This window comes from uncultured Succinivibrio sp. (genome assembly GCF_902756765.1).
Lineage (GTDB): Bacteria > Pseudomonadota > Gammaproteobacteria > Enterobacterales > Succinivibrionaceae > Succinivibrio.
The window spans coordinates 1-57,671 of record NZ_CACVSS010000004.1 but is presented as its reverse complement, the minus strand read 5'-3'; the positions used below and the strand labels follow the sequence as shown (position 1 = coordinate 57,671).

52 protein-coding genes and 3 tRNA genes (1 of these 55 running past the window's edge) are annotated in these 57,671 nt (G+C 39.8%); 35 read left to right on the top strand and 20 right to left on the bottom strand.

Annotated elements, in window-relative coordinates:
• The 10 genes from QZU45_RS01250 to QZU45_RS01205 all read right to left on the bottom strand — a co-directional run.
• Positions 1-1,129: the 5' portion of an MFS transporter gene (locus QZU45_RS01250; RefSeq protein WP_295350624.1), read on the bottom strand. Its footprint begins 71 nt before the window's first position; only the first 1,129 of its 1,200 coding nucleotides appear in the window; the start codon lies at positions 1,127-1,129; the stop codon falls past the left edge of the window.
• Positions 1,130-1,138: 9 nt separating this feature from the next.
• Positions 1,139-2,371, bottom strand: a complete 1,233-nt coding sequence (locus QZU45_RS01245; RefSeq protein WP_295350622.1) for an MFS transporter — start codon at positions 2,369-2,371, stop codon at positions 1,139-1,141.
• A gap of 133 nt (positions 2,372-2,504) precedes the next feature.
• The gene (gene panF / locus QZU45_RS01240; RefSeq protein WP_295350619.1) at positions 2,505-3,989 is read right to left on the bottom strand and encodes a sodium/pantothenate symporter; all 1,485 of its coding nucleotides are present in this window, start codon (positions 3,987-3,989) and stop codon (positions 2,505-2,507) included.
• Complete coding sequence (locus tag QZU45_RS01235) at positions 3,986-4,246, bottom strand: YhdT family protein (RefSeq protein ID WP_295350617.1); 261 nt, start codon at positions 4,244-4,246, stop codon at positions 3,986-3,988. Before QZU45_RS01235 ends, panF begins: the two co-directional genes overlap by 4 nt.
• A 129-nt stretch (positions 4,247-4,375) precedes the next feature.
• The gene (gene galU / locus QZU45_RS01230) at positions 4,376-5,284 is read right to left on the bottom strand and encodes a UTP--glucose-1-phosphate uridylyltransferase GalU (protein WP_295350615.1); all 909 of its coding nucleotides are present in this window, start codon (positions 5,282-5,284) and stop codon (positions 4,376-4,378) included.
• An 18-nt stretch (positions 5,285-5,302) separates the two neighbouring features.
• On the bottom strand, positions 5,303-5,884 hold the full coding sequence (locus tag QZU45_RS01225; protein WP_295000122.1) for a septation protein IspZ: 582 nt from the start codon (positions 5,882-5,884) through the stop codon (positions 5,303-5,305).
• An 11-nt stretch (positions 5,885-5,895) separates the two neighbouring features.
• Positions 5,896-6,696 carry a hypothetical protein gene (locus QZU45_RS01220; RefSeq protein ID WP_295350611.1) on the bottom strand — a complete coding sequence of 267 codons (801 nt, stop codon included), beginning with the start codon at positions 6,694-6,696 and terminating at the stop codon, positions 5,896-5,898.
• Positions 6,697-6,878: 182 nt separating this feature from the next.
• A complete protein-coding gene (locus QZU45_RS01215) occupies positions 6,879-7,874 on the bottom strand; it encodes an alpha-L-glutamate ligase-like protein (RefSeq protein WP_295350608.1) in 996 nt (331 codons plus the stop codon).
• Positions 7,875-9,551, bottom strand: coding sequence for an inactive transglutaminase family protein (locus QZU45_RS01210; RefSeq protein ID WP_295350605.1), 1,677 nt, complete (start codon positions 9,549-9,551; stop codon positions 7,875-7,877).
• Between the two features lie 22 nt (positions 9,552-9,573).
• Complete coding sequence (locus tag QZU45_RS01205; RefSeq protein ID WP_295000129.1) at positions 9,574-10,674, bottom strand: RimK/LysX family protein; 1,101 nt, start codon at positions 10,672-10,674, stop codon at positions 9,574-9,576.
• A 311-nt stretch (positions 10,675-10,985) separates the two neighbouring features.
• Here QZU45_RS01205 and nrdD point away from each other — a divergent pair, with 311 nt between their 5' ends.
• Together nrdD and QZU45_RS01195 are read left to right on the top strand one after the other, a co-directional pair.
• The gene (nrdD, locus tag QZU45_RS01200) at positions 10,986-11,162 is read left to right on the top strand and encodes an anaerobic ribonucleoside-triphosphate reductase (RefSeq protein WP_295000131.1); all 177 of its coding nucleotides are present in this window, start codon (positions 10,986-10,988) and stop codon (positions 11,160-11,162) included.
• A gap of 114 nt (positions 11,163-11,276) precedes the next feature.
• Positions 11,277-12,080 (top strand): hypothetical protein, encoded by an 804-nt coding sequence (locus QZU45_RS01195; RefSeq protein WP_295350600.1) that lies wholly within the window; start codon positions 11,277-11,279, stop codon positions 12,078-12,080.
• 170 nt (positions 12,081-12,250) lie between these two features.
• Here QZU45_RS01195 and QZU45_RS01190 read toward each other — a convergent pair whose 3' ends face one another.
• Complete coding sequence (locus QZU45_RS01190) at positions 12,251-13,507, bottom strand: sodium:proton antiporter (RefSeq protein WP_295350597.1); 1,257 nt, start codon at positions 13,505-13,507, stop codon at positions 12,251-12,253.
• Positions 13,508-13,947: 440 nt separating this feature from the next.
• Here QZU45_RS01190 and accD point away from each other — a divergent pair, with 440 nt between their 5' ends.
• The 12 genes from accD to QZU45_RS01130 all read left to right on the top strand — a co-directional run bounded on the left by accD (position 13,948) and on the right by QZU45_RS01130 (position 23,963).
• Positions 13,948-14,916: an acetyl-CoA carboxylase, carboxyltransferase subunit beta gene (accD, locus tag QZU45_RS01185; RefSeq protein WP_295350594.1), complete on the top strand. Its 969-nt coding sequence runs from the start codon at positions 13,948-13,950 to the stop codon at positions 14,914-14,916.
• A gap of 42 nt (positions 14,917-14,958) precedes the next feature.
• Entirely contained in the window at positions 14,959-16,266 is a 1,308-nt protein-coding gene (locus QZU45_RS01180) for a folylpolyglutamate synthase/dihydrofolate synthase family protein (protein ID WP_295350591.1), read from the top strand.
• A 6-nt stretch (positions 16,267-16,272) separates the two neighbouring features.
• On the top strand, positions 16,273-17,076 hold the full coding sequence (locus tag QZU45_RS01175; RefSeq protein WP_295350589.1) for an SPOR domain-containing protein: 804 nt from the start codon (positions 16,273-16,275) through the stop codon (positions 17,074-17,076).
• Between the two features lie 15 nt (positions 17,077-17,091).
• Complete coding sequence (locus tag QZU45_RS01170; RefSeq protein WP_295350587.1) at positions 17,092-17,883, top strand: Nif3-like dinuclear metal center hexameric protein; 792 nt, start codon at positions 17,092-17,094, stop codon at positions 17,881-17,883.
• Complete coding sequence (folE, locus tag QZU45_RS01165; protein WP_295350584.1) at positions 17,864-18,529, top strand: GTP cyclohydrolase I FolE; 666 nt, start codon at positions 17,864-17,866, stop codon at positions 18,527-18,529. The genes QZU45_RS01170 and folE overlap by 20 nt, the downstream gene beginning before the upstream one ends.
• Positions 18,530-18,541: 12 nt before the next feature.
• Positions 18,542-19,591 (top strand): glycosyltransferase family 2 protein, encoded by a 1,050-nt coding sequence (locus QZU45_RS01160; RefSeq protein ID WP_295350580.1) that lies wholly within the window; start codon positions 18,542-18,544, stop codon positions 19,589-19,591.
• 117 nt (positions 19,592-19,708) lie between these two features.
• A complete protein-coding gene (locus QZU45_RS01155) occupies positions 19,709-20,080 on the top strand; it encodes a GtrA family protein (RefSeq protein WP_295350577.1) in 372 nt (123 codons plus the stop codon).
• A 15-nt stretch (positions 20,081-20,095) separates the two neighbouring features.
• Complete coding sequence (gene truA / locus QZU45_RS01150; RefSeq protein WP_295350574.1) at positions 20,096-20,881, top strand: tRNA pseudouridine(38-40) synthase TruA; 786 nt, start codon at positions 20,096-20,098, stop codon at positions 20,879-20,881.
• A 36-nt stretch (positions 20,882-20,917) separates the two neighbouring features.
• Positions 20,918-21,496, top strand: coding sequence for a CDP-diacylglycerol--glycerol-3-phosphate 3-phosphatidyltransferase (gene pgsA, locus QZU45_RS01145; protein ID WP_074840714.1), 579 nt, complete (start codon positions 20,918-20,920; stop codon positions 21,494-21,496).
• A 184-nt stretch (positions 21,497-21,680) separates the two neighbouring features.
• A tRNA-Ser gene (locus QZU45_RS01140) sits at positions 21,681-21,770 on the top strand.
• A gap of 68 nt (positions 21,771-21,838) precedes the next feature.
• Positions 21,839-21,928: transfer RNA gene (locus QZU45_RS01135), tRNA-Ser, on the top strand.
• A 190-nt stretch (positions 21,929-22,118) separates the two neighbouring features.
• A complete protein-coding gene (locus QZU45_RS01130) occupies positions 22,119-23,963 on the top strand; it encodes an alpha-amylase family glycosyl hydrolase (protein ID WP_295350571.1) in 1,845 nt (614 codons plus the stop codon).
• Between the two features lie 18 nt (positions 23,964-23,981).
• On the opposite strand, the gene QZU45_RS01125 is transcribed toward QZU45_RS01130, so the two are convergent.
• Complete coding sequence (locus QZU45_RS01125; RefSeq protein WP_295350569.1) at positions 23,982-24,314, bottom strand: TusE/DsrC/DsvC family sulfur relay protein; 333 nt, start codon at positions 24,312-24,314, stop codon at positions 23,982-23,984.
• Positions 24,315-24,337: 23 nt separating this feature from the next.
• Here QZU45_RS01125 and QZU45_RS01120 point away from each other — a divergent pair.
• From QZU45_RS01120 to QZU45_RS01100, 5 genes are all read left to right on the top strand, one after another.
• A tRNA-Ser gene (locus QZU45_RS01120) sits at positions 24,338-24,427 on the top strand.
• A 398-nt stretch (positions 24,428-24,825) separates the two neighbouring features.
• Positions 24,826-25,455, top strand: coding sequence for a hypothetical protein (locus QZU45_RS01115; protein ID WP_295350567.1), 630 nt, complete (start codon positions 24,826-24,828; stop codon positions 25,453-25,455).
• Between the two features lie 266 nt (positions 25,456-25,721).
• Entirely contained in the window at positions 25,722-27,131 is a 1,410-nt protein-coding gene (locus QZU45_RS01110) for an aspartate ammonia-lyase (protein WP_295000156.1), read from the top strand.
• Between the two features lie 40 nt (positions 27,132-27,171).
• Positions 27,172-28,638, top strand: coding sequence for an anaerobic C4-dicarboxylate transporter (locus tag QZU45_RS01105; protein WP_295350564.1), 1,467 nt, complete (start codon positions 27,172-27,174; stop codon positions 28,636-28,638).
• Positions 28,639-28,800: 162 nt separating this feature from the next.
• A complete protein-coding gene (locus QZU45_RS01100; RefSeq protein WP_295350562.1) occupies positions 28,801-29,820 on the top strand; it encodes a bile acid:sodium symporter family protein in 1,020 nt (339 codons plus the stop codon).
• Positions 29,821-29,902: 82 nt separating this feature from the next.
• On the opposite strand, the gene ribA is transcribed toward QZU45_RS01100, so the two are convergent.
• A complete protein-coding gene (gene ribA / locus QZU45_RS01095) occupies positions 29,903-30,502 on the bottom strand; it encodes a GTP cyclohydrolase II (protein WP_295350559.1) in 600 nt (199 codons plus the stop codon).
• A 383-nt stretch (positions 30,503-30,885) separates the two neighbouring features.
• Here ribA and cmk point away from each other — a divergent pair, with 383 nt between their 5' ends.
• The 3 genes from cmk to QZU45_RS01080 all read left to right on the top strand — a co-directional run bounded on the left by cmk (position 30,886) and on the right by QZU45_RS01080 (position 34,420).
• A complete protein-coding gene (gene cmk / locus QZU45_RS01090; RefSeq protein ID WP_295350557.1) occupies positions 30,886-31,584 on the top strand; it encodes a (d)CMP kinase in 699 nt (232 codons plus the stop codon).
• A gap of 94 nt (positions 31,585-31,678) precedes the next feature.
• Positions 31,679-33,346, top strand: coding sequence for a 30S ribosomal protein S1 (rpsA, locus tag QZU45_RS01085; RefSeq protein ID WP_295350555.1), 1,668 nt, complete (start codon positions 31,679-31,681; stop codon positions 33,344-33,346).
• A 189-nt stretch (positions 33,347-33,535) separates the two neighbouring features.
• Complete coding sequence (locus tag QZU45_RS01080; RefSeq protein ID WP_295350553.1) at positions 33,536-34,420, top strand: aldose 1-epimerase family protein; 885 nt, start codon at positions 33,536-33,538, stop codon at positions 34,418-34,420.
• 79 nt (positions 34,421-34,499) lie between these two features.
• On the opposite strand, the gene QZU45_RS01075 is transcribed toward QZU45_RS01080, so the two are convergent.
• The 4 genes from QZU45_RS01075 to QZU45_RS01060 are packed head-to-tail and all read right to left on the bottom strand — an operon-like array spanning position 34,500 to position 38,162.
• Complete coding sequence (locus tag QZU45_RS01075) at positions 34,500-35,300, bottom strand: MetQ/NlpA family ABC transporter substrate-binding protein (protein WP_295350550.1); 801 nt, start codon at positions 35,298-35,300, stop codon at positions 34,500-34,502.
• 20 nt (positions 35,301-35,320) lie between these two features.
• Positions 35,321-35,995, bottom strand: coding sequence for a methionine ABC transporter permease (locus tag QZU45_RS01070; protein WP_295350547.1), 675 nt, complete (start codon positions 35,993-35,995; stop codon positions 35,321-35,323).
• The gene (locus tag QZU45_RS01065) at positions 35,992-37,035 is read right to left on the bottom strand and encodes an ATP-binding cassette domain-containing protein (protein ID WP_295350543.1); all 1,044 of its coding nucleotides are present in this window, start codon (positions 37,033-37,035) and stop codon (positions 35,992-35,994) included. Before QZU45_RS01065 ends, QZU45_RS01070 begins: the two co-directional genes overlap by 4 nt.
• Positions 37,036-37,037: 2 nt before the next feature.
• Positions 37,038-38,162 carry an amidohydrolase gene (locus QZU45_RS01060; RefSeq protein ID WP_295350540.1) on the bottom strand — a complete coding sequence of 375 codons (1,125 nt, stop codon included), beginning with the start codon at positions 38,160-38,162 and terminating at the stop codon, positions 37,038-37,040.
• A gap of 795 nt (positions 38,163-38,957) precedes the next feature.
• Between QZU45_RS01060 and QZU45_RS01055 the strand changes: the two genes are divergently transcribed.
• The 4 genes from QZU45_RS01055 to pyrF all read left to right on the top strand — a co-directional run bounded on the left by QZU45_RS01055 (position 38,958) and on the right by pyrF (position 41,520).
• Positions 38,958-39,242 carry an HU family DNA-binding protein gene (locus tag QZU45_RS01055; protein ID WP_031492121.1) on the top strand — a complete coding sequence of 95 codons (285 nt, stop codon included), beginning with the start codon at positions 38,958-38,960 and terminating at the stop codon, positions 39,240-39,242.
• 126 nt (positions 39,243-39,368) lie between these two features.
• Positions 39,369-39,662 carry a LapA family protein gene (locus QZU45_RS01050; protein WP_295350534.1) on the top strand — a complete coding sequence of 98 codons (294 nt, stop codon included), beginning with the start codon at positions 39,369-39,371 and terminating at the stop codon, positions 39,660-39,662.
• Complete coding sequence (locus QZU45_RS01045) at positions 39,663-40,826, top strand: hypothetical protein (protein WP_295350531.1); 1,164 nt, start codon at positions 39,663-39,665, stop codon at positions 40,824-40,826. It begins immediately after the preceding gene.
• A 1-nt stretch (position 40,827) separates the two neighbouring features.
• Positions 40,828-41,520 (top strand): orotidine-5'-phosphate decarboxylase, encoded by a 693-nt coding sequence (gene pyrF / locus QZU45_RS01040; protein ID WP_295350528.1) that lies wholly within the window; start codon positions 40,828-40,830, stop codon positions 41,518-41,520.
• 38 nt (positions 41,521-41,558) lie between these two features.
• Here the strand turns inward: pyrF and QZU45_RS01035 are convergent, their stop codons facing one another.
• Positions 41,559-41,966 carry an H-NS family nucleoid-associated regulatory protein gene (locus QZU45_RS01035; protein ID WP_074841354.1) on the bottom strand — a complete coding sequence of 136 codons (408 nt, stop codon included), beginning with the start codon at positions 41,964-41,966 and terminating at the stop codon, positions 41,559-41,561.
• Positions 41,967-42,164: 198 nt separating this feature from the next.
• Here QZU45_RS01035 and QZU45_RS01030 point away from each other — a divergent pair, with 198 nt between their 5' ends.
• The 5 genes from QZU45_RS01030 to aroC all read left to right on the top strand — a co-directional run bounded on the left by QZU45_RS01030 (position 42,165) and on the right by aroC (position 47,259).
• Positions 42,165-42,629 (top strand): histidine phosphatase family protein, encoded by a 465-nt coding sequence (locus QZU45_RS01030; protein WP_294999391.1) that lies wholly within the window; start codon positions 42,165-42,167, stop codon positions 42,627-42,629.
• A gap of 254 nt (positions 42,630-42,883) precedes the next feature.
• A complete protein-coding gene (locus QZU45_RS01025) occupies positions 42,884-43,102 on the top strand; it encodes a DUF1107 family protein (protein ID WP_206735612.1) in 219 nt (72 codons plus the stop codon).
• Positions 43,103-43,313: 211 nt separating this feature from the next.
• Positions 43,314-44,975, top strand: coding sequence for an AAA family ATPase (locus tag QZU45_RS01020; RefSeq protein ID WP_295350523.1), 1,662 nt, complete (start codon positions 43,314-43,316; stop codon positions 44,973-44,975).
• Between the two features lie 177 nt (positions 44,976-45,152).
• Positions 45,153-46,172, top strand: a complete 1,020-nt coding sequence (gene prmB / locus QZU45_RS01015) for a 50S ribosomal protein L3 N(5)-glutamine methyltransferase (protein ID WP_083396846.1) — start codon at positions 45,153-45,155, stop codon at positions 46,170-46,172.
• The gene (gene aroC / locus QZU45_RS01010) at positions 46,162-47,259 is read left to right on the top strand and encodes a chorismate synthase (RefSeq protein ID WP_295350518.1); all 1,098 of its coding nucleotides are present in this window, start codon (positions 46,162-46,164) and stop codon (positions 47,257-47,259) included. The genes prmB and aroC overlap by 11 nt, the downstream gene beginning before the upstream one ends.
• Before the next feature lie 276 nt (positions 47,260-47,535).
• Here aroC and QZU45_RS01005 read toward each other — a convergent pair whose 3' ends face one another.
• Positions 47,536-48,306 (bottom strand): hypothetical protein, encoded by a 771-nt coding sequence (locus QZU45_RS01005; RefSeq protein ID WP_074838745.1) that lies wholly within the window; start codon positions 48,304-48,306, stop codon positions 47,536-47,538.
• A 374-nt stretch (positions 48,307-48,680) separates the two neighbouring features.
• Between QZU45_RS01005 and QZU45_RS01000 the strand changes: the two genes are divergently transcribed.
• Entirely contained in the window at positions 48,681-50,210 is a 1,530-nt protein-coding gene (locus QZU45_RS01000; protein WP_294999382.1) for a fumarate hydratase, read from the top strand.
• A 155-nt stretch (positions 50,211-50,365) separates the two neighbouring features.
• Positions 50,366-52,108, top strand: coding sequence for a glycoside hydrolase family 13 protein (locus QZU45_RS00995; protein ID WP_295350514.1), 1,743 nt, complete (start codon positions 50,366-50,368; stop codon positions 52,106-52,108).
• Positions 52,109-52,120: 12 nt separating this feature from the next.
• On the opposite strand, the gene mfd is transcribed toward QZU45_RS00995, so the two are convergent.
• Positions 52,121-55,621: a transcription-repair coupling factor gene (gene mfd, locus QZU45_RS00990; protein WP_295350511.1), complete on the bottom strand. Its 3,501-nt coding sequence runs from the start codon at positions 55,619-55,621 to the stop codon at positions 52,121-52,123.
• Positions 55,622-55,689: 68 nt separating this feature from the next.
• Between mfd and QZU45_RS00985 the strand changes: the two genes are divergently transcribed.
• Together QZU45_RS00985 and QZU45_RS00980 are read left to right on the top strand one after the other, a co-directional pair.
• Positions 55,690-57,093, top strand: a complete 1,404-nt coding sequence (locus QZU45_RS00985; protein WP_295350508.1) for a DUF6056 family protein — start codon at positions 55,690-55,692, stop codon at positions 57,091-57,093.
• Positions 57,078-57,395, top strand: a complete 318-nt coding sequence (locus tag QZU45_RS00980) for a hypothetical protein (RefSeq protein WP_295350507.1) — start codon at positions 57,078-57,080, stop codon at positions 57,393-57,395. Before QZU45_RS00985 ends, QZU45_RS00980 begins: the two co-directional genes overlap by 16 nt.
• The last annotated feature ends 276 nt before the right edge of the window (positions 57,396-57,671 follow it).

Here is a 57,671-nt window from a genome sequence, read left to right as displayed (position 1 = left end):
GTGCAGAGGCGAAGGCAAAAACAGTTCTCTCACCAAAGTACATGATAATGCAGGTACTTAGGACAGGACCTAGTATATTGCCACACTGTGAGGCACTGTAAAGTACTGAGAAAGCTTTGGTCTGATTCTGATGGTTGATATGTTTTGCTGTAATTGAGTTTGCAGCAGGTATAGTTGCGCAGATACATAAACCAAATACAAACTGAATAATGCAAAATAGCAGAATACTGGTCATCTGATACTGCAGCATGTAAGCAACAGAGGCTCCCAGAGTACTTAGCATCAGCACCTTAAAAAAGCCCTTTTCTGATCCGAATCTTGACCAAAGAGGTGAAGCCAGCACTCCGGCAATACCGCTTAGGGAGAATATTATTCCGGATAATGCAAGTGGTTCACCAAAGGTAGTCATGCGATCTACATAGTCAGCAAGCATAGGAACTACCATCATGATTACTGCTGAATTAACTACAATACAGCAGCATAGAGAAACTATAATAGGATCTTTGAGTATATCTGACAGGGGCAGGATTTCATCTGCGCTGCTCTGATGTGAGGGTGCTGAAGGCTCCTTTAGCAGCATGATATTGATAAGACAGATCAGGGCTATAAGAATAAAGATACACTGATAACTTTCTCTGACTCCAAAGAATTCCGCCATCATACCACCTGCTGCAGGACCGATGATAGTACCCAGCAGATTGATACTCTGAACATAACCTATTCGTAACTGAGTCTTTTTATGATCTGCAGATAATGAACTTGTAAAAGCCATGATAGCAGGCATCATGCCGCAGGCAAAGCCCTGTACGGCTCGAGCAATGCACAGCATCAGTGGGGAGGTTGCAAGATAGGCGCAGAGATATGAGATAAACAGAATGAAAGATACTCTAATTAGCATCTTCTTTCTGCCAAACTTGTCTGCAAAGTGCCCCCAGACCGGTGAGATAAAAATATTAACCACAAAGGTTACTGAATAGCATAAGGTGGTGTATAAAGCCAGATCATTGGCTTGGGCTCCTAAATCCTGTTTAAGATAGACCGGCAGAAAGGGCAGTACAAAAGTATTAGATGCACTTATGACAAACACATTTGCATATAAAAGGATTAGGACAAACAAAGTGTTATTCATAAATATCACCTAATCCTGGCTTGTTTTGAGATCAGTAACCTTTACCTGGTTTGCCGCTTTCTTGAAGGACTCTGGTGCAAAGAACAGTATATAGATACCCATGCACAGCATCAGTAATCCGGAGAATACATAGACATAGCTGTAGGAGGCAAGGGTAACAATCAGTCCTCCGATAATTGGCCCTAATGCACCGCCAAGCATCTGAGCAGAAGTCATAAGACCAAAACCTATACCTCTTGAGTTTCCTGGTGTAATCAGAACCAGAATTGAATTGGCTGAAGGGAATATTCCAGAGAAACCCAGACCGCAGATGAACTGAATTGCGCCAAAGATAATCAGGTTATCCGGAATTCCCTGCATGGTCAGCATGAAGCCTGCGAAAATGAAGGCTACGGTTATAGTTTTCGCAAACCCTTTTTTCTGTCCGATTTTACCCCATAAAGGAGAGGCAATAGCGCCTGCAAGTCCACCTGAGGAAAGAATAAGACCTGATAAGAGTACTGCATTTTCAGCATTTTCGGACATACTCTGAACGTATAGCGCCATAATCGGCTGTATTTCCATTATGGCAAAATTGGTTAGACCTACACATAAAAGCAGAATAAGAATGTTTATATTCTTAAGACAGTCCATAGTGGATACACTCTTATTGTCGGTTTTCTTAATATCCTTCTCTGCAGGTGGCTCCTTTAAGATAAAGATACTCAGTACACAGATGGTGAAAAGAGCTGTAGATCCTATGAAAAAAGAATTTCTCATACCAAAGGAGGTTGCAAGAATACCACCGAATAAAGGACCTAAAATACCTCCGCAGATATTGGCGCTCTGCATAAGTCCCATGCTCAATCCAAGTTTGTTTTTAGGAGCATAGGCGGAAATCATAACCAGACAGGCAGGCCAGAGACCGGCAGCAATACCCTGAAAGGCTCTAACCAGAAACAGTTCAAAAGGATTGGTGACAATGCCACCCAGAAAATAGGTTATGGAGAGCAGAATACTTGATCTGATAATCATTGGCTTTTTGCCCATCTTATCAGACAGCTTACCCCAGATAGGAGACATGAAAGCACTTACAGCGAAGGTAATAGAAAAGGTGAAGCCTGACCACATGGCTATCTCGTCACTGGTAGCCTTCAGTTCATTCTGCATGTACAGAGGAAGAAATGGTATCAGCATGGTGTAACTTGAACTCATCATCAAAGCAAAAGTTACCATTAAAGCTAATACTACTTTCCAGTTCATCATAAATCCTAACTTATTAAGTGATTCTTTTGTTTCTTTTTACTGCAGTTATGCCTGCACAACCATCCAGATCTCAACAGTTTAGCTTTGAGATTTTAAATACGTAATTATTCTCGCAATTGCGTTTCTACAGCTATATCCTGTGAGGGAAGAATATCTTCAGCCGTTCCTTTGCCGTATCTGGGAAGATATAGCTTCCGATAATGCTGAAAATCAGACCGCAGGCGGTTCCAATCACAATATTGTGGAAGGCCATGAATTTAAAACCGGTTGCCATACAAAGTGTATATACCCCCAGTCCAAAGATTATTCCCAAAAGTGCTCCGCCGGCATTCATTTTCTTCCAGAACAGGCCCAAAACCAGTGGCCAGAGGAAAGCGGATTCAAGTCCACCAAATGCAAACAGGTTAACCCACACTACAATATCCTGTGGATACATAGCTAATAGGATAGCAATAAATCCTATAAAGGAAGTAATAAAAATTGTCACAAACTTACTGTTTGCACTGAATTTATCCTTTTTGTCCTCTTTTTTATCATGCAGCTGAGAATAGATATCAGAAACAACTGCAGATGATGCTGAAATCAGCAGCGAACTTACAGTACTCATGGTAGCGGCAAGAGGTCCGATGATGGTAATTCCCGCTAAAATAGGATGCATATGGGTTGCAATCAGAATAGGAATAACCGCGTCAGTTCCATTTTCTGGCAGCTCAAGAATTACACCACGGGATAAAACACCTAAAAGAGTCATTCCGATCATTAGAGCTCCACAGACAACAGTTGCCACAAACATTGCCATGTGAAGATCAGAGGTTGATTTGTAGGATAGTGCTCTTACAGCAGACTGAGGCAGGGCAACTGTATAAAAACCAACCAGAAGCCAGGCAGAGAACAATAGAGAATAAGGCAGGGCACCATTGGCGGTAACCTTAAGATTGGCAGATATTCCATCCTCTCCAACATTGGTGTGACGAATTACCTCCATGATATTAGAAAGACCGCCACCGTCTTTAATAATTACATATCCTAAAGTAATCATTCCGGTAATCATCAGAAAGGCACACAGCGTATCAGTCAGTACTACAGCCTTAAAGCCTGATGAGGTATAGATTACAGTAACAGAGGCAAAGAGCAGAAGTCCCAGCTTATAATCAAGTCCTGTAATCGCGGTAAAGATCTGGGCCCCACCTATAAACTGACCAACCACCATAGCGGTAAAAAAGATCAAAAGCACTATAGAGAGCAGCAGTGTCAGAGATTTGTTGGCATAACGATAATGAATAACATCAATTATGGTATAGGCTTCAATTTTTCTACCGATAATAGCCAGTCGTTTGCCGATAAGACCTAAAAGCAGAAAGCCAGTGATAATCTGTGGTGCAGCAAATACTACCCAGCCAAAACCAAGATTCCAGGCCACACCAGGTCCGGAGATAAAAGAGCTTACTGAACCGTAAGTTGCAACCAGCGTCATGGCCAGTACAATACCACCTAAAGAACGGTTGGCTATAAAGTATTCTTTTTTGAAATTCTCGGCTTTATTCAGATCTTTTTTTGCATATAAGCCAATCAGAATCAGCAGAGCCAGAAAAACGAGAACTGGAACTAAAGTCATTTGTTATCATCCAAATCAAAGTCTTTCATAAAATATTTAATCAGTACAGCAACCCCAATAACAGACAGCAGATAGCCGCCGATGCAGGAAACCACAAACCACAGAGGCATCTGCCAGATAAAGGCTTGAGTATTCTGCAGAATAAAGATTGCTCCCCAGAAAAATACGAAGATCACCAGAGATAGAATCAGCGTATAAAGCGCCTCTTTATCCATCTGTACAAATTTTTTTGCATACTGATTGTGTTTACTGTTCATAGCAACTCTGCCTATGTTTAATCTGCTGTTTTCAGAAACCAAATAACCTGCAGCCTGAAAAAATGGCTTACTAATAAAGAAAAAAGCAGCTAATTCATGTTTAGCTGCTTTTTGCAGGGAAAACAGAATTTATTTAACCAGTTTCTTTACATAATCCTTCAGAGTAGCTCCGAAATCAGGATTTCTTAAGGCATATTCAATGAAGGTTTCCACATAGCCAAGCTTATTTCCGCAGTCATGTGACTTACCTACGATATTGTATGCCTCGATATCCATCATATGCATCAGAAGTTCAATGGTATCGGTAAGCTGGAACTCACCACCTGCACCTATAGGAGTCTTTTTGAATAAAGACCAGATTTCAGCAGGAAGCACATAACGTCCAACTACAGCAAGATCGGATGGAGCTTCATCTAGCTTTGGCTTTTCAACCATCTGTTTAATCTTGCAGGACTCACCTGGTTTTAGAATCTTGCCTTCAATATCCACAATACCATAGCTGGATACACTTTCCTGTGGAACCTTTTCAACCATGATCTGAGGTGCGCCGGTTGATTCAAAGCGTCTTACCATTGCTGACAGATTGTCTTTCTTCAGATCAGATGCCTTATCATCAACAATAACATCAGGAAGAATTACAGCAAAAGGATTTTTACCCACAATAGGGAAGGCACAGGAAATCGCGTGTGCCAGACCTTTTGACTCACCCTGACGAACATTCAGAATAGATACATCTGAAGGAATAATATTCTGAATCTCAGATAAAAGCTGTCTTTTAACACGCTTTTCCAGAGTAGCCTCAAGCTCGAATGAGGTATCAAAATGGTTTTCAATGGCATTTTTAGAAGCGTGAGTAACCAGAACAATATTTTTGATTTTAGCCTCAATGGCTTCATTAACCACATACTGAATCAGAGGCTTGTCCACCAGAGGAATCATCTCCTTTGGAATAGCCTTGGTTGCTGGTAGTAATCTTGTTCCCAGTCCAGCAACAGGAATTACCGCATATTTAATGTTTCCATAATTTTGATCTGGCATTGTCTTACTCCATATATTTTATTTTTCAAGATTTTTCATTATTTCCGGGTATTTTTTTAGTAGTACAAAACCGCAGATTAAAGCGAAAACACCATTTAATATGGCATTGCCAAAGGTTTTGTAGTCAACCCAGATTGCTTCAGCTTCTGTTTCGGTTACCCCGATTAGAGCTGGAAGATAGAATGCAATGACTATATTTAAAAGTCCTGCAAGTACAAAGAACACCATCCACCACAGGCTTAGGGTGTTATAGGCCTCTTCTGGCAGAGGCAGTTCCTTTTCAAAAAGAAAGGCAAAAGGATTCTTTTTGAGAATAAACTGAAATACAAAAATAGTTGCCGCAAATAAGAAATTAACCACAGTAACCTTCCATTTGATAATGGCAGGATCATTTAATAGAACTGTTGGCAATCCGAAAATAAGAATTGCTGCAACCAGAAAAATCTGCATTCTGGAAAGCTGTTTTGTCATGAAGTATTCAATTGCAGTAGTAACCAAACAGGCTCCTACAATTACAGCTGTAGCCAGTATCAGATTTGAAGTCATCTTATAGGTTACAAACCATAAAATGACAGGTAAAAACTGTAGAACTTTTAACATGTTATTCCTAATTACTGCGTCGTATCCCCATTGCTCTCTTCAGTATTCTGTGCAGGAGCTGCTCCTGTGTCTGTAACTGCTTCAGAAGGAGGAGTACTGGTTTCATTTTGAGTAGAGGCTATTTTATCACCAGATTCGTCGGTTGTGTCATTCTCTGTGGTATTAAGTTCCTGCTCAAGCTGCTCTCTGGTCAGAAGATCGTTGATCTTAAGAGCAGGTGGTTCCATTCTTGAGTAGAAAATACCCTTGTTGTCAGCCTTATGAATCTTTATCTGCTCATCAAGAAATCTTATTTCATCTCCAAAGGACAAATCATAACTTAAGGTTGGTTTTGATATAGAGGTACAGTCATTGACTGCAAATTTTAAAGTATTGCCTTCACGTCCGAAATAAACCAGAGATGGGGCACATAAACCTTCTGTGGTATGACTTTTCTTGGTTACCACATAGCTGATGCTGTCATCTACCGCACAGGAATTAACCTTCAGTGCAGATTTTACACACAGTGTCTTAGGTGTCTTCTTTTTAATCACCAGATAGTCAATAGGATCACAGACAGGACAGCTTTTTACCTTAACGCCGCTGCCGTTATCTGTTGAAAAGAGAACTTCCTCTTCATCAATGCTTACGGCTTTATACTCGCCCTGAGGAATGGTAATAGCATTTGATACAGTATCAAAGGGGATAATCAGATAATGATTGGTACAGGTTTCATCTGCAATTTTCAGAGATGAGCCTACTGCAGCAAATGCGGTTTCATTTGTTTTAGGTCTGTAGGAGAGAGAGCAGACACTGATTTCAGAGGCCTGCACAGGTTCACTACAGCAAAAGACTAAAGGGATAAGTAATAATGACACTATTTTCATACAGTTACAGTATAGCAAACTTACCAGAAACAAAAATGTATGAAGGGTTAAAGATTAGAAATAATTTTATGATTTTTGGGCAAAATCATAAAAAAGCCACGGACTTTTTGCTGACCGTGGCTTTAATGTTATTCCTTGAAAACACCAAAGTGTTCCATTGAAAAGGCGACTCTCTCCTTGATGGAAAGTCGATGTTTCTTGGTGATCGCCTCTATCAGTCGTAATCTTGGAAGAAGCCCTGCATTATTGCAGATCTGAATTGCAAGTCCAGGACGGGCATTCAGCTCAAGCAGCATTGGACCTCTGTCTCTATCAAGTACAATATCGGTTCCGATATATCCCAGACCTGACATGTCATAACAGGATGAGGCCAGTTCTAATACCTCATGCCAGTGAGGTACCTTAAGTAAACTCAGATCCTTGTCTGTATCAGGGTGTATAGTCACCGGCTCATTAAACTGTACTGCACGTACAGCTCGACCGGTTCTAAGACAGATACCTACACCCACAGCTCCCTGATGCAGATTTGCCTTGCCGTCAGATGCGGCAGTAGACAGTCTCATCATACTCATGATAGGGAAGCCCTGAAATACAATCACACGGGTATCAGGAACACCATCATAGCTGTAGCCTGAGAAGACATTATCGAAATGGATAAGATCTTCAATCAGGGCAATATCCTGTTTACCACCTAAAGAGAAAAGACCTGCCAGAATATTGGTGATATGTCTTTTCAGTTCATGAGTAGGTATTTCCTGACCTGAAGCCTTGATAAAGTTTCCGCTGGTCTTTGATCTGTCCTTGATTACCAGAATTCCCTTACCACCAGAGCCGTGAGCAGGCTTGATGCAGAATTCTGTATGTTCACCAATGATGCTGAAAATATCCTCAACCTGATGCTGATTCTCAATTGAACCAATCAGAACAGGGGTATTTACGTGGTTTTCAAGAGCAATCTTTTTGGTCAGAAGCTTGTTATCAACCAGAGGAAACAGGGAACGCTTGTTGTATCGGCCAATGTAATTAACATTACGCTGATTCATTCCCATGATACCGTCATCTCTCATTTCGAATGGAGAGGCATAACGGTTTTTAAATTCCTTTATCTTTTTAAGAAGATCCATTTACTCATGATCCTTCTTTGATTCTTCCTCTTCAACCATATGCTGAGCCTGTTTTTTCCAGGTTCTGTAGGTATTGTGAGGATCAGACTTAATCTCTTTTAACTCTTCCTTTAATCTTACAGATTCAAGTTCGGTCTCGTCACCGTTTCTGTAGTTTTTGATCTGAACAGCCAGAGGCTTGAAACGTTTCATCTCTGAAAGTCTGAAGCCGGTATAATTACCCATAATCAGAACCAGAGACAGCAGAATCAGCTGCAGACCCAGGAAATTAAAGCTTAAATGCTGGATAAAGAAGCTGCTCATGGTCAGATAGGCACAAACTGCTACAAACAGAGAACCGCCACCCTGCTTGATAACTTCCTTATAGCCTTCCTCTTCCCAGAGAATACTCATTCTCTCAATAGTCCATGACAGAATAATCATTGGGAAGAATGTAATCTTAACACCTTCGGTAAGACCAATTTTATAGGTAAAGAAGGAGATAAAGCCGATAAGTGCAATAACGGTAATAATCACCGCAGAAATTCTGGCAACTAAAAGCAGATTCAGATGCGACAGCCATGAGCGGACAATCAGACCTACACCAACAATGGAAATAAAGCCAATCAGACCAATCCATAAAGAGGTCTGAAGGAAAGACATTGCAATCAGTACTGGCATGAAAGTACCGGAGGTCTTGATACCGACAATAACTCTCAGGAATACAACGATAACCACACCAATTGGCAGTAACAGCAGAGTCTTGAACAGAGACTGTTCTTCAACTGGCAGCGCCTGCAGTGAGAATGGAATCAGCTCCTCACCTGCAACCATGTCAATGTTGGCTTTTCTGTTACCGGCTTCAATTGCGCTTACGGAATTACTGATGGTGGTAAAACTTACAGAGGCATTCTTACCGCCAGCAACATCCAGGATTGAAGTACCGTTGTCAGTCCAGATAATCTGATTTTTCTTAAGACCGCTGTGTCCGCTGTTAGGATCAAAAACCTTGTACTCAGACTTGTCAAAAACTGCTACATAATTATGAAGTCTCTGATTTCTTCTGCCGTCCTTAAGCTCAAGTACGCCTACTGTTCTGGCATGAACGTGACCGATGTTCAGAATATGAACCAGAAGTTCAGGTTTCTTATATTTAGAAAGAAGCAGAGAGGTAATCTCATTATCCAGTGATAACTCGTGAATTACCTGATTTGCAAAGGAATATGGATTTGAACTTCTTGAACTTGCAGTAGAGGCAATCTCTCTCATTGCTGTTGCATAAGGTTCTGACTCAACGCTTTCCTCTAAAGCAGGAACAATCATGGAGCTTTCTGATGAATCCTCATCCACCAGAATATCAGCTGTATAGTACAGAATCTGCAGGCCCTGAGGATTTCTTTTGGTCCACTCAACAAAGGTGGTACCATCTTTTTTTACATAGTTAACACCATAGCCTAAGCTTGCTGTATTCTGCTGTAGCTGGGTAAAGCCAGGCTGAACTGCTGGCAGAGAAAGTTTTACCTCGGTAGCTTCACCAAGATTAGGCTCAAATTCAACCTTTGCCTCAACAGTCCAGATTTCTCTTGCAAGATTTGGTACAAAAGGTACGCTGAAAGTAATTCTCTGATAGGCAATCAGCAGAATACCTGCAAGAAAAAGAATAGCTGTAACAAAATAAAATAATCCGCGGGAAACCATTTTCTATCCTTGATATCTGATCTTATGAACGACTCTTTTTAGAGTTTTTTGAAAGTTCCAGGGCTGCTTTTTCCTTTTCTGTCAGCTCTTTTTTCTTTTTTACATCTTTGCTTTTGTCTTCAGTGGTCTTTTTTACCGGATCTTTTTTGATGGCAGGTTTGCTGCCGTTTTCTGTTTCAATCTTGTCTCTTACAGATGGCAGTGCTTTATCAGGATTGGTTCCAAGACTCTGTGCCTTGTCTTTTGATAGAGTAGCAATCTGACCGCCGGAATTTTCCTTCTGCAGTTCGTCATATTTCTGATTTACGTCGATACCCTTCTTTTTGTTATCTACGTAGTCATCAATTGAAAGAAGAAGCAGGCCATCCTTATCAGCACGTTTCTGCACATTATTTCTGGCAACATCAACTACAGCTATGTCTGTTAAAAGATTTCTGCCGATTAGTAGAGCAAACTGCATCTGGGTTCTGTCAATGAGGTTGAACTCAGCCTCTGTTGAATAGTCACCGATCTTGATATTTAGCTTTACTACAGAACGGTAGCTGTAGCCTTCAATTGAAGACTGTCTTAATCTGGTCTGTTTAACGTATGGAGCTTCAACACTGATGGTACGGTCGTTATGAACAATATTGAAACGCATCCATTTCTTTCCGTTTCTTTCAAACTCAACCACATCTGATGCACTGATGGAGGACTGGGAGGCACCGGTATCAATTCTGGCATCGATTGTAGCGTTTGCCTCTTTTACATAGACATACTCTTTCTGACCTAAAATCATCTTTCCATCAGGAGTCTGCAGATTATAGTTACGCAGAGGTTTAATCATTTTTCCTCCAAGACTTTCGCGTTCTGCAAGAATAGCATCGTAAACATACTGATTCTGTCTCTGTACTGATTTTAGTTCATCCAGAACCTGTCTTTGCAGTTTGAGATTTGAATTTTCGATCTCGGATTTTATCCCGCTCAGGGTTGCTCTCTGGGAATTCAGTTCACCATTGATACTGTCAATTGTTCCATTTAATTTGGTGAACTTATCGTTGATATCATCATCTGAAGGTGCTGCCATAGCGGACTGGCATACAAAAAAAACGGCAGTGGCTAGTAATTTTGCATTAAGACGCATTTTTATTGTCCATATTGTTCTTGGAAATTTCCAACCGTGAAATATAGCACAAATCACAGATGGCGATTAAGATTAGACCAAAATAAATAAAAATAATTTAGTTGATTTTTTCTAATTTTTTGCTTGTCTTACTGTTTGGAAATTCAAATTCTAATAATTTTGACTTAGTTCTCAGTTAGTTTATTTATTGATAATAATAATCGTTACTATTTATTGATTATCAGGATTTCTTCTAATAATATAGAAATAGAGTTAGAGAACTCTTTTAACTATATTGTTCATAATATCTTTCTATTAATAAGGTGTAGCGTATGACTCCAAATAATGTTTCCAGATTAAGACCTGATCACCGTGGCTGTGTTGGTACAGGAGTTCCATTCCAGCGTATCAGACGTGTAACAGGATATCTGGTAGGAACCTTAGACAGATTTAATGATGCCAAAAGGGCAGAGGAGTCTCAGCGAGTAAAACATCTGCATGTAGCCTAGCTGTATTTATTTTGTATCAGACAGCACAAAATCAGGTCCTTGGAATTTTTTTGTTTTTAATCTGGCATCATCCGTCATATAATTAAACTCCCATTAAATATAAGGACCTTTTTCATGAAAAAATTATCTCTTCTTTTTATTGGTGTAGCTCTGTCCTTAAATGCTTCAGCTGCGTGGCATATTACTCCATATGGTTCTTTTTCATCTAAGGCTGATGTAAAAGGTTCATCAAACAAGGCTTCCTATTCAGTCTACGGCTTTGATGCAAAAAATGAAAACTTCGGTTTTGGCTATAAGCGTACTTCCTACGATTTTGATCATAAAACAGGTTTTGATGATCTGAACCTTATCTATGGTTCTGCAGATTACAGCGATAGTCTTGTTGGTAATCTGGGTTATATGGTTGGAACATATCTGTCATTTGGTTTTGAGGATAAACTCAAGGTTTCAAAGAGCTATGATCTGGTACCAACAGCTGCTTTAACCTATGATTTTCAGAATGACTGGTCTGTGTTGCTAGGTGCAGGTGTATCCTTCAATAAGGCTCACAATTTCGGTTTTGGTCTGCTGGGCGTTAAATACAGAGATCCTTCTTATCTGGGCTTATCTGCTAATATTGGATATCCAAATACAATGGCTAACTACAGATTTACCGAGATGTTTGCTTTAGGCGCAGAAGTCGGTTCAATTCGTGGTGGTCATTATTATCTTGATAAAACAAAGACCTATGCCTATGAGAAAGGTTATGAGGCAAGTCTGTATGCTCTGATAACTCCTGTAAGCCAGTTCTCCATCAAGACTGGTGTCGGTTACAACATCGACAGAGAGATTAAGTTCTATGAGGACAGATCTTATGTTGGTAAGATGGAGTTTGATGACGAGGCCAACTTCTTTATCAACGGCAACATTTCCTTCTAATCAGGCTATCATCTTAATTTGACTATTCTTAAGCTACAGTCTTAAAGGCTGTAGCTATTCACTCAAAAAAGACTTTTCTAACTTCAGGAAGTCTTTTCTTTAACTTTCTTAAAGTAACTAAAATCAAATGTCTTTTAAGAATACAGAATGAGAGTTCGAACTTGTCACTGCTAATCTTTTCTAATCATTCTGTATACGCGTTTGAGAGTAAGTCCCTGTACAACTGTGGTAAAGAATACAATTGCATAGGTTGCCCCCATAATGTACTGGAAATGCTCCTCACTGACCATATCCTGTGTACTCATGGCAAGTGCAATACATAGACCGCCACGAAGACCTCCCCAGGTCATTAGCGCAGTAAAACCATTTCTTGAGAAGTGATCCGGTATTTCCTTAATAAAGAATGAGCACAGATATACACTACCGCCTCGGCCAATAAGATTACTGAAAAAGGTTGCAAGACAGATTACAACTACTGCATTCATTCTCATAATCATGAGAACTGAAAGTCCCATAATCACGTAAAGTACAGAGTTTAAAAAATGATCTATGGCTTCCCAGCAGATATCAAAACTGCTGAATGAATTCTGAACCTCTTCGCTCTGTTTTTCTCTCCAGTCTGAGAACATAATTCCGCAGACTACGCAAGCTATGGCGCCAGAGCATTTGAAATACTGACATAACAGATAGGATAGAGAAACACACAGCAGGCTGATGTAGATTCTCTGTTTAAAATCATCTTCCTTACTGAGCATGCCATAACATATAAAGCTTACGACAGCACCGATAACCATTGCTCCTGCTAGCTGATGTATAAGAACAGAGAATACTGAGGTATCAGGCGATGTGTTGGCGATGACCATCCCTGAGAAGCAGACAAAGACAGCTACACCTACACCGTCATTTAACAGAGATTCTGCTTCAATTAAGAATCCGGTTTTCTGAGGCAGTCCAAATTTATTGAGAATACTTGTGGCTGCTATAGGATCAGTTGGAGAGATGATACTTCCCAGCATCAGACATTCAGCGAATGACATCTGCAGTGAAAAGGAGTAAGTAATTGCGTAGAAAATAACACCGTAGATTACAGCTCCTAAAAAGGTTGCCACAAAGGAGTAAACACCAACAGAACGAGCCTGTTTTAGAAAATCTGAAATCTTCAGATGACAGGCGCCTGCAAAAAGCATAAAGCAAAGGGCTCCATCCATTAGGAAGGATTCAATATTGATAGGCTGAAGCTTATCCATCATTTTAACTAGCGAGGTATCCAAAAAGTACTTGTTTACCATCACATAGATTGCTCCGAGAATAGTAGCAAAAAGCATCAGGGCAATTTCATAGGAGAAATGAAAGAATTTTCGGTTAATGAAGTTAAATATGATAACCAGAAACAGCAGTGCAATTATAAGTGGGAGAAATCCTGTCATTATATATATCCTGTATCTATAACTTACTTAGATATTATAGGAGTAAGTCATATAGATAAGGTGTAAGGAAAGTACTGTTTTGAGAACCTGTCGACAAAGATACTAGATGAAAAGGTTTGTTTTGCTACTGAAAAAACAGGTTCAAGGAAGAAATTTGATGACAATCATATTTTATTCGCGAATGTTTTTTGTAAAATTTTTTGTTAAAATACACATCACTTAAAAATCAATAAGCTAAAGCGTAGTATAATCTGACCAGTCTATTTTAAAGACAGTTTTGTAAAAGGTCAGAATCGCTAGTAGTTAAGATTTTGCTCTGTGTCATGTTTTCTGCATGAAACACAGATATAAAGGATTACGTAAATAAACTGGCACTGAATCGTAAGTTCTGGATATCAGTGTTATAGTTTTTAATTTTAGTTAGTTAAGGTATAGGTAATATGAGTTGGCTTGAGAATCTTTTACACAAAGCAACTCCATCAATTATTGGTGGAACCAAACACGAGATCCCTGAAGGTGTTTGGACTAAATGTTCAGCTTGTGATCAGGTTTTATACAGAGCAGAGTTAGAGAGAAATCTGAACGTCTGCCCTAAGTGCGGTCATCATATGCATATCAAAGCCAGAGTTCGTCTGGATTCATTCCTGGATAAGGATGGAAGAGAAGAGCTGGCAGAAGATCTCGAGCCAAAAGACATCCTTAAGTTCAAAGATCTGAAAAAATACAAGGATAGATTTACAGCTGCCCAGAAAAAATCTGGAGAAAAGGATGCTATTGTAGTTATCAAAGGCTCTTTAAAGGGACTTCCTGTAGTTGCCTGTGCTTTTGAATTTGATTTTATGGCCGGTTCTATGGGTTCTGTAGTCGGCGCCCGTTTCTGTGCCGCTGTTGAAGAATGTCTTCGTTCTCACCGTGCTCTGATCTGTTTTGCCACCTCAGGCGGTGCCCGTATGCAGGAATCACTTTTCTCCCTGATGCAGATGGCAAAAACTTCAGCCGCCCTTGCAAAACTTTCAAAGGCGCATCTTCCATTCATCAGTGTTTTAACCGATCCAACCATGGGTGGTGTCAGTGCCTCTCTTGCTATGTTAGGTGATGTAAATATTGCAGAACCAAATGCCTTAATCGGCTTTGCTGGTCCTCGTGTTATTGAGCAGACCGTAAGAGAGAAGCTGCCAGAAGGTTTCCAGAGAGCTGAGTTCCTGGTTGAAAAGGGCGCTATTGATATGATTGTTACCCGTGCTCATATGAGAGATGAGGTTGCTGATCTGGTTGCTCTGCTTTTAGGCTCAAATAATCCTGATACTCCATTAATTGAAGTTAAGACTGCAGCTAAACAACGTAAAAAGGCTCAGAAGACTCAGTCTGTAGAAGCTCAGGTAGTTGAATCTTCAGACGTTAAGATTTAGGACATGATTCTCTGCTTAGGCAGAGAATTTTGTTAGATTAGGATGAATAATAAAAATAACAGCGAAAAGCCTGGCTCTCTTTCAGCCTGGCTTGATTATATTGAAGGCCTGAATCCAACTAAAATGGAACTGGGCCTTTCTCGTGTTAAGGAAGTCATTTCCAGACTTTCTCTGTCTTCTCTTGAGAAAGCTCTTAAAATTGAAATCGCAGGTACAAACGGTAAAGGATCTACTGCAGCTTTAATCTCCTCAGCCTTATCTTTCAGCGGAATTTGTACCGGTCTTTATACTTCTCCTCACTTAATGAAGTTTAATGAACGAATCATGATAGACGGAAAGCCTGTCAGCGATGAACTTTTATGTGAAGCTTTTTCGTTAGTATATGACAAGGCTAAGGATGTTCCGTTAACCTATTTTGAGTTCACAACTCTGGCTGGCTTTGTATGCTTTGACAGAGCAGGTGTAAAAGTTGCTGTTTTAGAAATCGGACTGGGCGGGCGTCTTGACGCGGTTAATGCACTTGATGCCGATATCTGTGTAATTACCTCAATCGGGCTTGACCACACCCATATACTTGGAGACACTCTTGAGAAGATTGCTGCAGAAAAAGCCGGTATTATCAAGGAGAATTCACTGGTAGTTGTCGGCAGAATGAAGAATGAACCGCTGTACAGAATTTCTCAGATCTGCAAAGAAAAGAATGCCTCTTTGATGGTTGAAGGTGTTGATTTCTATGGAATGTCAGGATCAAGATTCAGATATATTCAGAAAGGAAGTTCAATTGTTTCATCTTTTGAATATCCAATGCCGAAGATTCCTCTGATCTGTGCTCCTGCAGCTTTAAAAGTTATTCATCTGCTTTTGGAAAAAGGCTTTAAAATCTCTAATACTTCAGTAAATAAGGCTATGAGTGAAGTTTCTCTGCCTGGTAGAATGCAGTGCGTTCACCGTTCCCCTGCTGTTTATCTGGATGTTGCTCACAATCCTCCAGCAGCTGTCCATCTGAAAGAGGTTTTAGACAGAAAGCCTAAACTTGGTAGACGCTCAGCGGTTATCGGAATGCTCAAAGATAAGGATATTGAATCAGTTCTTAAGATTCTAAAGTCTTCCTTTGACGCGTTCTATGTTGCATCTCTGCCAACAGAACGAGGCGAAAAGGCTCAAAGACTGTATAATGCTCTTATAGCAGACGGAGTGGACAAGGCTCTGGTAAAATCTTATTCAGCAGTTGAAGAGGCCCTAATAGAAAGCCTTGAAAAAACTGATGTAAATGATGAGATTTATGTAATCGGCTCCTTTGTGACTGTAACAGAGGCGGTTAAGGCTTTAAAAACTATAGATATTGGATAAATAAAAATGACTGACAATAAAGAAACAAACAAAAAAGAAGGAAAGACTCTTTCCAAAAGTTTAAGAAACAGAATTGTTGGCTTTTTGGTTTTATTATCAGTTATTCTGATTTTCATGCCTTTTTTAATGAAGGATGATGTGGTTGCCAAAAAGAATGCAGATGCAATTGCCATTACACCTGAGGGAGCAGTAACCGATAATAACGGTCAGCTAGTATCAGCAGGTGAACACGATTACTCTGATCTGCTTGATCCTATTGATGACTCTGTTGCAAAGACTCAGGTACAGCCAAAGGCTGATTCTCCTTTTGATGCTTTAAAGAGCAGTAAAACTGACAATACCAGTGGAGTTGCTGCTGCTGATATTCCTGATGACAGTATGTTTGCTTCATCAGAGCTTGAGGTTGCTACTCCAACCAGTGCCTCATCTAACGTAACTCTGCCAAGTGTTTCAAATCAGAGCACAAAGAGCGAAACCTTAAAATCAGCCCATGCAAATGTTCCAGCTGCTACTCCTAACGTAAAAACTCCAAAGGAAAAGGCTCCAGCTCAGAAGAGTGATTCAAATGCCTTAGCTTCAGGCAACTATGCTGCTCAGGTTGGTGTATTCTCAAAGAAAACAGGTGCACAGCAGGTTATAAATCAGCTTAAGAGTGCAGGCTTTAATCCTGTAACACAGAACGTGAATATCAATGGTAAGCCACTGATTAAGGTTTATGCTGGAACTTCCAAGAACAGAGCTGCTGTACAGGGAATCTGTCAGAGGGTTCAGGCCAAGACAAGTATTAAATGTATGATCCAGACTTTATAGTCATAAGGTGAACATATGCATATAGATGAACTGATAGCCTATCTTCATTCCTATCTTGACGTAGGTTCTTTTTCTGATGCCTCCCTTAATGGAATGCAGATTGAAGGTTTTAAAAACTGTACCAAAATCGCAACAGCGGTTACAGCATCTCTTGAGGCAATTGATGCCGCTATTGAGGAAGGAGCAGATACTCTTTTAGTTCATCACGGTCTGCTATGGAAAGGGCAGATGTCACCAATCAGAGGGACACTAAAGGAAAGATATTCTGCCATTTTAGAATCAAACATCAATCTTCTGGCTTATCATCTTCCTCTTGATGCCAATAGGGAAGTCGGCAACAACAGCTATCTGTGCAGTCTTCTGGATCTGAAAAATTCTGATTATGTCAGTGCAGGTGATCCGACCTCTATTGCTATGAAAGGAAATTTTGAAAGTAAAAAATCCATCAGTGAAATTGCCTCTGTTCTCGCTGATTCGCTACAGTGCCGTGTTCAGGTTTTGGGTAACTGTGACAGGAAGGCTCTTATATCAGATGTAACTGTTTGTTCTGGTTCCGGTTCCTTTCTGATTGATTCAAACTATGTACCGAAGTTTGAGGCTCTGATTACCGGAGATGTAAACGAGCAGACATACCACATGGCCAAGGAAACCGGTACTCCGGTTTTTGTATTGGGGCATGATGCCTCTGAACAGGGCGGTATCAAACTTTTAGGTGATCATATTGCCCGCAGGTTTGATATAGAACATATACATCTGCATTTTAATGTCGAAAACGAAGTTGCTGTTTATGACTACTCAGATAAATAATTCAGAACTGTCCCCTGAAGCTATATTAGTAAGAGATGCTTTAATCAGGCACGGACTGGAATCACCATGGCAGGACAATGGACTGACTTCTGAAGAGAAAAAGGATATCATCCGCTCTCATATGTCATCTATTATGACTACCTTAGGACTTGATCTTAATGATGATTCTCTGTCAGAAACTCCATCCCGAGTTGCAAGAATGTTTGTGGATGAAGTATTCTCTGGCCTTGATTACAGAAATTTTCCAAAAGTGAGTGTATTTGAAAACAAGATGCATTTTGATGAAATGGTAAAGGTGTGCAATATTACCGTTACATCAACCTGCGAACATCATTTTGTGGTTATGGATGGGGTGGCAAAGGTTGCCTATATGCCTTCGGATAAAATCATCGGCTTATCCAAGGTTAACCGAATAGTTCAGTTCTTTGGACACCGTCCTCAGGTACAGGAAAGACTTACACAGCAGATAAAGGTAGCTCTTCAGACGCTGCTGAATACCAAAAATGTTGCGGTAACCATCACTGCTACCCATTACTGTGTAAAATCCAGAGGTGTTAAGGATCAGACTTCTGAAACCACTACCACAGCCTTAGGCGGTCTTTTTAAGACCAACCCATCATCAAGACACGAGTTTTTAACTGACTAAAAGAAGGTTCTTATGAGAAATCCTGATTACAAGGTTGCTTTAATTGTTCCTGTTTATAACGAACATGAAACAGTTGAAACTTTTGTTAAAACAGTTAATGAAAAATTAGCTCCAGAGCTTGAGCATATTGAAATTGTATTTATTGACGACGGCTCTTCTGACAATACTGTAGAACTAATAGAAAAACTACAGGAAAATGATAAGAAAATAAGCTTAATCAGACTTTCAAGAAATTTCGGTAAAGAAGCAGCCATGTCTGCAGCCTTAGATCTTGTTCAGTCTGATGCCATTGTTCCTATTGATGTTGATCTTCAGGATCCTCCTGAGCTGGTACTGGATTTTATAAGAATCTGGCGTGATGAAGGCATCGATACTGTATATGGTGTAAGAGAGGATCGCTCAAGTGACACCAGTACCAAGCGTGTTTCTTCAGAAGGCTTCTACTATGTCTTTAACAAGATGTCCGGAAAGGTTAAGATTCCATCTAATGTTGGTGATTTCAGACTTATCGACCGAAAGATTATTGATATCTTAAAGACTCTTAAGGAACGCAACCGTTTCATGAAAGCTCTTTACGCCTGGCCTGGCTTCAGTTCTAAAGGTGTTGGCTATACCAGACCTGAAAGAGTTGCCGGACAGACCAAGTGGAATTACTGGAAACTATGGAACTTTGCCTTAGATGGAATTTTTGCTTTCTCATCTCTGCCATTAAAGGTCTGGTCCTATATAGGCGGATTTATCGGTCTGCTGTCCCTGATCTATATGACATGGAATATTCTGAAGACAATGATCTTCGGTAACCCAACCGCCGGTTATACCACCTTGATCTGCGTGATCCTGTTCCTAGGTGCAGTTCAGCTGATTTCAATCGGTATATTAGGTGAATATGTTGGAAGATTATCTCAGGAAGTAAAAGGAAGACCTGTTTACGTAGCTCAGTCCATTACTGGACCTCTGGCTAAAAAGATTCCACAGGGGCTTTCTTCAACTGACGTCGGTATTTCCTACAATTCAGAGGAAAACTCTGCTAAGAAAATAACCGCTAAAAAAGAAAACGCATAATCTTACTTGAGACAGGGGCTGAATTCTTACAGCTTGAATCTGTCCCTGTTAATAGAATTAAACTTGCGCATAGCGCCATGATTCCACTTCTCTAAGTGGATTTTGTTTGTTAACAGTATGAATTCTAAAAAAAGTTTTTACGAGCTTATACGCTTTGTTATTGTTGGTGGAGCTGCAACTTTAGTTGATCTTGCTGTAACCACCATACTGGTATTTGCTACCACACTGCATGAGAATATTATTACCAGTGCTGCATTTATTACAGCTTTCTGGGTATCCTATTTCGGACATAAGAATTTTACTTTTAAGAAAAACGGCAGTGCACTGTCATTTTTTATTCTGGCAGTTTCAACCCTTGTGATTCGTAATATCATTGTATGGGGACTGGTGCTGTGTGATATTCGCGGTTTACCTGCACTGATTACGGCTATGGTGGCAGTAACAGCCATTACCTATTTTGTTGCAAAATTTAAGATTTTCAAAGGCTGATTAAGAGGATTTTTTGTGCGCATTGCTTTAGGAATCGAATACGAGGGAAGTAATTACGCTGGATTTCAACGCCAGAGTACTTTAAAGACAGTACAGGGTGAGTTGGAAAGGGCTCTTTCAATTATTGCCGATGAGGAAATACAGCTGCAGTGTGCCGGCAGAACTGATGCCGGTGTTAATGCCACGGGGCAGGTGGTACATTTTGATGTTATAAAAGAGAGACCGGATCGCGGCTGGGTTATGGGAACCAATAACAATCTTCCTAATGATATAGCTGTAACCTGGGCAAAACATGTGGGTGACTCTTTTCATGCCAGATTTTCAGCCAAAGCCAGACGTTATCGATATATAATTCAGAATACGCTATACAGACCTGGAATTCTGAGCAAGGGGGTTTCTGTATATCAGGGCGATTATGATATTGATCTGATGCAGGCGGCTGCTGACTATATTTTAGGAGAGCACGATTTCAGTTCCTTCAGAGCCTCTGAGGATGAATCCCGTTCCTCAAACCGCTGTGTTCATTTCTGCAAGGTTTACAGATATGGACAATATATAGTATTTGATATTGCAGCCAATGCCTTTTTAATGCACATGGTGAGAAATATTGTGGGCTCACTGTTAACTGTAGGCAATAAAACCAATTCAGTGCAGTGGTTCAGAGATATGTTTGATGCTAAGGACAGAAATCTTGCTGGGCCAACAGCAAAGCCTCACGGACTGTACCTTGTGGATGTAAGTTATCCGAATGAATTTAATTTACCTAAAAGACAGTGTATTGGTCCGATCTGGATGCCATAGCATGATACAATAAAGAAAAAATAATTAGGACACGTTATGTTTAATATCCCAAATATTCTTACTTTAATCAGATTAGGCCTGATTCCAGTATTTATCATGCTGTTTTATATGCCTTCTGATATGTCAAATTTCTATGCTGCAATTGTTTTCGTAATTGCAGCTCTGACAGATCTGCTAGATGGCTATCTGGCCCGAAAACTGAAGCTTACAACCAAGTTCGGAGCTTTTCTGGATCCGGTTGCAGATAAGATTATTGTATGTACAGCGCTGGTTCTGATTGTTGAGCATTACTCATTATATAGAGATGTTCTGTATCCTCATTTAGGTAAGTTCATAACTATTCCGGCGATGATTATCATTGCAAGAGAGATTACAGTGTCAGCTTTAAGAGAATGGATGGCTGAGCTGGGTAAAAGAGCAAATGTTGCAGTAAGCTGGATTGGCAAATGGAAAACCACTATTCAGCTGGTTGCTATTTCCGGATTAATCTGGAGATATAACGAAGTTATGATCTATGCAGGTGTAGTTGCTCTGATTATTGCAACTGTTCTTACAATCTGGTCTATGCTTATTTATCTGAAGGCAGGATTTGTGTACATGAAGGAAGACAAGTAGAATTATCTGAAAATCCTGTTTAATAGATTAGACTATTTTTATTATACAAAAAGTAAAACAAATTCGATTTATAAGGCTTTCTTTAGTAAAAACACTAAGTTAAATTCAAAAATTCATGAAAAATTAAGTAAAAAAATACTTTATTTTTTCAAAAAAACTCCTTATAATGCATTCCGTTTTCAACGGATGGATGGCAGAGCGGTTGAATGCAACGGTCTTGAAAACCGTCGAGGGTTTACGCCCTCCGTGAGTTCGAATCTCACTCCATCCGCCACTTATAAAAATAAGTTGGTTCTGAAAACAATCTATTTGATCTTTTTGCGATAAGATCAACACTTCTGCGGATGGATGGCAGAGCGGTTGAATGCAACGGTCTTGAAAACCGTCGAGGGTTTACGCCCTCCGTGAGTTCGAATCTCACTCCATCCGCCACTTAATTCAAATCAATTTTTTCAAAAATTTCCCACAAATTTCATTCTAAGCGCATAGTGCATTTAGTTAAAAAATAAATGTGATCTATGTCATTGTATTCTTTTTTTTATCTAGAGATTTTTAAGTAAAATATATAGATTATTGTTAATAATTAGATAAAACTGTGCTTAATATAATATTTTGAATTAGTATGAAATTAAAAACTGTTGCTTTAGTTCTGGCGGTATCCGTAGCCGCAGGTAGTCTTGCCTATAAATCAACTGTTCCTTCAGAGAACTCTTTTGAAGGCTCAGAGCTTCCGTTTGAATGGCATAACGCCAATGTCTATTTTGTAATCACTGATCGTTTTGCCAACGGCAATAGAAACAACGATAACAGTTACGGCAGACCTTATAAGGATGATTCTGGCTATAACGCTGGTACCTTTCATGGTGGAGATTTTGCCGGTCTGACTTCAAAGCTTGACTACATCCGTTCTTTGGGCGTGAATGCAATCTGGGTAAGTTCTCCTGTTGAACAGATCCACGGCTGGGTTGGCGGTGGACCTATGGGTATTTATCAGTACTATGCATATCATGGTTATTGGCCTCTTGATTTTACTTCCATAGATGCAAATCTTGGAACTGTAGAAGATTTCAGAACTTTTGTAACAGAGGCTCATAAACGAGGAATCAGAGTTCTGATTGATGTGGTTATGAATCACAGCGGTTATGCCACTTTAAAAGACATGTGCGATTTTAAATTTGGTAGAACTGTTGGTAATGTTGATCCCTGCGCGAAATTTATTCCGGATGTCGAGGCTGGGCAGTCTTATCATAACAAGCCGATAGATGCCTCAGAGGATGAAAGCTGGAATCGCTGGTGGGGAAAAGACTGGATCCGCTTTGACAGTTATGGTCAGACCTGTGGTGCAGAGGATTCTATAGACGGCTGTCTTGCCTATCTGCCTGATTTTAAGAATTCAGATCCTAATGCTAATGAAGTATCTATTCCCGTATTCCTTCAGGAGAAATGGGAGCACAAAGATAAGCTTCACGATATTCCAGCTGCTATACCATATCGTAAAGGTCAGATGAGTGTTGCTCAGTTTGAAGCTCACTGGCTGGCCTCATGGGTTGAAGAATTCGGTATTGACGGTTTCAGATGTGATACCGTTAAGTATGTTCCACAAAAGACATGGAAGCTTCTGAAAGAATTATCAGAAAATGCACTTAATAAATGGAGAATTGCCAATAAAGGTAAAGATCCTGCTGCAAACTGGACTGATCCTTTTTATATGACCGGCGAAGTCTGGGGCTTTACCAACGATCCTGAGGATAAACTTGGCTATGCAGCAAATGGTGGCTTTGATTCTCTGATTGACTTCTATTTCAATCCAGATGGAGTAAACCTGAATACCTGTATTATCCCTGATCCGGATGAGTGGAAACGCTATGCTCAGATGTACGGTAGAGAGGATTCAAAGGTAAAACTCGGCAACCTCACCTATATATCATCTCATGACACCTCCCTATGTCGAAAGAAAGATATGGAGAAGGCTGCAGTGATGTTCACCTTAATGCCAGGTGCAATCCAGATGTTCTACGGTGACGAAACCTCACGAGAGAATGATAAGGGCGGTGGTATTGATTTAGAGCAGGGCATGCGTTCAGACATGAATTTCCCTGCAGATATAATCAATGCAGACAAATGGTCAGCCAATGTTGGCAGATTAAGCTCTGAATATTCCTCCAACAAGGTTTTATCTGTGTGGCAGAAAGTCGGACAGTTCAGACTGAGAAATCCAGCTGTTGGTGCCGGTGCTCAGTATAGTCTTGGAGAAAATTCCTTCTGCCGAATCTATCAGGATAAGGCTAAGGGCATTGATAACAGAGTGGTAATACATTTAGGCGAATCAGATAAGATCAATGTATCTAAGTGCTTCGCCAACGGAACCGTTCTTCAGGATGGCTATACAGGAAAAGAGTACAGAGTAATAAACGGTTCTGTTGAAATTAAATCAGAAAAGCTGGCTCTTTTGGAGATTAAACGCTAGTTACGGCATATAATCTGATTAAATACATTTAACTGGTTTTGGCAGACCTGCGTATTTGGCGGCACTTTTAGCAGCTCCATCAGGAAACAGGACTGCCAGTTTAATTGAAGATGCCAGATCCTCGTGACCTGAGGTTTTTAGATACTTAATCAGAATCCTTATGGCAGGGGTAGTGGCATATTCCTCATAGTAGTCTTTTACTGCTTTAATTATTAAGATGTGCTCCTGAGTCAACTTAAGACTGTCCTGATTAGCCATGTAATTCATCAGCTCCTCAGACCAGTCTTCTCGGTTTTTTAAATAACCTTCAGAATCAGTTAAAATTTCTCTTCCATTAAAGTTAAAACTCATATATAATGTTCCTCGTTTTCAGCGGATGGATGGCAGAGCGGTTGAATGCAACGGTCTTGAAAACCGTCGAGGGTTTACGCCCTCCGTGAGTTCGAATCTCACTCCATCCGCCACTTCAAAGATTATCTCTTCTTCTTAAAAAATCCTGTTCATTCTAGCAAAATACAAATCAAATTTAAAAACAGAACAATCATCTAATTTATTCTTGTCGATTTTTTTAAACAAAATCAGTCAGTTGTAAAAAATAATATACAATATTTGTATCTTTTTGGCGAATATTAAAAAATGTGCGTAAAGTGTGCTAATAATATATTGCGTAAATAATACCTTGTAATATAAGAGGATTTATTAAACTGCAATGTTAGTTATCGCAATTTGATCTTCAACAATATATGCAGAGTTCTCATGATAATTTATTTTACAAAAAGCATTTACAAGGTAATTTTTTAATATATAATGTTTCGAAAAGATGTGATTTTGATCACTATATTATTTACCTTATGATCGCTATATGAAATTAGTAAAAGTTATAATTTTCTGTTTTTGTGTTATTTTTGTTAGTACTCCGCTTGTGTTTGCTATCTGCAACGGCACTAATGTTGTTAAGACTGAAACTGCCAACTTCAGCTCTGGCAGTAGTGCAAACTCTGAGGAGGATCTTGCAGAATGCATTTCAGAACGTGACAGACTTCTTGAACAACGAGACTACAAGAAAGCTTTTTCATATCTACGAACTTTGTGTGAAAAATATAAAGATTCAGAATCATGTAATCTGACATATTCAACTTATTTTGCTATGCAGGATGATTCTGTAAATATATCTCCAAGTGTTCAGAATGTTACCCTGTATGAAGTCTTATACTATCTTGACTTAGGTTGTAAGCTGAATAACTATGATTCATGCATGAAAGCAGCCCGTCTTTATGAATATGGCTCAAAGCCAGGTTCATCACAAATGAAAGGTTACAGTATTAGTTATGATGCACATGAGGCTAAAAAATACTACAAGCGTGTATGTGAGTCAGTTTCAGACAGTGCTATGGATGCATGTTCACGTGTTGTTGAGCTATCTCGTCAGAGCAACAGAAATGTTCCTTTAGCAGACTCTTTTGTAGATAATCTGGTAAAGAAATTAAACTAATCCTTATGTTCTTACTACCTATTTAGGTATCTAATTTTGTTCTTGTTTTTCTTGTATAGAGCAGTTATCTGTGTGATAATTGCTCTATTTTTTTTTAATCGTGTGTGATCAAACAGGTATTTTTAAGATCAATTTTTTCAAAAAATCTGTTTTAGAACTTATAGTTATAGTGTCTTAATGTTTTGCTCAGTTTTAGGGCAAAATTGTTCAATTTCGGAACGTTGTTCTGATTATTTTTATGAGAAACAGACAATAAGGAAGATACAATGACTAGAAAGGAACATGATTTTATTGGTGAACTCGAACTGCCTGATGATATCTATTATGGTGTTCAGACATACAGAGCTTTAAATAATTTCAAGATGACAGGTCATCGCTTTAAGGATTATCCTTTATTTGTAAAGGCTTTTGCTCAGGTAAAAAAGGCTGCAGCAAAGGCTAATGCAGAAGTCGGTGTTCTGGATAAAGATAAGGCAAAAGCTCTATGCGGCGCTGCAGATAAGGTTATTAAAGGCCAGTTCGCAGACCAGTTTGTAGTTGACATGATTCAGGGCGGTGCTGGTACCTCAACCAATATGAATATGAATGAGGTTCTTGTTAACGTTGCCCTTGAAGGCATGAAACACAAGAAAGGCGAATATCAGTACCTACATCCAAACGATCACGCAAATCTTGGACAGAGTACCAATGATACCTATCCAAGCTCAATCAAGGTAGCATCAGTATACTACCTGACCGACCTTAAGAAAGCTCTTGAAGATCTGAAAGATGCTTTAAAGAAGAGAGCCAAGGAATTCAAAGATATTATCAAGATGGGCCGTACGGAACTTGAAGACGCTGTACCAACCACTTTAGGCAATACCTTCAATGCCTTTGCATCCTTCATTGATTCAGATATCGATCATGTTGAAAAAGCCTGCAAGCTAATGACTGTGCTGAACCTTGGTGCTACTGCTATCGGTACCGGTATCAACTGTCATCCAGACTACAGCAAGGCAGTAATCAAACATCTTTCCGAAATCACCGGTGTTAAATTCTCTAATGCAAAAGATCTTATTGCTGCAACCCAGGATACAGCAGACTATGTAACTGTAAGTGCAACTCTGAGAACTCTGGCAGTTCATCTGTGCAAGATTGCAAATGACCTCAGACTTATGAATTCAGGTCCACGCTGTGGTTTAGGTGAGATTGATCTTCCTAAGATGCAGCCAGGTAGTTCCATCATGCCAGGCAAGGTTAATCCTGTAATTCCTGAGGTAACTTTAGAAGCCTGCTATCAGGTAATGGGTAACGATCTGACCATTACTCTATGTGCCGAGAGAGGTGAATTTGAACTTAATGCTGTTGAACCAGGTATTGCATATGCTCTGTTCAATTCATTAAATCTGATTACCAATGCTGTAATTACCATCAACAAGTATGCAGTTGCCGGACTCAAGCCTCGTACTGAGGACTGCCTGAAGTCAGTTCTGAACTCTGTTGGTATTGTTACCGCATTCAATCCTTACCTAGGTTATGAAAAGTCAGCTTCTATCGCAAAGGAGGCTCTGCAAACCGGAAAAGCTGTTGGTGACATCTGTCTTGAAAGAGGCTATATGTCAAAAGACCAGATTGACAAGCTCTTAGAGCCTAAGAACATGCTCAATCCACATATGACTCAGAAAAGAGAAGGCTAGTACCTAGCTTTTAGGTTTAATTTCTTAAGAGATTGATACTATGATATTTGCAGAGATTATTGTACTTTTAGGCGCCATCTATCTAGGTGTGCGCCTAGGTGGCATAGCCATCGGTTATGCCGGTGGTTTAGGCGTTGTGGCACTGACGCTTCTCGGACTTAAGGCAGGTAATATTCCATGGGATGTTATTCTGATTATTATGTCTGTTATTGCAGCTATTACTGCAATGCAGGAAGCTGGTGGTCTTGACTATCTTGTTAAACTGGCATCAAACGTTTTACGTCGCCATCCAAAACACATCAATTTCCTGGCTCCAACCGTAACCTGGCTACTGACTGTGTTTGCAGGAACCGGTCATACTGCATTCTCAATGATCCCAGTTATTACAGAAGTAGCAAAGGGTGAGAATATTCGTCCTTGTGTTCCACTGTCAATTGCTGTGGTTGCATCTCAGATTGCTATTACCGCATCTCCTGTTTCTGCAGCTGTTGTCTTCATGGCAAGTGATCTGGCTTTAGGCGGTTTAGGTATTGATTACCCAACACTGCTGTTAATCTGGATCCCAACCACATATCTTGGCTGTATGCTAACTGCATTCATCATGAATATCTTCTGTAAGATGGACCTAAGTAAGGATCCTGAGTACATAAGACGTCTTGAGGCAGGTGAAGTTACCAAGGCTGTAAAGCACGAGGAAATGGAGTTAAAGCCACATGCCAAGCGCTCTGTTCTTATTTTCTTAATCGGTGTGCTTGCAGTTGTATTCTATGCCTCTGCTATCAGTAACAACGTTGGTCTGATTAAACCAAGTGTTATCACCGGCTATGAGACTGTCTATGAGAAAGATAAACCAGAGCTCTTTGCCCAGCTGCGTGATCAGCAGAAGCTTGAGGTAATTGAAACTCTGGACAAGGGGGCATATGTCAACAAGCCAATCAAGGTTCTGGCATTAACCCGTGATAATGCAATTATCAGCTTCATGATGATGATCGCAACCTTCATTGTAATTCTGTGTAAGGTTGATGTGGGTAAATTAAGCTCAACCTCAACATTCAGGAGTGGTATGACCGCCTGTGTCTGCGTTCTTGGTGTTGCCTGGCTTGGTGATACCTTTGTATCAAATCATACTGCAGAAATTAAGAGCATTGCTGTGGATTTCGTAAAGAGCTATCCTCCTGTGCTGGCTGTAGCATTATTCCTTGCAAGTATGCTTCTGTACTCACAGGCAGCAACCGCTAAGGCTCTGATCCCAACAGTTATCGCTGCATTAGGCATGACAGCTGCAAATAATGGTGATGCATATATTCTTGTAGCCAGCTTCGCTGCTGTATCAGCTCTGTTCGTGCTGCCAACCTATCCAACTCTGTTAGGTGCAGTTCAGATGGATGATACCGGTTCAACTCAGATCGGCAAGTATGTATTCAATCATCCATTCTTCATTCCTGGTGTTCTGGCAATTGCTATTACCGTTGCACTTGGATTCGTATTTGCTCCTATGATGCTATAATTTTTACTCAATGATAGCCAAAAGGGGAATCTGCTTCAGGTTTCCCTTTTTTTTGGTAATAATAGCTTTTATGCACAAAATTTATGCAAATTTTTTTTCCAGTTGAAGACATTTAAAAATAGCGTTTAAATGAAACTATACAAATTTACATAAGGCGTAAAAATGTCAAAACTAATTTCATATCTGGGACATCTTAGTTCCTTCTTCAGTAAAACCTTTGCTTTCTGGGTTATATTTTTTGCAGTTATTGCTTATCTGAATCCGGAGTTTTTCAAACCTATAGCCGCCTATATCTCTATTCTGTTGGGCGTTGTCATGTTCGGCATGGGACTTACCTTATCTCCTCATGATTTCTCAGAGGTTCTAAAGCGTCCTGTTCAGGTTCTGGTTGGTATGGCAGGACAGTTTATCATTATGCCTACTCTGGCTTTTGCTCTGGTCCTGATTCTGAACCTGCCACCTGAAATTGCTTCTGGTGTGATGCTGGTAGGATGCTGCCCAGGAGGAACTGCATCAAATGTGATGTCCTTTATTGGAAAGGGTGATGTTCCGCTGTCAGTTACCATTACCGCATGTACCACATTACTGGCACCTGTGGTAACTCCAACTCTGTTCTATTTCTTTGCAAGTCAGTGGATAAACATTGATCCTTATTCAATGTTCATCTCAATTATTCAGATTGTAATTCTGCCTATTGTTGCAGGTGTATTTCTTAATTTTATGTTCAGAAAGACCGTATCTTCGGTGGTTGTCTGTCTGCCAATGGTAAGTGTCTTTGCAATTATTTCAATTGTTGCCGCTGTGGTTGCCTCAAGTGCAGAGAAACTTGCTACTACCGGACTTCTGATTTTTGCAGTTGTTGTTTTACATAACTGTCTTGGCTATATGTTTGGATATTCAATGGCTAAACTTTTTAAGATGGGGCTTCCACAGAAAAAGACCATGGCTATTGAAATCGGTATGCAGAACTCAGGTTTATCTGTAGCTCTTGCCAACAAGCTGGCTATGACAGGTGCAGTTGATCCGATTGCAGCTGTTCCAGGAGCAATCTTCTCTGTATGGCACAATATTTCCGGAACCATTATTGCTACCATTTTTGCCAATATGTCCGAGAAAAAAGAGGAAGGAAATGAATCAGCAGAGGATGAGGCCAAGCAGGAATTAAGACACTCTTTATCCTAGCGTTTCCTCAAAAATTGTTAAAAAAGCCCGTTAAACTTTTTTTTAACGGGCTTTCATTTTTTTTTCTAAAAGCAGTCTGCTGTTAATCCTGATGATGGAGCAGATGTCCCATTCTCTGTTCCTTGGTATCAAGATAGAATTCGTTATACTGATTTCTGCCGTATTCTATTGGCTTTCTATCTACAACCTGAATACCGTGCTGTTCAATATCATGAATCTTGGCAGGATTGTTTGTCATTAGAATAACCTTGTCAAATCCCATATTCTTCATAATCTGAGAACAGGCTTCATATTTTCTGGCATCTGCAGGGAATCCTAGTCGAACATTGGCATCAACTGTATCAACGCCCTGATCCTGAAGCTGATAGGCTCTGATCTTGTTGAAAAGACCAATTCCTCTACCTTCCTGACGCATATAGAGCAGGGCACCACGTCCTTCTTTTTCTATAGCACGAAGGGCTGCCTCAAGCTGAAAGCCACAGTCACATCTTAAAGAACCGAATGCATCTCCGGTCAGACATTCAGAATGGATTCTGCAAAGAACCGGTTCGCCGGTTTTCAGATCACCTTTGAAGATTACAGCATGATCCAGAAAATCATCTTCTTTGAAAACAACAATATTAAACTGACCGAATTTTGAGGGAAGTTTACCTACTGGTCCCTGAACAAGTTTTGTAGTCAATGTTATTCCTATTGAATCTTTACGGTTTTATAAGGCTAAAAAGGCCTTCATTTATATAATGACGATTAATAATGCTGTGAAGTATATCATCTTTATATACTTATGACACCACTGTAAGGTAACATTAAATATCACTTTCTTTTAATTGCGCTATTCACAATAGTATTTATTCAGAATTCTGATTTACCAATTAAACAGACAGCAAAAATACTTGCAGATCCATAAGTTAAGGCTAGCAATAATTAGAATTTAATGCTACATTAGCCTCCGCAATAACAACATGTCCCCAATAAGCTGAATTTTTTAGTAAAAAATGCTAAAAAAAGCTTTTTTATGTGGTATTTGTAGAAGTTTAATGTATAATACAGACCTTAGATTTAAGGATGATCTCGATGTCAGATGCAATTGTTATTACTGTTGACGGCCCTGGTGGCGCAGGTAAAGGCGAATTAACTCGCCGTCTTGCTGAGGCTTTAGATTTTGATCTGCTTGATTCAGGTGCGATCTACAGAGTACTAGGTTATGCCGTTCGTAAGGCAGGACTAGCTCTGTTTGATGAGGACTCTGTTGTTCAGGAAGCTAAGCTTTTAAATCTGTCCTTTGAATGTATGGATGACGGCGTTCACGTACTTCTGGGTGGTGAGGATGTTTCTTTAGCTATCAGAACCGAGGAAGCAGGAAACAATGCAAGCAAGGTTGCTGCCTATCCTTCTGTCAGACAGGCATTACTTGATCGTCAGCGTCAGTTCTTAAAAGAGCCTGGTCTGGTTGCAGACGGCAGAGATATGGGTACAGTTGTATTCCCAAAGGCTCAGGTAAAGATCTTCTTAGACGCAAGTGCTGAAGTAAGAGCAAAACGCAGATGTCTTCAGCTCGAGGCAAAAGGCAAGAGCGCAGATTTTGATACAGTTCTTGCAGAGATTAAAGAGAGAGATGACAGAGACAGAAACCGTCCGGTTGCACCTCTCAAACCTGCTGATGATGCTTTACTGATTGATTCTTCAGATATGAATATTGAAGAAGTTTTCAGAACCGCAGCAGAGTACATTATGTCAAAGACTGCACTAAAGTTTGACATTTAAAACGGATTTTTTTTTGTTGTGCTGTCATGGATGACGGCATATTTTTTACAACCCCCTAAAGCATGAGGCTTCGGGGCTTTATTGGGAAACCTTAATGGAATCATTTGCACAACTTTTCGAAGAGTCATTACAGAATGTTGAAACACGTCCTGGTTCAATGATCAAGGCTACTGTAGTAGCAATTAACAACGGCTTCGTAATCGTAGACGCTGGTCTAAAGTCAGAGTCTGCTATTCCTGAGGAGCAGTTCTACAATGCTCAGGGTGAAATCGAAGTTCAGGTTGGTGACGAAGTAGACGTAGCTTTAGAGTCTGTAGAATCAGGCGACGGTGAGACTCAGGTATCTCGCGAAAAGGCAAAGCGTAACGAAGCTTGGATCAAGCTTGAAGACGCATTTAACAAGAACGAGACTGTTATCGGTGTTATCGATGGTAAGGTTAAGGGTGGCTTCACCGTTCAGTTAGGTGGCATCCGTGCTTTCTTACCAGGCTCATTAGTAGATGTACGTCCAGTACGTGACACTTCACACATCGAAGGCAAAGAGCAGCAGTTCAAGGTTATCAAGTTAGACCAGAAGCGCAACAACGTTGTTGTTTCACGTCGTGCTGTTATCGAGACTGAGAATTCAGCAGATCGTGAGAGCGTACTTGCAAATCTAGCTGAGGGTCAGACTGTAACCGGTATCGTTAAGAATCTAACCGACTACGGTGCATTCGTAGACTTAGGTGGTGTTGACGGCTTACTACATATCACTGACATGGCTTGGAAGCGTGTAAAGCACCCTTCAGAGATTGTTCAGGTTGGTGAGGAAGTAACTGTTAAGGTACTTAAGTTCGACCGCGATCGTTCACGTGTTTCTCTAGGCTTAAAGCAGCTTGGTGAGGATCCATGGGCAAACATCGCAGCTCGCTTCCCAGTTGACTCAATTATTGAAGGCAAGGTAACCAACCTAACTGATTACGGCTGCTTCGTTGAGATCGCTGATGGCGTTGAAGGCTTAGTACACGTTTCAGAAATGGATTGGACCAACAAGAATACTCACCCATCTAAGATTGTATCAGTAGGTGATAAGGTTCAGGTTAAGGTTCTTGAGCTGGATGAAGAGCGTCGTCGCATTTCATTAGGCTTAAAGCAGTGCAAGCCAAACCCATGGGTAGAGTTTGCTGAGTCTCACTCAAAGGGTGAGAAGGTAACCGGTAAGATCAAGTCAATCACTGACTTCGGTATCTTCATCGGCTTAGACGGTGGTATTGATGGTCTAGTTCACCTATCTGACATCTCATGGCAGCAGTCAGGTGAAGAAGCTGTTCGCAACTTCAAGAAGGGTGACGAAATCACCGCTATCGTTCTACAGGTTGATCCAGAGAGAGAGCGTATTTCTCTAGGTCTAAAGCAGATCTCTGAGGATCCATTTGCAGATTACGTTTCAGCTCACCGTAAGGGTGCTATTGTATCAGGCAAGGTTGTTGCTGTTGATGCACGTGGTGTTACCCTAGAGTTAGCTGATGGCATCACCGGCTACATCAAGGCAGCTGACCTATCACGTGACCGTGTTGAGGACGCTACCACTGTTGCTAAGGAAGGCGATGTAATCGAGGCTAAGTTCGTAAACGTTGATCGCAAGACCCGTCAGATTTCTCTATCAGTTCGTGCTAAGGACGAGGCTGAGGAGAAGGAAGCTTTAGAGTCTGTAAATCAGCAGGCTGCTGAGCCTACAACTACCGCTATGGCAGCTGCTTTCGCTGCAGCTAACAAGCAGTAATTATAGATTTGAGCACTGAGTGATTCGGTGCTCTTATTTATATGACCCGTTATCGGTTATTCCGGTAGCGGGTTTTGTTTTTTTCTAGGAAATGATCAGAGCACTATATAGAGATTCTTTTTGGATCTGATTCTTTTTTTCTCTTAAATGATGCAAAATAATCCATATCAGAACAATAAGGACTATCGTATGGAATATATAGAGAATGAATTTTTAAAAATTGGCGTTGATAAATCCGGAGCTCAGCTTTCATCTGTTTATGACAAGAAAAACAGTCGTGAAGTCTTATGGAACGCGGACAAGACCTACTGGGGACGTCATGCTCCGGTATTATTTCCAATCGTAGGCAAAGTAAGAAACAATGCCTATACCTATCAGGGAAAGGAGTACAGTTTAGGCCAGCACGGTTTTGCCCGTGATCTGGATTTCACTCTGGTTTCAAAAACTGATAAGGAGATTGTATTCTCATTAAAATCAACTCCAGATACTCTAAAGGTCTATCCTTTTGATTTTGAACTTATTATCAGACATACACTTGAAGGCAATAAAGTTCGTGTAGGGTGGAAAGTTGTTAATACAGGTTCTGATAACATGTATTTCTCAATTGGAGGACATCCTGCCTTTAATGTACCTGCCTTAGGTACAGCTGATTCAAAAGAAGATTATTATCTTTTCTTTGAAGGAAAGAATTCTGTTTCATACAAACTACTTGATCCTGAAGAAGGTACTGTTGATAACAGCAAAGCGTTTTCTCTTGATACAGACAAAGGCTACTATAAGATTAAAGAGAGCATGTTTGATAATGACGCCCTGATCTTTGATGAATACGAAGTTGAAAAGGTATCACTATGCTACAGTGATAAGAAACCTTATATCACTCTTGAGGCAAAAGGCTTCCCTTCATTTGGAATCTGGTCTGCCACAAAGAAAAATGCACCTTTCGTATGTCTTGAGCCATGGATTGGAAGAGCAGATGACAAGGGCTTTGAGGGTAGTCTGGAGCAGAAATACAAGGAACAGAAGCTTTCAGCAGGTCAGACTTTTGAGGCTGATTACACAATAGCCGTATTCTAGAATCTGTTATCACTGACAAACAGTGCAGTTATCAGGATTTACAGCAGTATCCTCAAAAAGATACTGCTGTTTTTTAATATTACTTGTACTCAGGAACGTACCATAAACCGGTATTGTTTTCCTTAATGTATTTAGCAAATTCCTCTGACTGATAGGCATCCTTGATATCCTTAGCCCAGACAGAATCCTTATTCTTTTCCTGAACAACCAGCTGCAGCAGCAGGTGAGGAGCGATATCTTCCTGAGCAAGCACTGACTCAGGTGGAACCTTAGCGTTATAGACAACTGAGCCTGTGATCACAACATAGGCAAAGTCTGTAGCCACTGCAGGAATATTAAGAGATTTCATCTCCACAAATTCAAGATTGAAAGGATTATCTACAATATCAAGTTTGGTAACCTTTGAAGGTTCAACTTTTGGGTCAAGCTTAATCCAGCCAATTTTCTGCAGAATGTTATATGCTCTTGCGGTATTTGACGCATCATTAGGAACAGCAATAGTGTCACCGTCCTTTATCTCGGTTAAATCCTTTTTTGCACCAGGGTAAATACCGGCAGGAACAGTAGGAATAGGAGTCAGAGGTACAAGATGACCATCCTGGGTTTTATTGAAATTCTCAAGGTATGCAGTGTGCTGTTCAACGTTGAAATCAACCTCACCTTCATTCAGAGCTAAATCAGCCTGCAGCAGATCTGAGAGATCTACACCTTTAACGGTATAGCCCTGTTTCTCAAGGATAGGCTGAACTCCTGAAATGAAAAGTTCTGAATAAGGTCCCTGAGACTTGCTGAAGGTCAGAGTTGAATGAGACTCATCAAAAGCAAAAGCTGACGATAAGAGTGCTGATGACAGCAGGGTTGCGATTACTAACTTTTTCATAATTAACTCCATTATATGTTTTATATACGTTTAGATTTCTTAGCAAAATAGTTTCCGATCGACTGAATTGCCTGAACAAAAATAATCAGAACAATCACAGTAAAAAGCATCAGGGGGGAATTCATTCGTTCATAGCCGTAGGTGAGGGCAAGATCACCTATACCGCCTGCACCGATTACACCGGCCATAGCTGTTGCACCAAGAAGAGATATAGCACCAATGGTGATTGACAGAATCAGAGATCCTTTTGCCTCTGGTAGCCAGAAATAGAAAATAATCTGCAGAGTATTAGCTCCCATGGCTTTGGCCGCATCTATAATTCCAGCCTTAACCTCTAATAGAGAGTTTTCAAACAGTCGTGCCAAATATGGACTGATAAAGGTAATCAGTGGAACCAGCGCTGCAGTGGTACCGATTCTGGTTCCTACAATGGCTTTTGTTACAGGCAGAATGAAAACAAGAAGAATTACAAATGGAATTGAGCGCAGGCAGTTGATGACTGTACTGGTAACAGTAAATACAACTTTATTCTCCTTAAGGCCGTTCTTTTTGGTAAGTACCAGGATAAAGGCAAGAATGAAGCCTATAACCGAGCCTAAAAACAGAGAAACAAAGACCATATACAGGGTCTGATTGGCACAGAGAATAAGCTGATCTGAGGTTATGGAAAATGTTTTCACAAGTAATTCGTTCATAATTGAATCTCCTCATAGCTTATGTTTTTAGAGCGGATATAGGAGGCTGCTTTTAGATAATCCTCCTCATTACCGGTTATCTGCAGTGTAATAATAGAGAGAACGAGCCCCTGGATTTCAGTTACGGAGGCAAACATCACATTGGTATGCACATTCAGTCGGTTATTGATCTGCCAGATAACATCATCCGTTGCATTCTCTGCATAGAAATAGATTCTGATAAGTTTGTAATAATCATGATAATTATTGAGTTCATCGATAATTCCCTGAGGAATTCTGCTTGGAATAACAGACTCAACAAAGGTTCTGGCAATCTCACTTTTGGGATTGGAGAAGACGTCAATAACTCGGCCATGTTCAATTAGTTTTCCGCCATCGAGAATCGCCACCTTGTTACAGATCTTCTGGATCACACGAATAGTATGAGTTACAAAGATGATAGTAACCTTCAGCTCCTGATTTACTCTCTGTAAAAGCTCAAGAATTGACTCTGTTGTATTCGGATCCAGAGCAGAAGTTGCTTCGTCACATAAAAGCACTGAAGGATTTGTAGCCAGAGCTCTTGCTATACCTACACGCTGTTTCTGTCCGCCTGAGAGTTCTTTGGGCAGAGACAAAGCCTTATCCTCAAGTCCGACGAATTTCAGTAGTTCTGCTACTCTGGTAGAAATTTCATTTTTAGGAGTGTGTTTGAGGATCAGCGGAATTGCAACGTTATCAAATACATTTTTGGACTCTAGCAGATTAAAATCCTGAAAGATAATACCGATATCTTTGCGCAGCATAGAAAGCTGCTTGGCAGATATTTCGTTAATATCTATTCCCTTTACAAAAACCTTACCAGAGGTAGGAACTTCTAGAGCATTAATCATTCTTAGAAGAGTGGACTTACCAGCTCCTGATGAACCTATCAGGCCATAGATATCTCCTTTTTCAATATCCAGTGAAATATTATCCAGAGCCTTGGTAATTACTTTGTTTCTTGAATACTCTTTTGAGATGTTTTTAAAACTGATAATCGGTGAATATGAGCTTTCCATTACTATGACTCCAAATACTTTCTGACCAGTTTTGCAACATATTTTGAAGCAGGATAAAGTGCCTCAGGAGCAACACGGAATTTTGGATTGTGATTAGGATAGGATTTACCGGTTCCAACCAGGATAAAGAAACCAGGGATTTTTTCCTGATATAGACTGAAATCCTCTCCGCCAAGAGAACGGGGAGCATCTTCAACAATAAAACCTTCTTCTAAAGCTGTAGTTCTTGCAAGCTGCTCAAGCTTATAGTCATTAAAGGTTGCAGGAATTTCGACAGTCCATTTCAGAGAGGCGCTGATTCCAAAAGTTGAGGCAATTCCCTTTGCAATATCTTCAAAACGTTTTTTTGCAAGAGCTCGTGCTTCTTTTGTATAGGTGCGAATTGTTCCTTCCAGATAAGCACTCTGGGGAATTACATTCCAGGTATTACCAGCCTGAATATGGGTAACAGAAACCACAGCGGAATCAACCGGATCAATTTCTCGTGAGACGATACTCTGGATTGCTGTTATAAAATGAGAGGCGATAAGAACTGTATCCTTTCCCAGATTCGGGTGAGCCGCATGAGTGCCGTTACCTTCAAAAATCAGTTCAAACTTTTCGACTGCAGCATGTGTTGGTCCAGCTAAAATACCTACGGTTCCTACGTCAAAAAAAGGAGCACTGTGAATACCGAAAATAGCGGAAACATTATCAAGAGCACCGGCTTCAATTATTTTGCCTGCTCCTCCTGGAGCTTCTTCTGCCGGCTGAAAAATGACTCGGACCTTGCCATTAAGCTCTTGCTCATGCTGCTTTAAAAGCAGTGCCGCCCCGAGAATAATTGCGGTATGACTGTCATGGCCGCAGGCATGCATAACTCCATCAGATAATGATTTATAGGCTACATCAGCCTCTTCCTGAATCGGAAGCGCATCTATATCGGCACGAAGGGCAACGGTTCTCTCGCCAGAACCTATGCTCGCAACCACTCCTGTATCCAGATGATAAGGTAGTATTTCAATACCACTGTCCTGAAGGTCAGTTTTTAATCGCTTTGTGGTTTCATACTCTTGGTATGACAGTTCTGGGTGTGAGTGCAGATAATAAAATTCTTTTTCTACATATTCTTTTATATCAAGATTCATTTTAATATCTCCCGCGATGAATCTTTAATACATAAAACAGAGGTCAGATAAAGAAATTCAGAAACAGCGATATAAGAGATCTGTCTGTTTTTATTTATCTTATTTGGTTAGAGAAGCCTACATGATGAATACATAAAACCAGCATCGGACTGATGAGGTTATTTAAAAATTCACCTTGGCTGTTTTAGTAACAGGTTTTCATTAACAGAGAAAACTGCGTAAAGACATGGGCATATTCAGGTATACGCCAGAGAGAATGAATTTTGTAATAAATAAAGAGGAGTTATTTCTATTCTGAAACATAATTCTTACCTTCAAAAATTTTCTATTTTTGATTTATTTATCAGAATGACAACGATTTCTTCGTCATCAGATTATGTATATATTCTTTTACAAAACTTAATTTATTTCAAATACTATTTTTCTATTCTTGGTTATAAAAAATAGCTATAGCAGAAATGAACAGTCCGTAAAAAAAAGAAAAAAAGTCTTAGAGAAAAGCGAATTGTAACGAGTAATAAGACTTTTTTTAAGGAAAAGGTGATAAATATATTAACTATATGATTTTAATAAAAGTTTAGAAAATATACGAATAATAAACTATAATTAACTTATTAAAAAATAAACATTAAATTAATTATGTTTTATTTTTCCTTAACTTAAAATTAGCTATACGTCAAAAAACAGCTAAAAATTTTCTCTTTTTTTTAAATTATTCTTTTAAATCATAGAGAAAAAAATAATACTTGCTATTATTAAAGAGTAAAGAATGATTGTGCGGGTTAGGAGAATATTATGACACGTGCCGAACTAATTGAGGCTTTAGCTAAGAAATTTCCTTATCAGAATCCTATTACAGTAGATAATTCTGTTCGCGAGATTTTTGAAATCATGATTGAAACTCTTTCAGCCGGTGATCGTATCGAGATCCGTGGCTTTGGAAGTTTTGAAGTTCGAATTCATGAGCCTCGTGTAGCACACAATCCAAAGACCGGTGAACAGGTTAATCTGAGTCGTCGCAGGGTAGTTCATTTCAAACCTGGTGTCGAGCTTAGAGAACGTGTAAATATTCTTAAATAACACTTCATTCATAATCATACTTAAGCCTAGAGAAGCATCTAGGGCAGGAGCGCATCAGGTAAATGAAAAACATTTGCTTTGTTGCGCTTTATGTTATTATATTCATTAGAAATTATGAGGATCGGCATGATTAAGTTCTGGTTTTATTTTATTGTCTTTGTATTTCTGGCGGTTGTGGGTCTTGCAATCGGCAGTGCCAATGATGCTAAGGTCATGTTCGATTTTCTGTTTGTTCAAAAAGAAATTCCTGTTGCATCTGTATTAGTGATAGGTGTGATTTTTGGTTTTATTTTGGGAATCTATGCAAGTCTGCTTCTATGTTTAAAACTCTGGTTTAAAGAGAAATCAGCAAAATCAGCTCTGAACAAGCTGAAAAAAGAAGTCGACAAACAGAATGATTCAAAAACAGCAAAAGAATAAATGTTTGAACTTCTATTTTTACTCCTTCCTATTGCTGCTGTTTATGGCTATTACATGGGCTATAACTCCTCCAGGCAGAAACAGCAGAATTTAAAAAACAAACAGAATTCCAATTATCTAAAAGGATTTGATTATCTTCTAAATAATAAACAGGAAAAGGCTGTTGATAAGTTTATTGCCTTCCTGAACAGTAAAGATCCTTCCTTTGAATCATCTCTTGCCCTAGGTAATCTTTTCCGTCAGCGAGGTGAGGTTGACAAGGCAATCGCACTGCACGAGAAAATGTCTTCAGATGAAAATATTGATGACAGCGAGAAAGAGATTTCGCTACTTGAATTAAGCCGTGATTTTATCAGTGCAGGCCTTCTGGACAGGGCAGAGGATATCCTAGTTAAAACTGTTGATATCCCAAGACTGCAGAATGAATCAGCCGTTCTGCTTTTAAGTGTATATGAAAAAGAGCAGGATTATGTTAAGGCAATTGAGATTGCAAACCGTTACAGCGATACTCTTGAGGGCAGACAGTCAATGCAGGTCAGTCAGTATTACTGTGAGATTGCAAAACAGCTGTATCTGAATGGAGATAAAGAGCAGGCCGCTGCTAATTACCGTAAAGCTATTGACTGCTGTAAAAAAAGCATCAGAGCAAGACTTGAGCTTGCAGAGATTCTTGTATCTCAGAATAATCTTTTAAAGGCAAGTCAGCTTATCAAAGAGGTAAGCATTATTGAGCCTAATTCTGGTGTCATCTGTCTTGAAAAACTGAAAAAATGTTTTCCTAACAGTGCAGATCCAAATTATCGTTTTGCACTCGAGGATCTGGTTCACAGAACCAATTCTGCAGAGGCCATGGTAGAACTTGTTAAGACTGTTGAACAGCAGTCAGGCAAGGATGATGCTGAAGCGCTGCTTTTGTCCTTTATAAAAAACAAATCAAATTTAAAACTTTTTTCTGCACTGCTTGAGCTTCGTTCTCACGGCAATGATGCAACCAGTAATGAATCAATAATGCAAATCAAGAGTATTCTTGATGCACAGATTGCTCTGAGCAACAAGTATTCTTGTCCTAACTGCGGCTTTGAGTCAAAGATAATGTTCTGGCAGTGTCCTTCCTGCAGAAAATGGGAAAGCTTAAAACCTAAGATTGGATTGGATGGAGATTAAAATGAAAGAATCCAAGGTTATTGTTGCCTTAGATTATAACGATGAGAAAAAAGCACTTGAGTTTGTAGACCGAGTTTCAGGTGATTTATGCAGACTAAAGGTAGGAAATGAGCTCTTTACCTCTGCTGGTCCAAAATTCGTAGCAAAGCTTGTTGATAAAGGTTTTAAGGTTTTTCTGGATTTAAAATATCACGATATCCCAAACACAGTAAGCAGAGCCTGCGAGGCTGCAGCTGATCTTGGAGTCTGGCTTGTAGACGTACATACCTCAGGTGGTCCTGTAATGATGAGCGCTGCAGCTGAAGCTTTATCAAAATACAGAGAAAGACCTTACCTTATTGGAGTGACTGTATTAACCTCCATGGATTCATCTCAGCTTAATTCTATTGGTGTTACTGCAGAACCAAAAGAGCAGGTAATAAGACTTGCTAAACTTGCAAAAGAGTCTGGACTGGATGGTGTTGTATCTTCAGCTCAGGAAGTAACTCTGATTAAGACAAATGTAGCTGCACCTTTTATCTGTGTTACACCTGGCATACGACCTGCAGGAGCATCTATTGGCGATCAGAAGAGAATCATGACTCCTGCCGAGGCAATTGCCGCAGGTTCAGATTATCTGGTTATCGGCAGGCCAATTACTCAGGCAGAAGATCCTGTTAAAGCTCTTGTAGATATCAACGCATCTATTCAGTAAAAAAAATGCTGTTACAGACAGCAGAGATTCAAAAAACACTAATCACTGTCTTTAATCAGATAGTGATTCTTGTCCGTAATTCCATCACGCTGCATTACCTGCTGCATGGCTTTTGGAATCTTTCCCTGACCTGACCATAGGCACTCATTACCGTCAACGTCGTAATACATGTAGCGTGGTCTCATTTTTGAACGGTTCACTTTTACAGCTGTTTTCTTCAGAGCCATAAGATCTTCAACGGTAAAGTTATGATCATCAAGCGAATCAAGCACACCATTTAAGAACTGTATTCTGGCTTTTTCAAGCTTTTCTGCCTGTTCTTCCTTATTCTTAACTTCAGCGTAAAAGTCGGTTAGTTTAGAGATAATAAACTGAATTTCTTCAGAAGAGGCATCTTTAAAGAATGCTCTTAAATTCCTGTAGTTTTTCAGATACTTATAATCCATAGTAACCTTAATAAAGCTGTAAAACCTGTAAGAAACAGGTGATATATTTAAGAAAAGACCTTAACTACTTATATTTTAACTGAAAAAAATTTAATTTCTTCGACTTAAATATGAAAAATAGAAAGAAGTACGGTGTAAAATAAATTTGTGTAAAGTGTAACTTATAGTCAGTTAGCAAACAGTATTCTGGTGTGACATATGAAGATTATAGTAATTAGACATGGCGATGCCATTTATGAGAATGCAGATAGAGTTTTATCCGGTCAGGGACAGGAGGAAGTCGGACAGGTCGGCGCAAAACTCAAGGAATTCTTTAAAGCCACAAAAATATACAGTTCACCTAAAACCAGAGCCATGCAGACTGCAACCATCATAGCCGACAAGTTAGACTTCAAGGATAAGATTGAATATATTCCAGACTTAACTCCATCAGGTAATGCGCACAATGTGATCTCATTTATTGATGTCAACTGTGATATGTACGATAACGTTATTCTGGTATCTCATCTACCTCTCGTAGAAATACTTTCCTATGACCTGAATCAAAAAATCACAATCCCACCTCAATTTGGTACTGGCTGCGCTCTTGTAATGGATTATAATGGCGTCCGGGCTAAATACGAGAGATTTGTTTCTCCATATGAGAATGATTATTTATTCTAGGTACGTCATATTTCTTGTTCACAATTTTGCAAAATAACTTGTAAGTCATGTCTCATTCTTAAAAACATGATTTTATAAAATTGAACAAGTCACAAAAATAATAAAAAACTGTTATTAAATAAATAATTGATGCTCTTTTCACAGCAAACTTTATAACTTTATCCTAATATTTAAGTTGTAAAGTTTATTTTGAAATGTGAAATTTTTATATATTTACTTTTTTTGAAAGATATCAACATAAGGTTAATACACTGATGAGAGTATTTAAGAAGTATATTCCTAAACAAATAGCTAAATATGTAGTTTCTTTTTTCAAAGGTCAGTTTGTACTAGAGGGAAGTGGAGTATTCGAGTTCGATTGCGGCAGAGTGCTTGCAACCGTAAAGATGGATACTAAATCTCTTAAAATCTGTAAGGAAATCAACGAGTGTGCAGGTGAGTTTGCATACCGTTTAAATGTAGATCATTACTAGATATCTCATTAAGTTAATCCTCAGGAAAATGGGGATGGAAGAGTGCCCTCAAAATTTGAGGGTATTTTTTTGTCTTATAAGAAATAGGTAGCTGATCGTGTTTTCCCATACAATCCTAAATTATGTCTGTAAAAACAATTGTTTTTTTATTTATTTAGTTTTTTGCATGATAGACTATAAAAAAAGATTATTTTTTTGGATGGAGTAAAAGATGGGCACTTATCTAAATCCAGGAAACATGAGATTTCAGATGGCAGTTAATTCTGAAATCTTTGTGGATAAAAGTGAAATGATTCGTTATCTGAATACTCTTATTAATACAAATCAGAGATATATAAGTGTTTCCCGTCCACGCCGTTTCGGTAAAACCATGGCAGCTGATATGCTATGTGCTTATTATGGAAAAGGAGATGACAGTTACTCTCTTTTTAAATCATTAAAGATTTGTCTAAATCATAAATCATCAGAGACTCAATTCTGGGACAAATATCTTGGTAAATTCGATGTTATTCGTCTTGTTATGACGGATTTTCTAGAAGATTCTGAAGATATCAGAGACATGATTGATTACCTTTCCGACGAGGTAATCTCAGAGTTAAAAGCAGCTTATCCTGAAGTCAGATACAGTAGCAGATGTAATCTCAGAACTGTAATGAACAGTATCTACGACAGCACAAAAACACAGTTTATTGTCATTATTGATGAATGGGATGCAATCTTCAGAGAATACAAGGAAAATAAGGAGGATCATAAGAAATATCTGGACTTTTTAAGAGACTGGCTTAAAGATAAGGAATACATTTCACTAGCCTATATGACAGGAATTCTTCCTATAAAAAAATATGGCAAGCATTCTGCCTTAAATATGTTTGATGAATATTCAATGACATTTCCTATGCAGCTTGCGTCATTTGCTGGTTTCACTGAAGATGAGGTTTTTACTCTATCCCAAAAGTACGGTAGAAATTTTAACAATATAAAAGACTGGTACGATGGATATTTATTAAGCGATACCGTTCCTCCTGATCCTTATCACGAACAGCTTATATCAACAGGAACATCTCCAGCGGCACAAAAGTATTCTATTTTTAATCCCTTATCTGTTGTTAAAGCAACTCGAACAGGAATACTAAACAACTACTGGAATGAAACTGAAACATATGAAGCCTTAAAACAGTATATCGAATGGAATTTCGATGGTCTAAAAGAGGATATTTCTATCCTGATGAAAGGCGGGCGTATAAAAGTGGATATTACTGGCTATCAAAATGATATGACAACTTTCCACAGTAAGGATGATATCCTTACCATGCTTATTCACCTGGGGTATCTTGGTTATTACGCAGAAACAAAAGAGATTTATATTCCAAATAATGAAGTGCTGGAAGTATTTAAATCTTCTACTACAAACAGAGACTGGTCAGTTACATTTAAAGCATTAGATAATTCTCAAAAACTGCTTGAAGCAACCTGGAACTGTGATGCAAAAACAGTAGCTTCTTTACTTGAAGCAGCTCATGATAAAGCAGGAAACAGAACCTATCATAGTGAAGCCGCATTATCTTATGCAGTTTTGCTTGCATATTATGCTGCACAGGATCTTTACACTATTATTCCTGAATTAGATACAGGTAAAGGTTATGCTGACTTATCTTTCATTCCTAAGAAAACAGATATTCCTGCCATTCTTATCGAATTTAAATATGAAAAAGATGTTGACTGTGCAATAACACAAATAAAAAAACAGAATTACCCTGACAGACTACATCACTACAAAGGAAATCTAATTTTAGTTGGAATTAACTACGATAAAACAATTTCTAATACAAATGTTAGCTACAAACACCATAGTTGTGAGATACAAAAAGTATAAAGCTTTAAATCAGCATGTACAAGCTTTCCATATAGGCTTCAAACAGAGAAATACAACAATATTTCCTGCACAGGATTAGATCAATTTTCTATTCAAATCCCATAAAAACCACAAGATTTGTACTGTGATATAATAATCATGTATACACTTCATTTTTAATTTATTTAAAATACATATATGTCGAAACTTCAGAATAATCAAGAAATTGCAATCATTCATTCATTATTGGACGAACTGCCTAGTGCAGAACAGATTACCACTTCAATTAATGACGAATTAACAACTGTTCAGGATGTTGTTCGTTATCTTGTATCCTGCTTTGCCAGCTATTCAATATATGTTGGCCATGGAACTGCAAATTACTGGGATGAAGCCATTGAGATTGTACAGGCTGTAATGCATCTTCAGCCACCTTGTGATGAGTCTACACTTAACTCAAAGCTAACCAAAAGCGAGAGGGAGCTTATCGGCAAGATTGCCTGCCAGAGAATCTTAAATCGAATTCCAACACCATATCTGACACACAGAGCATTCTTCTGCGGAAAAGAATTCTATGTTGATGACAGAGTCATTATTCCAAGATCACCAATTGCAGAACTTATTGAATCAGGTTTCGACCCTTACGTGGACAGCCAGCCTCAGAGAGTGCTTGATATGTGTACAGGATCAGCATGTATAGCTATCGCTATTGCACTCCATTTTGACAGAGATGTAGAGGTTGATGCGGTAGATATCTCTGATGAGGCTCTGGAAGTTGCCAATATCAATATTGAAGGCTACGGTCTTGAGGACTGTGTGTTCCCAATAAAATCCGATCTTTTCGAGAATCTTCCTGAGGGCGACAAGTATGATGTGATTGTAGCAAATCCTCCATACGTGGATAGCTATGATCTTGCCACAATGCCGGACGAATTCCGTTGTGAACCTGATCTAGCATTAGGCTCAGGCGATGATGGTCTTGACTGTGCAAAGAAAATCCTTGCCAAGGCAGGAGATTATCTGAATGATGACGGTATCCTGATTATGGAAGTTGGCAATTCAGAAGAACAGCTGGTTGATTTATTCCCAACCGTACCATTCCATTTTGTTGATCTCAAACGTGGTGGCACTGGAGTGTTCATCCTCGGAGTAGAGCAGTTAAGAGCCTATCATGATGTCTTTGAAAAGGCAGCTTTAGAGGTAAATAATGCCCGCTAATACATTCGGAGAAATTTTCAGAGTTACGACCTGTGGAGAGAGTCACGGAGCGGCTCTTGCAGCAATTATTGACGGTGTTCCACCTCTAATTGAACTTGATGAAAGCGTTATTCAGCCAGACCTTGACAGAAGACGTCCTGGTTCAACCAGATACGGTACTCCAAGAAATGAACCGGATCAGGTTAGAATTATCTCTGGTGTGTTTGAAGGCAAAACCACAGGCACCTCTTTGGGTCTGATTATTGAGAACACCTCTCAGCGTTCTGGAGATTATTCTGCAATTATGAATTCTTTCCGTCCAGGACATGCTGATTATACATATCTTGCAAAATACGGTATCAGAGATTACCGTGGCGGTGGAAGAGCCTCAGCTCGTGAAACAGCTATGAGAGTAGCTGCTGGAGCTGTCGCAAAACAGGTTTTAAGAAAACTCTTCAATATCACAATAGATGGTTGTGTTACCCAGATCGGTAATATTAAAACAGATATCTATGATCCAAAGGCTGCATCAGAGAACGAGTTCAACTTTGCAGATCCAGCAAAGATAGAGGATTTAAAGGCTTTATTTAAGGAACTTGCAACTGCAGGTGATTCTGTCGGAGCATGTGTACAGGTCAGAGCCCACGGAGTAAAGGTTGGGCTTGGTGATCCAGTCTTCAACCGTCTTGATGCTCAGATTGCCTACGCTATGATGGGAATCAATGCTGTAAAAGGTGTTGAGATTGGCGATGGTTTTGATATGGCTTCAATGAAAGGATCTGAAGCACGTGACGAGCTTACCCCTGAGCGATTCATGTCAAATCACAACGGTGGTATTTTAGGAGGAATCAGTTCCGGTCAGGAAATCATTGTAAAGATGGCCTTAAAACCAACATCAAGTATTCTGGTACCAGGAAATACCATTGATAAAGAGGGCAAGGTTACTTCAATAGTAACAAAGGGACGTCATGATCCCTGTGTCGGTATCAGAGCAGTTCCGATTGCAGAGGCAATGCTTGCAGTTACACTTTTAGATGCAGCATTAAAGCATCGTGCTCAATGTGCAAATGTTCCTCCTTCTGCATTTGAAATTCCAACTGAGATATAATCTCTGTCTTCCTTAAATCTTTTGTCTGAACCGGCTTTATGCCGGTTTTATCTTTTTTAAACATTCACAACAGATTCTTTACTATATGATCTTGATTTTTTTTATTCAGGAACTGTAATCGTCACAAACCTGTATTATCTGAAAATTTCTCCTTTGGGAGGATAATATAAATAAGGAGAAAAAAAATGATTAAAAAAATCTAGTCCTCAAAAAAAGAAAAGGCAATGTAAAACATTGCCGAAAACCTCATGAAATAATGTAAAGAATAGAAAAGACTTACCACTTCTTCTTATCACCGAAGATCTCATCAAGATCACTCTTGTCATCCTGTCCCTGAGCTGCATCCTGTTTAGGCTTTGCGGCAGAGGATTTCTTCTCGGCATTAAGTCCTGTAAGCATGTTTGCCAGAAGATCTTCTTTTTCCTGAATCCAGTTATCCTTGACACCAGACTGCTTAATTACAGAAAGACCTTTTTCAATCAGAGTCTTGCAGGTTCCGGTCTGCTTTAAGCGCTTCATCTCAAAAACCTTCTGAATCAGGTTTGAAAGATTAACCTTCAGAACCAGAACATAAAGTCTGCGATCTTCCTTATTGATAAGAGTTGGATTGATAGGTACACCAGACTTCATCTCTGACTTGAGAATACCGCGTAAATGTCTGATGGTACGCAGTTGAGTCAGAGCCATGGCATCATTTTCAGGTGCTTTAAAGGCATTGGAATCTTTATAGGTCTGCTTTATTTCATTGATCATGCGCTCTTCATTGGCGATACGCTCTTTGACTTCTTCACGGCGTTTAGGATCAATGGCTCTTTTACGCAGGGCACGAATAATACGATAATGAAGCACCAGCACCAGTGTCTTAGAGAAAGCCACCTGTGACTGATTCAGCAAAAGTTCTTCACATTCTGCAATAATATTGTTAGCTTTATTGGCAATCAGTCTAGCATCCTGCTCTCTGCGGGAAACATAATCACTGTACATGTTAATGATTATGAGCAGAAATGTTGCCAAAAGTACAAAAATTACAGCAATCGTTATAAACATTTCATAATCTCAATTTATTATTCTTTTATATATTATAACGACTTAGCGCTGAATTGTTTTGAGTTTATTAGTTAAATTTTGAGCTCTGACAACAAGTTGAGGCTATTTGACATTAAATTCCGTTTAAATGTAAAACTGTATAGCTAATTTTTATACGAATAAAGGGCATCAGGATCACAAAAAAAATAGACTAAATTTTTGGATATTCCCTTCCAGGATTAAGAATCAGAGCACGATTTTGTTTAATAAATTTTATTATTTTTGTTAAGTTGCGCTGTTTTCCACATAAATGCTAACTAAATCTACATATTAAAAATAAAATGGATTAGAATTAGTTAGTCTTTTTGTATACAAATACAAGGAATGTACCATCTATGACAACACTAATTAAAACTGCAGACTTTATTGAATCCGTATGCGATGCGATTCAGTATATCTCATACTATCACCCACGTGATTTCCTCAAGGCAATGAAGCATGCCTACGATATCGAGCAGAATCCATCAGCAAAGAATGCGATTGCTCAGATTTTAGTAAATTCTAAAATGTGTGCTATCGGCAAGCGTCCTCTATGTCAGGATACCGGTGCTGTAACCTGTTTCGTAAAGATCGGTATGGACGTTCGCTTTGAAGGTGATATGACCGTTCAGGAAATGGTTGATGAAGGTACCCGTCGCGCATACTGCTATGAGACCAACCCTCTACGTAAATCAATTCTGACTGATCCTCTGGGAAAGAGAATCAACACCAAGGATAACACTCCTACTGTTGTTCATATTGAGATGGTTCATGGCGACAAGGTTGAGGTTGCTATCGCATCAAAGGGAGGCGGTTCTGAGAACAAGACCCACATGCGTATGCTTAACCCATCTGACAGCGTTGTTGACTACGTATTAAGCGAAATTCCTCACATGGGTGCAGGCTGGTGTCCTCCTGGCATCATCGGTATCGGTGTTGGCGGTACTCCTGAGAAGTCAGCTATCCTTGCAAAGGAAGCCTTAAACGATCCAATCGATATTCAGGAACTGATTGCACGTGGTCCTAAGAATGCAGAGGAAGAGCTGCGTTTAGAGCTTTATGACAAAATCAACAAGCTTGGTATCGGAGCTCAGGGCTTAGGTGGTATCACCACCGTTCTGGATGTTAAGGTTAAGACCTATCCATGCCACGCTGTATCAAAGGCAACCACCATTATTCCTAATTGTGCCGCAACCCGTCACATTGACTTTGTTCTTGACGGTTCAGGCCCAGCTGAATTTGTTCCACCATCACTTGATGATTATCCTGATATCGAGATTGGCGGTGCAGATGCAAATGTTAAGCGTGTAAATCTTGATACCATCACCAAAGAAGAGATTGCTTCATGGAAGATGGGTGAAACCCTGTTATTATCAGGCACCATTCTAACCGGTCGTGACGCAGCTCATAAGCGTGTTGCAGACTTAATCAAGGAAGGCAAGCCTCTACCTGACGGTGTTGACTTCCACAAGAAGTTCATTTACTACGTAGGACCAGTTCCTGCAGTAGGTGATGAGGTTGTAGGTCCTGCAGGTCCAACCACTTCAACCCGTATGGATAAGTTCGTAGAGACTATGCTTGCTGATACAGGCCTATACGGCATGATTGGTAAATCAGAGCGTGGTCCTGAGGCTATTGCTTCAATCAAAAAGCACAAGGCTGCTTATCTGATGGCTACCGGTGGTGCAGCTTACCTGGTTTCAAAGGCAATCAAGTCAGCTAAGGTTCTGGCTTTCGAAGATCTGGGTATGGAAGCAATCCGTGAGTACAAGGTTGTAGATATGCCTGTTACCGTTGCTGTTGATTCACAGGGTAATTCAATTCATCATATCGGACCTCAGGAATGGTCAAAGAAGATCGCAGAGATTAAGTTCAAGTATATTTAATACGGTTTAATATTCTGTAGTCACAAAGGCGGATCTGTGTAATATCAGATCCGTTTTTTTTGTTAGAATTAAATAAACTTAAAAAGATAAATCAAAATCAACATAGGAGGCGAAGACGTCTTTCTTCCTGAAAGGCTGGATTCGTACGGGGACATATGAAACTTGAAGGAATTTCTCATATCAGCGGTTTTAATGACTGCTATGCCTACAACAAAGACGAACTGATTATAAACATCAGAACCAACAAGACCATAAAGAAGGTTGTCATCTTCGCGGATGATCCATATATTAACGGCTGTTCCACCTCAGCACCATGGGAAGGACAGCCTTATGAGATGCAGCTTAAATATGAGCTTAGGCATGAGTTCATCTATTCTGTAACACTCAGACCTAGGTATAAGCGACTACAGTATTACTTCAGACTGACAGATGATAACAATGAAACCATGGTTTATCAGGAAAGCGGTATTGTCAGTGAGGAAGAATTCCAGAAGAAAATCTTTAGAGAATATTTCAAGTTTGCCTGGATGAATGAGGCGGATATCAGCGTTCATCCTAAGTGGGTGGAGAATACCTACTGGTATCAGATTTTCCCTGACCGTTTCTGCAGAGAGGAAGCTCCTTTTGAAGGCACCTTAAGTAAATGGGATGATCTTTCCTCCTTTGGACATAATGTCTTTTACGGCGGTAATCTCAAGGGAGCAATGAGCAGACTTGAGTATCTGCATAAACTTGGCGTAAACGGCATCTACTTTAATCCGCTGTTTGTATCCGACAGCAACCATAAATACAACATTGACGATTATCTGCATATCGATCCAAATTTCGGTTCAAATGTGGATCTGAAGCTGCTGGTTGAAAAGGCACATTCACTTGGTATCAAGGTTATGATTGACGCTGTGTTCAATCATAGCGGTCTGGGCTTTTTCGCCTGGAAGGATGTTGTAGAGAACAGAAGAAATTCAAAATATTATGACTGGTTCTTCATCAACGATGAGGAGAATTTTACCATCACCCACAAGTCTACCAAGGACAGTCGTTTCTACTCTTTTGCCTTTGTAGACAATATGCCAAAACTTAATACCAATAATCCGGAGGTTATGTCCTACTTTATTGAGGTCTGCAAAAAATGGATTGATATGTGGGATATTGACGGTATCAGATTTGATGTGGGCAATGAAATCTCTCACGCCTTTATCAAGAAACTTCATGCTGAGCTTAAGGCCTACCGAAAAGACCTCTTCCTTTTAGGCGAAATCTGGGTTAACTCCTCACAGTACCTGCAGGGGGATGAGTATGACTCTGTCATGAATTACCCTTATCTTGAGAACCTTTCAAATTTCTTCCTGGACAAAAGCAGAACTGCCGAAGACTTTAAGTATGCGGTAAATTTCTGCTATTCCATGTATCAGAAACAGGTTAATGAGAATATTTTCAACCTCTTTGACAGTCATGATATTGACCGTATGTATACCAGAGTCAAAAGCTACGATGCTTTTATCCAGATGCTGGTAATTCTATCAACTCTGCCAGGTTCTCCATGTATCTACTATGGTACTGAGATCGCCATGGAAGGAGAGAATGATCCATACTGCAGATATCCTATGAGATGGGATATTGTGGAGGATAAATCCAGAGAAGATACCTTTAAGGCGGTACAGTCTCTGATTAAGATGAGACTTTCAAATTCTGAATTTTTAGGGGACAGCTACCGCTTTGAAAAGACCGAGGGCAGACTTGTTAGCTATGAGCGAAACGGAATCAGAGTCTATCTGAATGCCGATGAGACAGACAGGGCACTTGCCTTTGATAAAGAGACAGAAATTCTATTCTCTCATAAAGCATCAGGAAACATGTTAAAGGCTGGAGGCGCACTGGTAGTACGCCTCAAAAAATAAAGCTATTGTGAACTATTTTGCAAGAGAGCTGTTGGCGGCGAAAGCCAAAAGCAGCTGTCTTAAAAGCTTAAGTCTTGGATACTCCGGAGTTTCAGGCAGGTTATAGCGCATGGAACTCTGTCCGGTTATACGGTACTCATTATGTTTACAGGTGGTCATAAGCTTAATCAGATAGTCATTTGAAATCTTATGATCACTGTTAAACTCAATAATTCCACCTTTCTCATCTCCATTAATCCTCTTGATACCAAGATCTGTTGCCAGCTTCTTTAAGGATGAGAGTTCAAACAGATTAACCGCAGGAGGAGGCAGCAGACCGAAGCGGTCGATAATTTCAACCTTCAGATCTTCAAATTCCTCAGGAGTAACACAGGAGGAAATTCTCTTGTAAAGCGAAAGTCTGGTATTGATATCTCCAATATAATCAGATGGCAGCAGGCAAGGGATGTGAAGATCGATATCACATTCATTTAAGGTCAGCTCTGCAAGAGATGGTTCACGGCCTTCCTTTAGGGCCTTTACCGCAGCTTCAAGCATTTCTGAGTATAAGGAGAAACCAACTGATTCTATCTGACCGGACTGTTCTTCACCTAAAAGCTCACCGGCACCACGAATTTCCATATCATGAGTTGCCAGCACAAAGCCTGCACCAAGTTCTTCAAGAGAGGAGATTGCATCCAGACGCAGCTTGGCATCCTTGGAGATAAGCTCCTTTGGCGGAGTGAAGAGGTAGGCATAGGCCTGATGATGGGAACGGCCGACACGACCACGGATCTGATGCAGCTGAGCCAGGCCGAGCATATCTGCTCTGTCGATGATAATGGTATTGGCGGTAGGCACATCCAGACCATTTTCAACGATAGTGGTACACAGCAGCAGATTAAAACGCTGATGATAGAAATCACGCATTACCTTCTGCAGTTCTTTTTCATTCAGCTGACCGTGACCTATACCGATTTTTGCCTCAGGCACCAGAGCACTTAGCTGCTGTGCTCTCTGATTGATGGTGGAGACATCATTATGCAGATAGTAGACCTGTCCACCACGTCTTAACTCACGCATAATAGCTTCACGGGTAATGGTGTCAGAGTTCTGCATTACAAAGGTCTTAACTGCAAGACGATGCTCTGGAGGAGTTGCAATGATTGAGAGTTCACGCATGCCTTCCATTGCCATGTTAAGAGTTCTTGGAATAGGGGTAGCGGTTAGAGTCAGAAGATCAACCTGGGCACGCAGCTCCTTTAATTTCTCTTTCTGCTTAACACCGAAACGATGCTCCTCATCCACAATGATAAGCCCCAGCTTCTTAAACTTAATATCCTTAGATAAAAGCTTATGGGTACCGATAACAATATCAACACTGCCGGCAGCTACCTTATCTAAGGTTTCCTTCTGCTGTTTTGCAGTCTTAAAACGGGATAATAGTTCAATTGTAATTGCGGTTCCGGCAAATCTTTCAATAAAATTCTGATAATGCTGTTCAGCAAGAATAGTGGTTGGCACCAGTACTGCAACCTGAGAACCTGAGGCTGCCACCACAAAGGCAGCTCGCAGAGCTACCTCGGTTTTACCAAAGCCAACATCACCGCAGACCAGACGATCCATTGGCTGTTCCTTGGCAAGATCAGCAAGAGTATTATCAATTGCAGCCTTCTGATCAGGGGTTTCCACAAAACCAAAGCCTGAGGCAAACTCATCTAAAGACTTCTCATCGATTACAAATTTAGTACCGCGGCTGGCTTCACGTCTGGCGTATAAATCAAGAAGCTGTGCTGCCACATCGGTAACCTTCTGAACCGCTTTCTGCTTATGCTTATTCCAGGTATCAGAACCTAATCTTGAGAGAGGCGGATTCTCAGAGCTGGAGTATCTGGCGACCTTGGATAAGGCAGTAATCGGGATATTGAGCATATCACCGTTCTGATACTCAATAGTCAGATACTCACCTTTAATACCGCCAATCTCCATGGTCTTAAGACCACGATAGCGGCCGATACCGTGATCAATGTGAACCACCACCTGACCTTCAGTTAACGAGGAGAGGTTTTTAATAATGGTATCCTGGGATAGCTGAGAGTTTTTGGAAGCTTTTCTGGTTCTTACAACCTTATAGCCTAAGATTTCATTCTCAGTTAAAAAACACAGCTTTACAGACGGAATAATCAGACCTTCATCAAAGGGAGCCAGCGTCAGCATGAATGGGTCTTTGGCATTGAGAAAATCGTCAAAGGATGAGGCAGCCTTAATCCCATACTTATCAATAATAGCCTGTGGCAGTGTTTCTCTCAGACTCTGTCTGCGTCCCTCGGAGAGGGCTGACATCAGAATTCTGCCGCCTTTATCTATAAAGTCGCTTACAAAAGCAATAAATTTATTCTGGGATTCCTTTTCCTGACGGTTATAGCTTATATCAGGAATTTTTACATAATCAGTATTGTAGAAGCCTCTTTTGGAAAGCTCCTCTTCATCAAAAGCCTGCTGATAAAGCTCAATTAACTGATATTTCTTAAGGTTATCAAAAACCTCCTGCGGATTTAAGAAAACCTGAGATACCGGAAGAGGAGGATGATCAGAATTTCCTGCAAACTCTAAAGCTCTCTTGTGAGCCTCAACATCAAATTCAGTTACCGCCTTCTTTACATCATCAACGGTAATGATCTTGTAATCATCACTTAAATACTCAAAGATACTGCTCATAGAACTGAAGAACAGTGACATGTAGTATTCAATACCTGCAGGAATTGCACCTCGGGAGATTGCCTGATAAATAGAGTGGGATGCAAAATTAGCCCCGATAAAAGCATCACGGTAATTGCTTCTGAAGACACTTATAGACTTTTCATTAAGAGGATATTCATGTGCCGGCAGCAGGGCAATCTTATCAATCTGCTCTAATGATCTCTGAGTATCCACATCAAAAACACGTATGGAATCCACCTCATCATCAAAGAAATCGATACGGTAAGGTACGTCTGAGCCCATAGGGTAAATATCAAGAATAGAACCGCGGATAGCAAGTTCACCCGGAGCTAAAACCTGTTCAACTCTCAGATATCCATGGGAGGTCATCTCTTTTTGGATTTCCTGAATATCTCTGATATCACCTTTGGAAATTGAGAAACTGTTGGCTTTAATGTAGTCAACCGGACTTAATCTTGGCATGATTGCCTGAACCGTGGTGACAACGATTTCATTTTTTAGAGACTTAAGTCTGGAGAGAATACTGATTCTTGAGGAGACAATATCCTGATGAGGAGATAAGGTATCATAAGGCAGTGTCTCCCAGTCCTGAAGATATTCCACCTTAACCTTTGGCAGCACTGCAACTAAAGTTGATTTAATACTCTGCGCAACAAAATTATCTGCACAGATTACCAGAAAAGGACCACCGTTTTTTTCATAGACAGCACCGATAGTTCCAATGATTCCGGTGATATTCAGATTACCGATATGTTTAACTGTATTTGAAAAAGAAAGGTTGATATCAGCTTTTAATAAGTCTTTGAGTTGCATAATTACTAATATTTGAAACTTTGATCTATACTTGTCTACTGTAATTTTACACTAATATCGAGTTTGTTATGTTCCAACTGAAAACAAATATCTATCTTTTACTCTGGTTTTGTTTTATTGCTACTTTCGCGTTCCTGATTCCTTATTATTCAAATGACTACAGATATCAGCTGATTGAAGGCACCGAGGATCTGGTTTCCTCCTTCTACGACATCTGTGTTTCTCAGTATCGCCACTATTTTACCTGGGGCGGCAGAACTCCTCCTCATTTTCTGGCTCAATGTCTGCTGTGGGGCGGTAAGGTTGTCTCCTCACTGGCAACTGCACTTTGCTATGTACTTTTAATTTACTTTATCTACTCAATGGGTACCGGCAAAAAGATCTCTCCTTTTAAAATGCCTTTTGTACCTGTTGTATTTATCAGCATCGGTTTATGGGTATGCATGAGATCTTACGGTGAAGTTGTGTTCATGCTGGTAACCTCCTGCAATTATCTGTTCACCTCCACCTTTATTATGCTGTATCTGCTGCCTTACCGTTTTGCCTTAAATGAGGAAAGAGCAGAACACGGAATACTGTTTGCGCTGATGATGTTTGTCTTAGGCATTATCGCCGGCTGGTGCAATGAAAATACCGGCTTTGCAATCTGTGCTGTAACCGGACTTCTGTGTTTATATAAGCTCTATAAACGAGAGCTTACTCTATGGCAGGCAGCAGGTCTTGTCGGCATGTGTATCGGCTTTTTAGTTCTGGCTTTATCTCCAGGCAATGCCGCAAGATACGACAGCATGGCTCAGAATAATTTTGATTATTTCCCTCATTTACTGAACACCATTCAGATTTTCTTCGTGTCATTAATAGAGAATCTGCCTGTAATACTGTGCTATGTATACTTCCTGGTACTTTTTAAGAGAAATAACCTTAAAGAGAAATGCCAAACAGAGCTTTATGCCTCATACTACAGCTTTGCCTTAGGCTTTGTTTCTCTGGCAATTATGATTTTCTCTCCTAATTTCCCTGGCCGCTCTGCTGCTCCCTTTACCATGTTTGTACTGGCGGCAGATATAGCTTTATATGCTGCTTTAAAGAAACACGATATAAATCCTTTGAAGTCAGCTTATAAAATGACAATTTATGCTTTATTTTTTGTATTTTTTGCCGTTACAAGTACAAATGCCTTTGGAGCCTTATTCCAGGCAAGGGCAGATCAGGTAGAACTTGAGAAATCCATTGCCGACCAGATTGCTCAGGGCAAGAAGGATCTTGAAGTACCTATCATGCATGTACAGTCCGGAAGATACATTTTTATCGGAGCGATGAAGGTTTCAAAAGAAAACTTTGCAAATAAGATTGCGGCAAGGTATTATCATGTGAATTCTTTTACCAAGGCATGTGATCTGACTCCGTCATTTATACATTTTGATCTGAAATACGTTGTAAGGTATGGTGAACCAGTATGCAGAACCCATTAGAACTAATAAAACTGTTAAGTAAAGTCGAATCTGGTGATGCCAGTGAGTCTGAGCTGCATGATTTTATCTGTCTGCTTTTAAAGAAAAAAGTTGATATCAGACTTACAGAAGGAACCTTCTCAAAAAAGAATCAGATTAGAGATCTGACTGCAAAGCCTGATGCAGAGGACTGTGATCTGACTGCAAAGCCTGATGCAGAGGACTGTGCCAAGTTAAAACTGGCCATGAAGGTTTCCTCATCTCAGTTTCCTATGAACAGCCGCATGCCTGCACTGGGGATAAATCCTGTTCATAAGAAATAGAGAACCTATATATAGAATCAGATTATAATCAGAGTCCATCGCCAAAGGCGGTGGATTTTTGTTTTATATCTTCTTCAAACATTTCGCTTGTAATCTACAATTTTAGCTTTGCACATTTGCTGATTCTAGGGGGTTATAAGTGCGCATTTAACGTGTTTTATGTGCCAAAGCTCACCTTTTGTAGTAAAATACTCGCCAATTATTCATAAAATTCAAAAAGAAAATAACTGAGGAAAACATGACTCAAAAAACAATCCTGGTTACTAACGCACTTCC

Coding starts and splice junctions, on each gene's coding strand:
- QZU45_RS01080 (WP_295350553.1), top strand. CDS start 33,536: ATGGAATATATAGAGAATGAATTTTTAAAAATTGGCGTTGATAAATCC.
- QZU45_RS01065 (WP_295350543.1), bottom strand. CDS start 37,035: ATGGAAAGCTCATATTCACCGATTATCAGTTTTAAAAACATCTCAAAA.
- QZU45_RS01030 (WP_294999391.1), top strand. CDS start 42,165: ATGAAGATTATAGTAATTAGACATGGCGATGCCATTTATGAGAATGCA.
- rpsA (WP_295350555.1), top strand. CDS start 31,679: ATGGAATCATTTGCACAACTTTTCGAAGAGTCATTACAGAATGTTGAA.
- nrdD (WP_295000131.1), top strand. CDS start 10,986: ATGACTCCAAATAATGTTTCCAGATTAAGACCTGATCACCGTGGCTGT.
- QZU45_RS01170 (WP_295350587.1), top strand. CDS start 17,092: ATGCATATAGATGAACTGATAGCCTATCTTCATTCCTATCTTGACGTA.
- QZU45_RS01245 (WP_295350622.1), bottom strand. CDS start 2,371: ATGAACTGGAAAGTAGTATTAGCTTTAATGGTAACTTTTGCTTTGATG.
- QZU45_RS01025 (WP_206735612.1), top strand. CDS start 42,884: ATGAGAGTATTTAAGAAGTATATTCCTAAACAAATAGCTAAATATGTA.
- QZU45_RS01110 (WP_295000156.1), top strand. CDS start 25,722: ATGACTAGAAAGGAACATGATTTTATTGGTGAACTCGAACTGCCTGAT.
- QZU45_RS01160 (WP_295350580.1), top strand. CDS start 18,542: ATGAGAAATCCTGATTACAAGGTTGCTTTAATTGTTCCTGTTTATAAC.
- QZU45_RS01190 (WP_295350597.1), bottom strand. CDS start 13,507: ATGACAGGATTTCTCCCACTTATAATTGCACTGCTGTTTCTGGTTATC.
- QZU45_RS00995 (WP_295350514.1), top strand. CDS start 50,366: ATGAAACTTGAAGGAATTTCTCATATCAGCGGTTTTAATGACTGCTAT.
- QZU45_RS00980 (WP_295350507.1), top strand. CDS start 57,078: ATGCAGAACCCATTAGAACTAATAAAACTGTTAAGTAAAGTCGAATCT.
- panF (WP_295350619.1), bottom strand. CDS start 3,989: ATGACTTTAGTTCCAGTTCTCGTTTTTCTGGCTCTGCTGATTCTGATT.
- QZU45_RS01050 (WP_295350534.1), top strand. CDS start 39,369: ATGATTAAGTTCTGGTTTTATTTTATTGTCTTTGTATTTCTGGCGGTT.
- QZU45_RS01115 (WP_295350567.1), top strand. CDS start 24,826: ATGAAATTAGTAAAAGTTATAATTTTCTGTTTTTGTGTTATTTTTGTT.
- aroC (WP_295350518.1), top strand. CDS start 46,162: ATGCCCGCTAATACATTCGGAGAAATTTTCAGAGTTACGACCTGTGGA.
- QZU45_RS01075 (WP_295350550.1), bottom strand. CDS start 35,300: ATGAAAAAGTTAGTAATCGCAACCCTGCTGTCATCAGCACTCTTATCG.
- folE (WP_295350584.1), top strand. CDS start 17,864: ATGACTACTCAGATAAATAATTCAGAACTGTCCCCTGAAGCTATATTA.
- QZU45_RS01035 (WP_074841354.1), bottom strand. CDS start 41,966: ATGGATTATAAGTATCTGAAAAACTACAGGAATTTAAGAGCATTCTTT.
- QZU45_RS00985 (WP_295350508.1), top strand. CDS start 55,690: ATGTTCCAACTGAAAACAAATATCTATCTTTTACTCTGGTTTTGTTTT.
- QZU45_RS01215 (WP_295350608.1), bottom strand. CDS start 7,874: ATGGATCTTCTTAAAAAGATAAAGGAATTTAAAAACCGTTATGCCTCT.
- QZU45_RS01225 (WP_295000122.1), bottom strand. CDS start 5,884: ATGTTAAAAGTTCTACAGTTTTTACCTGTCATTTTATGGTTTGTAACC.
- QZU45_RS01195 (WP_295350600.1), top strand. CDS start 11,277: ATGAAAAAATTATCTCTTCTTTTTATTGGTGTAGCTCTGTCCTTAAAT.
- QZU45_RS01055 (WP_031492121.1), top strand. CDS start 38,958: ATGACACGTGCCGAACTAATTGAGGCTTTAGCTAAGAAATTTCCTTAT.
- prmB (WP_083396846.1), top strand. CDS start 45,153: ATGTCGAAACTTCAGAATAATCAAGAAATTGCAATCATTCATTCATTA.
- accD (WP_295350594.1), top strand. CDS start 13,948: ATGAGTTGGCTTGAGAATCTTTTACACAAAGCAACTCCATCAATTATT.
- QZU45_RS01060 (WP_295350540.1), bottom strand. CDS start 38,162: ATGAATCTTGATATAAAAGAATATGTAGAAAAAGAATTTTATTATCTG.
- QZU45_RS01105 (WP_295350564.1), top strand. CDS start 27,172: ATGATATTTGCAGAGATTATTGTACTTTTAGGCGCCATCTATCTAGGT.
- cmk (WP_295350557.1), top strand. CDS start 30,886: ATGATCTCGATGTCAGATGCAATTGTTATTACTGTTGACGGCCCTGGT.
- QZU45_RS01210 (WP_295350605.1), bottom strand. CDS start 9,551: ATGGTTTCCCGCGGATTATTTTATTTTGTTACAGCTATTCTTTTTCTT.
- QZU45_RS01100 (WP_295350562.1), top strand. CDS start 28,801: ATGTCAAAACTAATTTCATATCTGGGACATCTTAGTTCCTTCTTCAGT.
- QZU45_RS01070 (WP_295350547.1), bottom strand. CDS start 35,995: ATGAACGAATTACTTGTGAAAACATTTTCCATAACCTCAGATCAGCTT.
- pgsA (WP_074840714.1), top strand. CDS start 20,918: ATGTTTAATATCCCAAATATTCTTACTTTAATCAGATTAGGCCTGATT.
- pyrF (WP_295350528.1), top strand. CDS start 40,828: ATGAAAGAATCCAAGGTTATTGTTGCCTTAGATTATAACGATGAGAAA.
- QZU45_RS01155 (WP_295350577.1), top strand. CDS start 19,709: ATGAATTCTAAAAAAAGTTTTTACGAGCTTATACGCTTTGTTATTGTT.
- QZU45_RS01020 (WP_295350523.1), top strand. CDS start 43,314: ATGGGCACTTATCTAAATCCAGGAAACATGAGATTTCAGATGGCAGTT.
- QZU45_RS01235 (WP_295350617.1), bottom strand. CDS start 4,246: ATGAACAGTAAACACAATCAGTATGCAAAAAAATTTGTACAGATGGAT.
- QZU45_RS01125 (WP_295350569.1), bottom strand. CDS start 24,314: ATGAGTTTTAACTTTAATGGAAGAGAAATTTTAACTGATTCTGAAGGT.
- galU (WP_295350615.1), bottom strand. CDS start 5,284: ATGCCAGATCAAAATTATGGAAACATTAAATATGCGGTAATTCCTGTT.
- QZU45_RS01175 (WP_295350589.1), top strand. CDS start 16,273: ATGACTGACAATAAAGAAACAAACAAAAAAGAAGGAAAGACTCTTTCC.
- QZU45_RS01130 (WP_295350571.1), top strand. CDS start 22,119: ATGAAATTAAAAACTGTTGCTTTAGTTCTGGCGGTATCCGTAGCCGCA.
- QZU45_RS01000 (WP_294999382.1), top strand. CDS start 48,681: ATGACAACACTAATTAAAACTGCAGACTTTATTGAATCCGTATGCGAT.
- QZU45_RS01205 (WP_295000129.1), bottom strand. CDS start 10,674: ATGCGTCTTAATGCAAAATTACTAGCCACTGCCGTTTTTTTTGTATGC.
- QZU45_RS01005 (WP_074838745.1), bottom strand. CDS start 48,306: ATGTTTATAACGATTGCTGTAATTTTTGTACTTTTGGCAACATTTCTG.
- QZU45_RS01045 (WP_295350531.1), top strand. CDS start 39,663: ATGTTTGAACTTCTATTTTTACTCCTTCCTATTGCTGCTGTTTATGGC.
- mfd (WP_295350511.1), bottom strand. CDS start 55,621: ATGCAACTCAAAGACTTATTAAAAGCTGATATCAACCTTTCTTTTTCA.
- QZU45_RS01180 (WP_295350591.1), top strand. CDS start 14,959: ATGAATAATAAAAATAACAGCGAAAAGCCTGGCTCTCTTTCAGCCTGG.